Genomic DNA, 57,671 nt, shown 5'->3' on the forward strand with positions numbered 1-57,671 from the left:
CTGTGAGGCATTATCTAAGTCCTCAAATTGATTGGATTTTACGGCGTAACGAACAGCCCAAATAGCTACCACGAACAGCATCAAGCTTAGTGGAATCAATAAAAATATACTGAGCATGGCAAACCTCTTGAATAGCCGCTTATTCTATTATTATACACTTATCGCAAGTGTAATAAATTTAACTTTATGATTGAAATTTATGCAATGAAATCTGCATAGCTTTGAGATACCTAAATCATTAATCAAAGGTTTTAACCGCATTACCTCGAGGGGTTAATAATTGTTGAATACTAACGTCTTCTGCAAGCCGGCAGTCTAATTGCGGGCGCAAGATATCACGTAGGTAGGCAGCTATTTCATAAACAGCACGTCTTGAATGGCTCAAGTTTTGTGCAGGCTCCATCCAATCAAGTGACACAGGTAATGGCGCGTTTATAGGCGTACTATTGACCCCATTTAAAGCAAATTGTCTGCGAGCTCGCGCCATATGGTAATTATCGGTGATAAGGTACACATGGTATAAAGGCACACGCTTGGCAGTAAACCGAGCGTTTTCACAGGTGTTCATACTGGCATTTTCGCTAATGGGTTCATCGATACCATGCTCTATAAGCCATTGACTCATCCAAGGTGCCTCAGCGCCACTGATGATAATAGGTAGGGGCAAGTCATGATAGGCAATGGCAGCAGTACGGATACGGTTGAGACTATAACCATTGAGAATGATTTGGTTACTATTGTCGTTAGTGAGACCGCCGCCAAGGACAACGTAGGCAGAGGGTGGTGAGCTCATAGCATCAGCTGGTATGGCAGGTAGCGTTAGATGATCGAACACATAAACGACTGCGCGAGAAAATAGCGGCGTGAACAGACTAACGAGTATTAATATGATGGCCGTCGAACCCAATAAGAAAGTTATATTGATAATACGGAACAACTTAATCATGCGTTCAGCGGAACGTAAGTAGTGGCGAGATAGCCTATGAGACCATGAACGCTTAGACCTCATGCTCACCATATCCAACTGTACCATCAGCATTAACCCAAACCGGCTCACGAGCTAAAGTGATAGCAAACTTTTCATAGATATAGTTTATGATATGGTTTTGGGCAGCTAACACATCAGCTTGAGTGGCTTGATAGGGACTATGATTGGTAAGGACTAACGCTTGTTTTTTATGAGTAATGATGGGTTCAATACCACCACCTTTTAAGCCCGCTTGCTCTATTAACCAGCCTGCTGCAACTTTAACTGTCGCATCTGGCATCGGGTAGCCAACGATATTAGGGTAGATGCTCTGTAATGATGTAAACAGGCTTAGATTGATTATAGGGTTTTGAAAAAAACTACCACAATTGGGAAGCTGCGCCGGGTTAGGAAGTTTTTGTTGACGAATATCGATGATAGCATGCATTACATCGACAGGCGTCAATTGTCCGCGTCCTTGCAGCTTGGCATAGTGTTGAGCCACTGTCTGTACATCACCATAGCTTGCCAAAACCTTTGTCGCATCAGTATGCAAACGAAAGCCCACCCGGCTAATCAGCCAAGTATTTGGTGTGCGCTTAAAAACACTATCGCGATAACCAAACTTACAATCAGTAGCAGTAAGATGATGCCAAGTTTTGGTCGGTAAATGATAAGCGCGAACATACTGCAGGGAGTCCTCTAACTGCACGCCATAAGCACCGATATTTTGCACAGGAGCTGCCCCAGTGAGGCCTGGTATCAACGCTAAATTTTCTAGCCCGTACCAGCCTTGATTGACGGTATGAATAACCAGATCATGCCAGTTTTCACCTGCCATCACTTCAATATCGACATGATCTTGGGTCTGATCGATAAGGATAATACCACGCATGTGTGGTCGTAATACGGTCGCTTGCAGTTGCGTGGGCAATAAGACGTTGCTACCACCAGATAGCACAAACAATGAGGAATTAAGTTCACTATCGTCTGTATAACTTGCCATAAAATGGTCTAGCTGTGCCTCGCTTGTCAAAGTCACTACAGTGTCAGCGATGCAAGCGAGCGCCATTGTGTTGGCGTAAGACAGATCATGCAAGCAATCGTACTGAGCATTAGGAGCATGGTGCAAATCTGTAGTCATAACACGACCTATTAGACAAATAAATAAAAAACATCAAAGCAGTAGCCAGGTATAAGCTAGACTTTAATACGCTGGCTATTATAAGGGATATACGGTATAAAAGCAGATAAAATGCTTAAGTTTTAGTGCTTGGTATCGTGATGCTGAGCAATCTAAATCTCCCTTACATGGCTTTCCAGCTTTCAATCCATGCTTTGGCGCTCGATTCAACACGTTCAATGACGTCTTCAAAATCATCTCCATCACCCTTATAAGGATCTGGAACGTCGTCGCCGCCATAAGTAGGATCTTCTTCGCTAAATAATGCCAATTTAGCTAGAGGCGCTTGCGATGTATTATTAATACTATCTTTTAATGCTTGCAGGTCAGCCAAGTTCTGAGCATCCATTGCTAGAATCAAATCAAATTCGCGAAAATCATCAGCATTTATCTGCCGTGCAACTAGCTTACTAATATTATAACCGTGACCTTTAGCGTGACGCTGAGATCGGACATCAGGAGCATTACCAATGTTCCAATCACCTGTACCTGCTGAGTCTACCTTGATAGAGAGTCCTGCAATGGCAATCTGTTGACGAAAAATTTCCTCAGCAGTTGGTGAACGACAAATATTACCTAGGCAAACCAATAGAACAGAAGATGGAGCGGAAGCTTTTACCAGCATAACATGACCTTTTATGACAAAAATGCTCTATAAGACCCATATGAAATGTATGGCTTATTAGCATGTCAATAAATAAATAAGTGAGGGCTAATTTATAACAATAACCGGCGGTTACTCTTGCAAATTTTAACGATTTTACTTGAAGACTATTATTATTTAGCGTGGCTTGATAAGCGTAACGATTAACGTCACAAACAACAAGCACACAGAGTCATCAACAAGCTTTGTTAATCTTGTTGATGTTTAAAGCGTTGTAAATCACGGCGCTGCTTTTTGTTGGGTTTATTATCAGGACGTGCAAGGTTGGCAAGTTTGCGCTGTTCAGCGTAGTAGGCACGGCGCTCTTCGCTCTCTTCAGTCTCTGAATACAACACTTGGGCAGCAGTTGCGTTGCCACGTTGCGCAGTTAATGCCTCGACGATGACGGTCTTTTCAGTCATAGCAGTGGCCGAGCCTTGCCTGATACTCAGCTCATCTCCAACCGTAATCTCCTTGCTCGTTTTGACACGGCTACCTGCATAATGCACACGCCCACTTTCGATCGCTTCTTTGGCAAGCGTACGAGTGCGATAAAACCGCGCTGCCCACAACCATTTATCGAGCCGCATACGCACAGTATCAGGTTTGCTGTGACTGGGCTGATTATGGTTTTTATTATGTTTACTCATCAAAACCTCATAGATATCAACTAAGTAAGATAATAATGGTGTTTTTTTTACAAATTAAAAGAGTAATGGTCTAAGTTAACATTAGTTACACCATTGTTTTTCACATGGTATACCATCGTGGTTACCGTCCATTTTTGTATTTGGGCAGTTATTTGTAAAGTATGTAGCTTCTGCGCATGAGGTCATCTGAGAGCAATGCTTTCTGCCATCGCATGAGAAGCTTGGTGCTGCTGGCTGTGACGTTAATACTGGACTTGCTGCCAAGATTGATGATGAAGTTGAATCCAAATCAACGTACGTTGGTGGTATATTATCAAGGTCATCAGATGTGAAAGCCACGCCAGTTGATGTATTAGTCGCAGTATTAGATATAGGATTATTCGTGAAATTTTTAGGTTGAAGGACTCTGTAGCCTACCATTGCTAATGTCAGCAATACAGCGATCATCAATATTTTCTTTATCACTGCTCAATACCTATTAATAATATTTACCATAAATGAACGCTATAAGTTCATCAATGGTAGTTTTTCAATCGATTAAAAACCACCATTGATACTAATAACTTGTGTCTATTTTACTACTTTAAAAACAACTGATAGCCGATATTGTCGTTTAGCATCGTACAGTCATAACCGATATCGAGTAGGGCGTCTTGTAATTGACGAGAGTTGCTCTCAGAAGCTTGTAAGCCGACCAACACGCGACCTTCGGCGGCGCCATGATTACGGTAATGGAAAAGCGTAATATTAAAGTCGTCGCCCAGCTTTTCTAAAAATGTCAATAAAGCCCCCGGGCGTTCAGGAAAGGTGATTTTTAGCAACTGCTCGTTTTCAACATGAGCATGACCGCCAATCAGATGACGAATATGCGATTTGGCGATATCGTCATCAGTTAAATCATGTGCTGTATAGCCGTCAGCCGTCAGTTGATTGTTAATCGTTTGACGTTCTCTCTCACCTTCTTTTAAGGCAATACCAACAAAGATTGAGGCAGGCTCCATTGAGTCTGGTGATTTTTTGCTATCAGCGCGGTAATTAAACTCAGTAATATTTCGTCCATGCAGACTACGGCAGAAGTTTAAGAAAGCACCAGTCTGCTCAGGGATAGTGACACCAAAGATGGCTTCTTTTTTCTCCCCGATCTCAGTACGTTCAGCGATATAACGTAGGCGATCAAAATTCATATTGGCACCGCAAATGATACCAACGCAGTTTTTACCTTGTAAATCATTGGCTTCAATATACTTTTTCATACCAGCGACTGATAATGCGCCAGCAGGCTCAACAATACTACGGTTTTCTTCAAAAATATCCTTAATGGCAGCGCAGACTTCATCGTTGGTACAGGTCACAACTTCAGGCTCGACAATCGGTCCTGAACGATCGATTTTTTGCGTACGTACGACGTCAAAAGGCAACTCACCAATTTGAGCAACTGCCACCCCATCGACGAACAAGCCAACTTGCTCAAGTCTGACTCGCTCGTCTGCTTCAAGCGCCGCTTTGAGAGATGCTGATTGTTCCGCTTCTACGGCGATGACTTTGACATGGGGAGCCACTTCACCCAAAAATGCTGCAACGCCAGAAATCAAACCGCCACCGCCTACCGCAACGAAAACATAATCCATATTGCGCCACTGCTGCGTCAGCTCAAGTCCGATAGTACCTTGGCCGGCAATGACCAATTCATCATCGTAAGGTGGGATAAAAGTTAAGCCTTCACGCTCAGCACGATCAATTGCATAACGGTTGGCTTGATCGAAGCTGTCGCCGTGCAAGTCGACATTACCGCCAAGCGCTTTCACCGCATCGACTTTGATATCCGGTGTGGTCGTTGGCATAACGATGATGTTGTTCAACGCTAATTTGCGTGCAGAGTAAGCAACGCCTTGCGCATGGTTGCCTGCTGAAGCGCAAATGACGCCGCGCGCTTTTTGCTCATCGCTTAATTGACTAATGCGGTTATAAGCCCCGCGCAATTTAAAGGATTTAACCGGTTGTAAGTCTTCACGTTTAAGTCGAATATCATTGGTAAAACGCTGGGTCAGCTTGGGTGCAGCCTCAAGTGGCGTTTGAATAGCAACGTCATAAACCGTGGCTTGCAAGATGGCTCGTACCCAATGAGATAGCATAATATTCCCTAAACAAGTAATGAATGAAGATAAAAACGAAATAGATTAGCCTATGCTGATTTTGGCTATCTTGCAAGACTCAATTGCAAGTTTTACTCAGAAATTGACGCTATATTCATGTCAAATAATGAATCATTCCGAATAGTGCAATAAAGCAAGGACTCAATGAGAATTGGTATTACGCTAACATCGAATAAAATCATCGGTTATAATAGCCGCGCATTTTACCTTTTTATAGTGTTAAGTTTATTTTGCCAAGGATTTATGATGAGTGATCAGCAAGCACAAAAGCAAGCCGCAGCCAAAGCTGCTCTAGGTTATATTGAAGATGACATGATACTTGGAGTAGGAACGGGCAGTACGGTCAACTGTTTGATTGAATTATTGTCTGCCTTAAAACTTGCTGGTGCTGTTGCCAGCTCACAAGTGACCGAAGATAAACTTCGCGCTTTGGGTATCGAGATTGTCGATCTAAACTTTGTCGGAACGCTTGATGTCTATATCGATGGTGCTGATGAAGTTAATGAACATCTACAGTTGATCAAGGGTGGTGGTGGAGCACTCACACGTGAAAAAATCGTCGCCGCAGCGTCTAATAAGTTTATCTGTATGGTCGATGAAAGCAAACGTGTAGATATATTGGGCCGAGATTTTCCAGTGCCGATCGAAGTGCTGCCGCAAGCACGTTCGTATGTTGCGCGTCAACTAGCAGCTTTGGGCGGTGAGCCTGTTTATCGTGAGGACTTTGTCACAGATTATGGCAATGTGATTTTAGATACTTATGATTTGGATGTTAGCAATCCAATCGCTCTTGAGAAAGAGTTGAATAATATCGTAGGCGTGGTGTGTAATGGTATTTTTGCGGCCAACCAAGCAGATGTATTGCTAAAAGCGGGTAGTGATGGCGTGACGACATTGACTCGTTAAAAAAGGCTCGTTGAATACTCAACGAGTTACTAATGGTAGACCAAACACTAAAAAGGCAGAACACTATAAATGTGCTCTGCCTTTTTTATGGATAATATCTGATTAATAGTTTGCTTAGTTATCTATGTTAGTCGTCTATGAAGGCAACTTGATTTTATCTTTTAATAAAAATTCCATCAAAGCTTTTTGTGCATGTAGGCGATTTTCTGCTTCATCCCATACTACTGAGCGTGGATCATCGAGCATATCGTGAGAAATCTCTTCGCCGCGATGGGCAGGTAAGCAGTGCATAAACACCACTTCAGGATCGGCCTTATCCAATAGCGACGGTGTCACTTGATAAGGAGCAAAACGACGCGCGCGAGTATTTTGCTCGGACTCTTGCCCCATACTTGCCCAAACATCAGTGACGATTAGGTTAGAATCTTTTGCGGCATCTTGAACATTTTCAACCAAGCTGACACAGTGAGAAAAGCGCTCCATTAATTTAGGATCTGGCTCAAAACCGTACGGCGCTGCGACACGTAGCTCAAAACCAAATTGATTAGCGGCTTGCATAAATGATGAGCACATGTTGTTACCGTCACCGACCCAGGTGACGATTTTATTTTCAATACTGCCGCGATGCTCATAGTAAGTTTGCATATCAGCGAGCAGTTGACAGGGATGAAACTCATCGGTTAGAGCGTTGATAATTGGGACGCCTGAGTACTTGGCAAAGGTTTCAACCTTTTCATGACCAAAGGTGCGAATCATTATAATATCGACCATACTTGAGATTACGCGAGCTGAGTCTTCTAACGGTTCGCCGCGACCAAGCTGCGTATCGTTTGGCGACAAAAAAATAGCGCTACCGCCAAACTGCCCCATACCCGTCTCAAAGGAGATACGCGTGCGAGTTGATGACTTCTCAAATATCATACCAAGCGTACGTCCGACAAAGGGCTGATATATCTCGCCTGCATGCTGCATCTTACGCAGCTCGCTTGCACGTTTGATCAGGTTTTCTAGCTCTTGTTTGGTTAAATCAGATAAGGTCAAAAAATGGCGCAAACTCATAGCAGTCCTAGCAGTCGATCACAGTCAATGAAACGTTATCAGCCGTCAATGGCGACAGTCAGCTTTAAGCTGTAGTGACAACAAACTTTTAGTATAGCGTAATTACTTTCAATGTAAACGCCAAATTTCGATAACCGTTGGCAGTCAGGTAGTGGGCCTGTAGCAGTAGGTTAAGCAAGAATACAGCTGCCCTATGCCCGCTTAGGACGAGCACTCAATCTACATAGTAGCTCGTAGCCAATCGTGCCTGCATGACTGGCCACTTCATCAACATGTGGCATGGTACCCCATAACACAACTTTGCTATCAAGCGCGATATCTACAGGAGCTGCACTCAAATCAACCACAATCATATCCATAGCAACTCGTCCACGGATAGGACAGTGGTAGCTTATATTACTATTGGCATCGACAATACAAACATAAGCATCGTCGCTAATGACACGTGGATAGCCGTCTCCATAGCCGATACTGACGAGAGCTGTCCTAGTGTCTTGCTTTGCAGTCCAGCGGCTGCCATAGCCAATGGCTTCACCAGTATTGACTATATGCATCGCCATAATACGAGCACTAAATTCCATCGCAGGTCGTAGGTTTAAGTCATCAGCTGATTGATCGATGACAGGGGAGCTACCGTACAGCATGATACCTGGACGTACCCAATCATGATGGTGTTCAGAAAAGTTTACTATGCCTGCAGAGTTACACAACGAGCCTTCGACATTTGGGGTTATATGCTGTTGCAAATACTCCAACATGTCAGAAAAGCGCTGTATTTGAGTGGCGTTTAGCGGATGGTCACGATCATCAGCATTGGCAAAATGTGTTGTAAGAATAAGTTGATAACCTGCATCGTGTAAACGCTGTGCCGCTTCTATAATTGTCTTTTCATCAAAACCTAAGCGATTCATACCCGTATTGTATTTTAGCCAGACCTGACGCGCTGGGCTATCCTCGGCTGGGATGTTCTCTAGTGCCCAGTTTAACTGAGGTGTGTGGTGAATCACGCAGCTGCAAGCATTATCGATGGCTTGCTGCCATTCATCAGCGCTAAATACCCCTTCGACTAGGCCAATCGCCTTATCCCAGCCCAATTGCCGTGCCTCTAATGCTTCAGTAAAGGTTGCCACACCAATACCATCTGCTTGATTTAATGCTGGCAATACAGCGGCCACGCCATGACCATAAGCGTTGGCTTTTACCATCGCCAGTACTTTAGCACCAGGCGCACGTTGTTTGACTTGAGTTAAATTGTGAGTAAGAGCAGCAGGGTCAATAGTAATGTTAGCGGTGCGCATAGTTCATTTCTTTATTAGTGTTTGGACGTTAGATAGTAGTTATAAATAGCAGTTGTAGTCAATCCACTATAAAAATGATACAGCAAGACTGGTATATGTTTTTCGCAGCCTCTGTCAGCGTAGACACAGCAAGCAAGAAAAATTTATACCAGTTGCGCATCACGTTACAGCGTAACGATTTTATAATAAATTGATAGTTGTTAATTTGATATTATTCATCGTCAAAAGTCACCCCTTGATAGTACTCAGGGGTCAGGTTGATAAAGCGGGTAAATTGACCCTCAAAACCTAGTCGTATGGTACCAATAGGGCCGTTACGCTGCTTACCAATGATGACTTCAGCCACACCTTTATGGTCTGAGTTTTCATTGTAAACTTCATCACGATAAATGAACATAATCAAATCGGCATCCTGCTCAATTGCACCAGACTCACGCAGATCAGACATGATCGGACGCTTATTGGGCCGATTCTCTAGGCTTCGGTTCAGCTGCGATAGAGCAATGACTGGGCATTCAAGCTCACGTGCTAGAGCTTTTAGGCTACGAGAGATTTCCGATATTTCTCCGACACGGTTACCATCAAGACTGGGGACTTTCATCAATTGTAGATAATCGACAATGATAGCGCCAATCTTACCATCATGGTTTTTTGCAATACGGCGGCAACGTGAGCGCAGCTCTGATGGTGGCAGTGCAGTACTGTCATCGATATATAAATGTTTGGATTGTAGATGCTGAATGGCATTCATCATCTTTGCCCATTCATCTTCGTTCATTTGTCCTGAGCGTAGATTGGTTTGATTAATCGCGCCCCACGAAGACAACAGACGCATGACGATAGATTCAGCGGGCATCTCCATAGAAAATACCACAACAGGCAGGTTTTCGTTAAACAACACGCCTTCTGCCAGGTTCATTGCAAAAGTGGTCTTACCCATAGACGGGCGTGCGGCGACAATGACCAAATCGCCCGCTTGCAGGCCTTGAGTTTTGTTATTTAGCTCAGCGAATGGGGTTTGCAGTCCAATCATACCGTCGGGATTGGATTTGAGCTCTTGGATTTTATCAATTACGTTAGTCAATACTGAGGTGATACCGACAGGTCCGCGCTGCTCAGCACGTTTGTTATGCTGCTCGTTGATACTAAAAATTTTACCTTCAACACTATCTAAAATATCACTAACGCTTTGATCTTTTGGGTTATATGCTAGAGTCAACATGTCGTTGCCAGTGGTAATAAGTTGGCGTAGAGTTGACAACTCTCGTACACGCTGAGCGTAGGCGGTAAGATTAAATAAGGTCGCTGGACTTTGGCTTAAAATGTCAGCCAAATAGCTGTCACCACCAGCAGTTTTGAGCAGCTTTTGAGCCTCCAGCCAGTCATGCACCATGACAGTATCATAAGGCTCATTTACCGCTGCTAAGTGAGCAATGGCATCGAATATGTGCTGATGACGTCCTGCATAGAAGTCATCTTTGGTGACGATATCAGCAATCTTGTCATAGGCCTCTTCAATACTCATCAAAGAAGCCAGCAATGCTTTTTCAATATCTATATTGTGCGGAGGCTGCTGATTGAGTAAATCGTCGGTTTTACTGGTGTCTGCCATGTGTACCTAAGTATATATATGAGTTGATGTATTGATAAGTTCATGCCTCTAAAAAAGACACAAGTATTGTGCTTGCTATGGACGTCGCATTAGACGCTATATTATAAAATGGCGCATCCAGCATTAAGAGTAAGTACCATAAAATAAGCTTCAAATAATGCTACAATCAAAAGCGAAATTCTAGCACATTATGATTACCATAAGACTGTTTATAGATACTTTTCTCTATCTTTGTCAGGCATATAACGGGTATATTTGGTAGGTATTACCATTATCCAAATGATTAACAGATATATATAAAATACGGTAAAATCAAATAGTTAAATAAAAATAAGAGGTGGATGTATGAGTCAAAAACAACCCTTATTAATCACCACAGGTGAGCCTGCTGGTATCGGGATGGACGTGGTTTTGTTACTTGCACAAGAAGGTAAGCTACAAAATTTTAATCGACCAATCTGGATCACAGCTGATGCCAATGCTATGCAGGCACGTGCAGAGCAACTACTAACTACTGGCGCACTAAAAAGCTGTCCAACTTGGCAAAGTATTACAGTGACTCCATCATCAATGACTGATGTAAATAATGCGGATTTTAATGTAGCAAATAATGCATTCTTATTGTTGGATGTACCTTGCCCTGCACCTGTGCGGGCAGGTCATATTAACACCAAGAATGCAGCAATGGTCGCCAAGCAATTAGAAATCGCTCATCAACTTGCAACAAATGAAACGGTAGCCGCTATCGTTACTGGACCGTTACAAAAATCTGCGTTAATTGACGTCGACATTAAACTTTTAGATGGCATGATGTTTAGTGGGCATACCGAGTTTTTTATGCAGCAAAGTGGTTGCAAAAAAGTAGTCATGATGCTGGCCAATCAGGCAATGAAAGTTGCGCTGGTGACCACTCACTTAGCGCTAAGAGATGTCCCTGCCGCTATCACCGCAGACAATGTCCGCCAGACAGTGCAAATTGTACTTGATGATATGCAATCGAAATTTGGTATGGCGAGTCCACGTATATTAGTTTGCGGGCTCAATCCACATGCGGGTGAAGGTGGACATCTAGGCATGGAAGAGATTGAAATTATCAATCCAGTATTACAAGAATTTATTGCCGCTGGCGTAGATATCTCTGAGGCCATGCCCGCCGACACGTTGTTTACCACTAGACATCTGAATAATTGTGATGCGGTGATTGCTATGTATCATGACCAAGGACTGCCTGTGTTAAAGTCGCATGGTTTTGGCGATACGGTTAACTTAACACTAGGATTGCCTTATATTCGCACCTCAGTCGATCATGGTACAGCGCTGGACTTGGCAGGTCGCGGCGAGGCAAGTGCCACAAGCTTGTATCAAGCATTAATCATGGCGAATGAAATGGCTGATAAATCATTGACTACATCATAAATGCGTAATTTAGCTCAGGGCTAAAATGCAGCCAGATTATAAGCTATGGTATAATTTTGCACCAATAACAAAGCTATAAAAGTCACCTTGTTCATCGTATTATATTGTCGATGTTCAAGACCAAGCAATTGTATTGCTCTACATTCTCATTTTTATTTTACTAATTAAGAATCTTTTATGTCCACAAACTCGTTTGATGCCAAGACACTAGCAGCTAGCTTGCGAACTGCCAAACACCAACCGCGAAAACGCTTTGGTCAGAATTTCTTGCATGACAGCAGTATTATTCGCCAGATTGTTGATAGTATCCGTTTGGATCGTAATGACAACTTAATAGAAATTGGTCCTGGTATGGGCGCGTTAACTGAGCCGTTATTGGCAGAAGTGGATGCCATGACTGTGGTCGAGCTCGACCGTGATTTGGCCGATAGTTTACGTATCCGTATTGGCGCAAACAGTCATCCCAATTTTACTATTGTAAAAGAAAACGCGATGAACGTGGATTATCGTGAATTTTATAGCACCGAGCGTGGCAAGTTACGTGTGGTGGGGAACCTGCCTTATAATATCTCAACGCCAATACTGTTTCATCTGCTCAGTTACTCTGATGTCATTCAGGACATGCATTTTATGCTACAAAAAGAAGTGGTCGAGCGCATTACCGCTGATGTGGGTAGCAAAACTTATGGTCGTCTGTCCGTTATCATGCAGTATCATTGTGAGACGGACTATTTACTGACCGTTCCTAAAGGCGCATTTAACCCACCACCAAAGGTAACCAGTGCTGTCTTTCGTTTGACGCCTCATATCGAAAAGCCCATTGTTGCAGAGGATGAGCAATACTTCGCTATCGTAGTACGTGAGACCTTTAACCATCGCCGCAAAACGCTGCGTGCTATTTTCAAAAAATCAACGCTACTGCCGACATTGAGTGAAGACGACTTTGCTGCTTGTGGTATCGATCCACAAGCGCGTCCAGAAACACTGAGCGTTAGCGACTTTGTAGCTTTGAGTAATCAGGCAAAAGTACAGAAGAATAAGACAACCATCGAGGAATTATGAGTTTTCGCCATCAATATGTTATCGGTGACTTGCAAGGCTGCTATGCAGCGTATCAAAAACTACTGCAGACACTTGATTTTGACCCTGCACAAGACAAGTTATGGTTTGCAGGAGACTTAGTAGCACGCGGAGAGGATTCGCTAAGCACTTTGCGTCACGTAAAGGTGCTGTGCGAGCAAGGTGCGGCTGCAACCGTCCTAGGAAATCATGATTTAAACTTGTTGGCCGTATGGCGCGGGGCAGCTAAAATTAAGAAAAAAGACAAAACGGCGCCGATTTTTGCGGCAGAGGATAGAGATGAGCTATTGCAGTGGCTACGACGTCAGCCGATCTTGGCATACCCTGATGAACATACCGTATTGGTACATGCTGGGATACCACCGCATTGGAGCATTGAGTCTGCTGCACAATATGCGCAGCAACTAGAAGCACAATTAAAAGGCAGTTTGAACCAACTTGATCGACTGCTACCGCATTTATATAGTAAAAACGCTGATGATTGGCATGACAATATCAATGGCTTTACCAAGATGCGCGCGATAGCCAATTATTTCACGCGGATGCGGCTGTGCAAACAAGACGGAACACTAGAGTTTAGCTTTACGTCCAGCTTAGATCAGCACATGCCCGATGATTTTATGCCTTGGTTTGAATGGCAAGTACCGCGGACGCGTAAGATATTATTTGGTCATTGGGCAGCTCTAAAGGGTGAAGTGGACTTACCGCATGCTCGCGCGCTCGATGGTGGCTGCGTTTGGGGTAACTCTCTACTGGCTTACCGACTTAGCGATGGTAAAGTCATTAGCTCAAGCGCCCACTGTCCAAGCCCGTAACGAGGACTATAGCTAACCGCTGACCTTGATATATAAGGCTAAATAAGCAGTCTGTTTTAGATGGTCTATTAATAGGTTTAAATAACTGGCTTTGCTAGGGTATAGTCAGGCCAGATTGGCGAGTCACCAATCCTCTCTATTAAGAAGTCGATAAAAACCCTAACTTTTACCGTCAGAACATTCGATTTTGGATAGATGAGCCACAGGCCCGTCTGGTCATCAATCGTGTAGTCGGGTAGGACATGGATCAGCGAGCCGTCAGCCAGTTCGCGGTGAACACTCCATAGTGAGTTCATTGAAATGCCTGCTCCAGCAATGGTTGCGACTTTCTGACTCAAGCCATCGTCAACGATAAGCCGGCTCTCGGTCAGTCGTGGATCGAACTCCTCAGTACTGCCATCATACCCAACAAACTTAATCGGTGACGGCTCTTTGAATACAATGAATTGATGCGTCGCAAGGTCATCTGGTTGCGTGGGCGTGCCCTGCTGTTTCAAATATTCGGGTGAAGCGCAAAGGATTCGCATATCGTTAGCCAATTTTCGCCCTTTTAAGCTGCTATCTGATAGTGTTGAATTGCGCAATGCAAGATCAAAACTGCCTTGGATAAGATCAAACTCCATATCCGTAAGCCGCAGGTCAAGAGTGATACCTGAGTACAACTGTAGGAACTCAGGCAGGATAGGCGCGATGTAGAGCTGGGCAAAGGTGCTTGGAGCCGTGAACCTTAGGGTACCTGTCACAGTTGCATTGCCATGACCTAAAGCTGCGCGTGCAGCATCTTCTTGAGCTAAAATTTCCTTAGCATAAGGCAAAAATTCCGCCCCTTCCAAAGACAAAGCCACCTTGCGCGTGGAACGATGCAAAAGATCCGCACCTAACAACTTCTCTAGTTTTGCTAATTTGGCACTGGCCATAGATGGCGCCATACCCAGTTCCCGACCAGCGGCACTGATATTGAGTTTGTCGGCCGCCAAAACAAATAGACGAACGCTTTCTGTATCCATTAGATTATATCCAAATTACGAATTCTGTAATTCATAATAGCCAGTTTATTTCATTTTTACAAAATATTATACTGATTCTAACAATTAATCTTTAGGAGAAGCCCAATGAAAGCAATGATACTTAATGAATATGGTGACAATGCTAAATTTCAATTAGATGAGCTACCTCAACCTGATGCAAAAGCTGGACATGTAGTAGTGCGAGTGGCTGCAACTAGTGTAAATACAGTTGATACCATGATCCACCACATGGGTAATGATCTACCGTTTTCACCCGATCTGCCGGCAGTACTCGGTATGGACTTTGCAGGCACTATTGAAACTGTTGGTGAGGACGTGACCGACTTTGCTCCAGGCGACGAAGTATATGGCTGCGCTGGAGGACTCGCAGACTTGCAAGGTACGCTGGCAGAATTCATGCTAGCTGATGCCAAATTGATTGCTCAAAAACCAAAAAGCCTGTCAATGCGTGAGGCTGCGGCATTACCATTGGTTGGTATTACTGCCTTTGAAGGTTTGCAGAGAGCGGGTACTGGTGCAGGACATAAGGTACTAGTTCACGGCGGCGCAGGTGGCGTAGGACACGTTGCTGTACAATTGGCCAAACATTTCGGTGCTGACGTCTATTCAACTGTCTCCAATGAAAAGCAGATGGCAGTCATTGAAGGTTATGGTGCCACGGCCATTAATTATAAGACTGAAGACGTGGTAGATTATGTCGAAAAATATACCGACGGTGCGGGTTTTGATATTGTGTTTGATTCTGTTGGCGGGGAAAATCTAACCAAGTCTTTTGAAGCGGCTGTACTGAACGGACAGGTTGTAACGACGGTTTCTATGCTGGAACTGGATTTAACGCCGGTGCATTTTAAAGGCTTATCGTTGCACGTTGTCTTTATGCTTATTCCAATGCTGCAAAACTATAAGCGAGAAGATCATGGCGCTGCTTTAGCGAAATTAGCCAAGATTGTGGATATGGGTGCACTTAAACCATTACTTGATGAAACGCAGTTTGATCTCAAAGAAGTTGGCAAAGCATACGACCGGCTAACCAGTGGACAAGCAATCGGTAAAGTGGTTGTAGAAGTCTGAAGCATTGCTAAAACTGACTTGTCGCTTTAGCACATATTAAGCTGAATAAGTCTTTGACGACTAAACCGCCAAAACAGCCGTATTAACTTGGCAGCTTGGGCGGTTTTTTAGGCTATAGCTATTACAAACTAATCAACCAACAACTAAGTTTTCAACAAACCATTCCCATACCGCGTCTACAGCAGGTCGTGATACTGATGTGCGTTTACGAATAAGGTAGTAATCAGGCTCAACGGTTAGATCTAACTCACTGACTTGTAGCAAACGCCCCGCAGATAAATCCGCTTTTACAAACGCCTGACAAGCAATCGCAATCCCTTGTCCTGCTAAAGCCGCATCTAAAGCCAGCGCGGTTTGGTTAAATACGGCACCTGGCAGCTTATCTGTCGTATTAAGAAAACGTGGCCAATGGTTGTGTGAGTCATGCAGCAGTGGCATTCCTTTTAATTGCTTGAGTGACATAGGAAGCGTGATGTCAGCGACAAAATAAGGGTTAGCAACAGCTACCAGTTTTTGTTTGAACAATAACTGCGTATCAAAAGAGGAAGAAAATGGTGGACGTGTGAGCCGTACCGCTATATCTACCTGATCACGATCAAAATCTGCAATAGATTCAGTAGCGACAGTACGTAAGTCAATATCAGGAACCGCAGTTGTTAGCGCTGAAAGGTTGGGCAGTAACAGCTTAGTGGCAAATGTCGGTGTCACACTCATGGTCACTGTCTTAGGTTCTTTGAGTACTTGAGTGGTGGCCTTTTTTAAAATCTCAAAAGCCCGTGTGACTTCTGCAAAGTAGATTGCGCCTTGAGCAGTAAGAGCCACCCCCTTTGGCAGCCTTTGAAACAGAGCAAACCCCATATGCTCTTCTAATATACGCACCTGCTGAGCGACCGCTCCTTGGGTTACAAAAAGCTCATCAGCAGCCGCACGAAAATTCAAATGACGCCCCGCTGCTTCAAATGCACGTAAGGCATTTAAAGAGGGTAAAATGCGATAAGCGCGTGTCATAGTCATTCCTTAGACAATAGATTTTCTACAGTCTAGCATCTTTTAATATCATGCGAGATACCTGCAGCCATTAGTTATAATAGGTAAATCAATCACTAATGGAGAAAATCATGACTATAGAAAAAGTGGCGCTTATTATGGCAGGTGGCTCAGGAATGGGTGCAGCGGCAGCGCGTAAGCTTGCTCAAGATGGTTATCAAGTGGCTATATTATCGTCCTCAGGTAAAGGAGAAGCACTAGCAAAAGAGCTCGGCGGAGTCGGTGTCACCGGTTCTAACTTGGTAGATGCCGATGTACAGCGCTTAGTTGACTTAGCAATGGAGACATGGGGCCGTATTGATGCGCTGGTAAACTCTGCCGGCCACGGTCCACGTGCGCCTATTTTAGAGATTACCGATGACGATTGGCATCAAGGGATGGAGGTTTATTTTCTCAGTGCGGTGCGTCCGATTCGCCTAGTGACACCAATCATGGTGGCACAAGGTGGCGGCGCTATTGTCAATATTTCCACGACTTGGGCCACAGAGCCGACAGCAACCTTCCCAACCTCGACAGCGTTTCGAGCCAGTCTGGGTGCGTTTACTAAGATTTTCTCTGATGACTACGCGTCACAAGGTGTTCGCATTAATAATGTCTTACCTGGTTGGATTGACAGCTTGCCTGAGGTCGATGAGCGCCGTGAAAATGTTCCGATGGAACGTTACGGTAAAGCCGAGGAAGTTGCTGCAACGATCGCCTTTTTATTATCAGAGGCAGCTGGATATATTACGGGTCAGAGTATACGCGTTGATGGCGGTGTGACGCACTCTGTCTGATAAAGGGTAATGCTATGTTTAGAGCTTATACAGCGCTAGTATTACTCGGTGTGATTTGGGGGTCTAACTTTATTTTTATGAAGTGGGCCACCGCTTTAATCACGCCTTCTCAAACTGTCTTTCTACGAGTGTTGTTTGGATTTATACCTTTAGCGTTAATAGCATGGCGTCATAAAGTCATTACTCGAAAGCAACTTGCGTATTTGCCGCATTTTATCATTATGTCTGTGCTTGCAACCTCCTTCTACTATTATGGGTTTATTGCTGGTACTGCATTGTTACCCAGTAGTATTGCAGGGTTATTTAGTGGCTCGATACCAATATTTACTTTTTTAGGGGCAGCGCTTTTTTTACCAGAGGAGAGACCCACTAAGCAGATGGCGCTGGGAGTTGCCTTAGGGTTTGCAGGTATTGCCTTGAGTGCGCGTCCATGGCAAGGCGGCATGAGTATATCTCTTGCAGGTGTGTTATGGATGCTCGCGGGTTCTTTAAGCGTTGGGGCATCATTTGTTTATGCGCGGCGTTTTCTATCGCATCTAAAACTATCACCATTGGCATTAGCCACATGGCAGATTGGACTCGCGGTGATGACGCTTGCCGTGCTCATTGATTTTGATGGTATAACTCATATAGCGACAGATGCCCAAGCACTGTGGGGCACTGTACTAGGACTTGGTATATTAGGAACGGGCGCCGCTTTTTTAATTTACTACTTTATCATCGAGACTTTAGGCTCTGTGCGTGCCGCTGGTGCGACGTATATTGCACCTATCGTTGCTGTAATAATTGGTGCGATTATAGGAGAGGCTATCACTTATGTAGAAATTATCGCCTTGCTACTTATTCTGGGTGGTGTACTGCTCATTCAGACAGGCAGAAAGTAGGATGAGCCAGCGTGACTTTGAAGGTTTAGGTGGCAAATATCAATGAAGTATCAAGAAAACATTGTTAGACCTCTTATCAGCAGTAATATCAGCAGTTGACCAGGTATAAAGCTCCCAAAACTGCCCTATTAATTAGGCAGTTTGGGCGGTTTTTTAGGTTTCGGCAAGGGCGTTTTTGCATCCCCTGTAGCCTTGTTATCAGCGTTTTTATCATGATTGCTGGTTTTGTTACTATTAACGTCCCCTAGTGTTTTGGTGGTCTTATCATATTGAATATCACTATAGTAAGGCACGCTATTTAGCTCTTCGTCTACTAATCCATCATCAAGGTCGACAACCTTTCTAGTCACGTTCTTATCTACAGCACCCTCCTGTCCATGATCTTGAGACTGATTTTCATAATATATGTCTGTGGTTGTTCGTTCACCTTTTGCGTCAACAGAGACTGAGTTAGGTATGATTTTGACATCAGATAAGCGCCGTATCACATAATTACTGGGTAATGGTTTACCGCCTTTTTGTCCGGCAGTATCATCAAATATCATATGACCTTGACTATCAATACGGGCATACTTCATCGGTTTGTCACGCGGCCAAAAAAAGTCAGATGGATGACTGACAATATGTCCAAAAACAAGCTTGGATAGTCTACGCCACTCAAAAAAGCGGACTTCTTTTGATCGTAAGGCGACTAGAAGTGCCAAGGAAAAACTGACCATTAAGTTGACGATACCGATAAGTGCGACGCCAAGAATAGAGATCAAAACCACATCCCAACTTATCTGAGCCGCTGACATATTGAACAGTCCATGAGCCAAATTGGCAGACGCAAATGCAATATGACGAATATCAATCGGTAAACCAAATAAATAACCAATGGTCGCCGTGCTACCTAAAAATACGCCGAATAAAAAATTGCCCATGATAGCGCCAAGATTGGCCTCTATAAAGCCGCTCAAGCGTCGAAGCCATCTTTTGGGTAATAAACGCTGAAGTAGCCAATGCCTATTAATGCGAGCGCCAATTTTATTGTAAACCGCCAAATTGTCATAGTAGCCTGCAATAAGACCGGATAAAAACAGATATACCCCAGCGATGGCCGCATGAGGCAGTGCTAGCGATCGAAAAGGGTCTAGATCATGAAGTAGGTGCCCCGCTTTTTCGGTATCAATCATCGGCGCACCTGTATATTGTAACCATGCAAAAGAGATGATCAATGCAACAGGAATCGCTAGCATGATATTACCCATGATAGCGATAAACTGGGTGCGCAAGATATCGACTACTAGCTCCGATAACTTCGTCAGCTGGTGTGATTTTTTACCTGAGCCCTCTGATATGGTTGAGGCAATAGCGGCAGCAGTCATCGCTGGCTGCTTAGTTGCCACAGTACCATGAACAATATGAATAAAAACAAAACCTAAGCCATAGATCATGCTGTTTATAAAGGCTCGGCCCATTGGTGCAAGGGCCAAATGATAGGCTAAGATTTTAATAGTAGCCATAAAGGCAATAAAAAACCCACCAATGGACGCTTTTTTGAACATTTTTTGATAACCAGCTTTGTCTGTGCTGATATAGTGCTCACCCACGCGGCTGGCGTTTTCAGTGACTTTACGTGATAACAGCTTAGTATTGTTATCGATTAGGTAGCCGATACTATAACGACGATTGGCAGTGGTAATGAGAGTTTGAATCAGGTTGATTACCGCTTTGTCGCGATTCTGACCGCTATCAGCCACCAGCTCCGTTAAGATACGCATGCGTTGTAAGCTTTGATCAAGTCGTAACATCATATTGGTCAAGCGAATGGAGATACCAGTTTTATAGATGCGTTTGCGTACCGTTGCAACGATATCTTCACATTGCTCAAGCATGACCAGTAGCGGAGCAGGATTGACCGCATGTTCAGGCGTAATGTCCGTTAAAGTGTCAAGCTCATGCGCTTGTCGATACTGATTGACAAACAATACGGCTTCTTGGTTTTGAGCAACAAAAGATGCAGAATAGTTCAAAATCTGCGGATAAGCTTCCATTAAGTCAGGATGCAGACCAATACCGCTAATACGGTAGGATAAAATGACTATCGCATTTAAAATACTGTTTTTGGCGGTCGCTACTAAGTATAAATGCTCTTCTTTAACATTAAGTAGATCAACCAACGCTTCCCATTTGTCTTTTTCGATGTGAGCAAGCCAGCGCTCATCTTGACGTTTATAGAACAGATAACCGACCAATTCAACGACAGAATCATCTTGGGGCAGGAGCGGTAAGAACCGATGACCAAGCAAGCGGCGTAAGCTACTAAAAAACCCCTCATCTGACATGATACCAGTATCAGTATATAGGGAGATTTGACGATATTGGATAATGAGTTTTAGTACAAAGCTTGCAAGACCATCACTATATTCTGGATGCTGACGCAAAATGTCGATAAGGGTTTGGATGTTTTGATTGGCAAGTGCAGGCTCGTTTTCAGTGACCCGTAGCTCATCAATTAAACGCCGAAGTACAGATGGCTCTGGCACGTCACTTAAGGCGGTAATTTGTTGTAAAATGCGTTTTATCTCTGACACAGCGTACTCTTTATCGTTATTGTTCTGTTGGTTGATGTGCTACTGTTTTGACAGTTGTGATAGGGATTATGAGGTACTATTTTTAGCGGTTATACAGAGAGTTTGTATTGATATATTTGTTGAGTGTTAGATACAAATATCGGTGTTAAGTTGATAGCCAATGCAGGTTATTTTAATCGGAAGTGCAAGGTCATGTTTAGTTATTTTGTTAGCAGTTGTTTTAAATATAGTTTTGGCAAAAAAAAGGACAGTAATTATACTGTCCTTTCTCATTAATGAATATATCGATAATTAAATAACTATCAATTCTATAAACTTTGTTTAGCTGGCAGGTACGTTAAAATAGTCTAAATCAAAGTTCATCATCGGATCACTACCAGCTTTGACCATCTGTGCATGGGCATCGATGCGCGGTAAAACGCGACCAACAAAGTAATCAGCAAGCTTGGCTTTATTGGTATAAAACTCGCCATCTTTACCGTTAGACGCTTCAACCATCAAGGCAAACATGTATGAGTAGCATAGGTAGCCGACCGCATGCATGTAATCAACCGCGCAGCCATTAATCTCATTTTTACGAGAGCCAATATTGGTTAATACTGTTTTAGTCAGCTCTTCAACGGTATCAGCAGCATCTAATGTCGCTTGCTTGATGCCATGATCAACTTGCATCGTACTAACATAATCACGGATTTCGCCTAAAAAATGAGCAATATATTTACCATCATTACGAGCGACTTTACGGCCTAACAGATCAAGTGCTTGAATACCGTTTGCACCCTCATAAATCTGGGCGATACGCGTATCACGTACGATTTGCTCCATGCCCCATTCGCGGACATAACCATGACCACCAAAGACTTGCTGGCAATCGATAGTAGCTTCTAATGCTTTATCAGTTAAGAAGGCTTTTGCGATCGGCGTTAGTAAGGCCACACGTGCAGCAGCGGCTTGAGCTGCTTCAGGATCTGTGCTGAATTTTTCAGTATCGAGTTGTTTTGCAACATACATCGCAAAACAGCGTGATGCCTCACTATTGGCTTTAGCATTCAATAGCATACGGCGCACATCGGCATGATGAACGATAGCATCGGCTGGTTTTTCTGGACTTTGTAGTTGAGTATCACTACGACCTTGAGCGCGTTCAAACGCATAAAGCGCTGCATTTTGATAAGCAAGCTCAGTACCGCCAAGTCCTTGCAGACCCATCGTTACGCGCTCATAGTTCATCATAATGAACATTGACGATAAACCAGTATTCTCAGCACCAACCATCCAGCCCTTGGCATCGTCAAAGTTCATGACACAAGTGGCTGAAGCTTTGATACCCATTTTATGCTCGATTGAGCCAGCTGATAAGGTATTACGTTCGCCTAAGCTGCCATCATCATTGACTAAAAATTTTGGTACAACGAATAAAGAGATACCTTTTGAGCCTTCTGGCGCATTTGGGGTTTTAGCCAATACTAGATGAACGATATTCTCAGTTAAGTCGTGTTCACCGCCAGTGATAAAGATTTTGGTACCAGAGATATTATAGCTACCGTCGTCATTTGGTATGGCTTTGGTTTTGATAATACCTAAATCAGTACCTGCATGCGGTTCGGTTAAACACATAGTACCTGACCATTCACCTGAATACATTTTTTCTAAATATGTCTGCTTTTGCTCTTCTGAGCCCGCCGCGTTAAGACACAAGGTTGCACCAACTGTTAGGTTGGGGTAGAGCGTAAATGACTGGTTGGTGGTAAAAAGCATCTCTTCGGTAAGCATAGTAACCATTTTTGGAAAACCTTGGCCACCGTACTCAGGATTACCGCCAAGTCCGACCCAACCTGACTCAGCATATTGCTGATAAGCTTCTTTAAAGCCTTTAGGGGTAGTGACGACGCCATCACCATGATAAGTCGCGCCTTCTTCGTCGCCAGTACGATTGATAGGCAACAGAACGTTTTTACTTAATTTGGCCATTTCTTCTAAAATCATATCGACTGTTTCCATGTCGACATGAGATAAGTTGTCATTGTTTTGCCAAAACTCAGGCGCCTTAAAGACATCGGTTAATATAAAACGCATGTCAGTTAGAGGGGCATTATAAACAGCCATAAACATTCCTTTGGTTTAAGATTAATAAAGTTATATACATATTTGCTTATATTTATCATGATGTTCTTTAACCGTCATGGCAAATAATGCAATGGTTTTTATTAAGTTAGAGTCTGAGATAGTCAGTAAAGTTTAGCAAATTAGTGGCTAAGCTTGTGTATCTCTTAGTGAATAGTGCGTACACCAAAAGTTGACTACTGCTATTGTAGTGCTCAACTAAGAAGTTGCTACGTTATGTGAAGCTTCTCGACTGGTATTAATTTTCTTTCCTGCTGTGTCTACACTGACAAAGGCTACAAAAAGTTCATACCAGTCTGGTGCAATGTTTGTATATTAAACCAATTATAATTATTGATTAAAGAAAAACCGCAGCATCTCTTTTGATGCATCTGGTCCTTTAGGGTCAGTGTAAGACCCGGCGCTATTGCCGCCCGCCCAGCTATGCCCAGCACCGTGGATTTTCCAATATTCTAACTGGCTAACTCCTTTACTGTCACGAATCTCTAACTGAGTACTACGACAGTTTTGCTCAGAACATTGCTTATGTTGGTGAGTGGTTAAACCAGTTTCTTGCGCTTGTAAGCGCTGCTTTGCTTGCTCAAAGACCTGCTCGCCATTACGAATACTTACCGTATGATCCTGATCACCATGAAACACAATCATTGGAACGAATTTATTATTACTTGCAGGTTTTAAAGGAGCAGAACCGCCTTGTCGCATCGTCATCATTGCAGACGGCAAATCGGTGGCACTGCGATAAGCCAACCCTGAATGAACGCCAACTGCAGCATACATCTTAGGATAGTTCTCTGCCATAATCACAGCCATTGCAGCGCCTGCAGATAGCCCTGCAATATACACCCGTGATGAGTCCACTGCGTAATCCTCAATAATGGATGTAGTCAAGGCTGCAAGCCATGCAGGCTCGCCTTTACCTTGTTGTTGATCAGAAGGTTTAAACCAGTTCCAACAGCGATTGGGGTTAGCAGAAGCTGGCTGAGAAGGGTAGACGATCAGGCAACGATGCTTTTCTGCCAATTCATTCATACGTGTACCTACTGCAAAATCTTCTGGTGATTGCGTACAGCCGTGGAGCATGACTATTAAAGGTAAGCGTAGGCCGTCTTCCACCGCTTGCGCATAGTTTGAGGGAATATATAGCCGGTAGTCGTGACTGCCTTGAGACGACTTCAGGTTGCCTTTGAGAAACTGTGCATTGTCAGGAATGAACGGCTCACTATGTGTACTGACCCCAGTACGTAAGGCACTTATATCCATAACTGATGGCAAGTCCAGCTTAAAATGCTTCATTTTATCTGTAAAATCTTGCAATTTATCAGGCAGCTTACTAAATAGCTCATCAGTGCCTGTTGGCTTGTCTGTCGGGGACGTGCGATCTTGTGACATTGGCACATCAGATGTTACATCAGGCGCCACATCCTTGATAGGCGTCACATCTTTAATAGGGTTTTTGTCGGTATGGCTGGCTGGTGCTGCCCCACTTAAGTTCTTTTGAATGGCAATGGTGGCTTCTTTTAGCTGACCAGATTTCATAAGTTCCATTGCTTCTTTGAGATGCGGCGGTGTCATATTAAATTTTGAAAAATTCATTGGCTATTTTCCTTGATATATCTATAAAATTTGGGGGAGATAGTAAAAGCAGATGCTTAAACCATTTTGTTAGCCAAAACTGCTTTTATCTCTGGGCTTGCCTGCAGGACGCCTAATACGGTAATGCTTTCAATAGTGGCTTCCACCAGTTCTGGAGTTACATCGGCGGCGATGGTCGCCAGACCCAATACTTGAATATGTAATTTTTCATTACGCTCTTGAACGGCTTCAAGATCGGCGCGTGTGTAATGACGTAGTCCTAACTCTAAGGTTTTACGAGCCACGGTTTGCCGTACCACATCAGCATGTATGGTTAGCTGATTACGTATCGCAGTGCGAATAAAATCCGTGCGATTAGAATAGAAGCCTTCCTGCACCATCAAATCTACTTGCCCAAGATCTACGTAGCCAAGATTAATTGTGACCTTTTCTGTCTCGCCTGCGCGAGCACGAATAGGCGTTGTATTTTTGCTTGCCATCATATGATCCTTACAATGAACTCTCTTAATTTCAGTATTATACTCCAAATGGAATCCATAGGGAGTATAAATTAGATATTTTAATAAAAATTAACAAGCCAATACCAAAAAAATCGGCAACACACCTAAGTATGTTGCCGATAGTGGTACCGCGTCTAAATCCTCAGTCGATCAAAAGTAGTAGTATTTAATCGTAATATAATCTATTACAGCTCGATTCTAAAAAGCAAATTGATCAACGTTCATAGTCATGTATGGCTCAACACCTGTACTGATGCGCTGTACGTGCGTCGTAGTACGCGGTAACAACTTAGCAAAATAGAATTGTGCTGTCTTCACCTTGGCATCATAGAAGGCATGTTCACTGTTGCCATTTTTAATTTCAGTTTGAGCAATAAGTGCCATACGTGCCCATAAGTAGGCAAGGGTAACATAGCCACTAAAATACATGTAATCAACGGCAGCACCGCCAACGGCGTCTGGGTTTTCAGTGGCTTGCATACCAATACGTGAAGTCAAGTCACCCCATTCTTTTAGATGCCTGGCAAGTGGACGGATGAACTGTCCCATCTCATCATTGTCTTTATTTTCTTCACAGAACTTCTGAATAATATCGACAAAGTTTGCCAGCAACTTACCTTGTGAGCCTAAGACTTTACGACCAAGTAAATCAAGCGCTTGAATCTCAGTGGTACCTTCGTACAGGCAAGCGATACGGGTGTCACGGACGTTTTGCTCCATACCCCATTCACTGATAAAGCCATGACCACCATAGACTTGTACGCCATGATTGGCGGCCTCTAGACCCGTTTCGGTTAAGAACGCTTTAGCAATCGGCGTCAACAGTGACAGCATTTGGTCAGCAAATTTTAGGTCATCGCCTTCACCTTTTGCGACCGTATCGGCAAAATGAGAGAGATAATATACTAGCGCACGGCCACCTTCAGCAAAGGCTTTTTCAGTCAATAGCATGTTGCGAACAGCTGGATGTACAATGATAGGATCAGCGACTTTGTCTGGTGCTTTTACACCTGATAATGAACGCATTGCTAAACGATCTTTGGCATAAGTCAATGAACCTTGGAACGCATATTCTGCAGCAGTTAAGCCTTGAACAGCAGTACCAATACGTGCCACGTTCATAAAGGTAAACATGCACTGTAGGCCACGGTTTTCAGGACCAATCAAGTAGCCTTTGGCACTATCAAAGTTCATTACACAAGTGGCAGAGGCTTTGATACCCATTTTATGTTCGATAGAGCCGCAAACAACGTTGTTGTTTTCGCCTAAGCTATTGTCTTCATTAACTATCATCTTTGGCACGATAAACAGTGAGATGCCTTTAGTGCCAGCAGGTGCACCTGGTAGACGCGCTAAGACGATATGAATGATGTTTTCAGCCAAATCATGCTCGCCGGCTGAGATGAAAATCTTTTGACCAGTGATGCTATAACTGCCGTCGTCATTCGGCTGCGCTTTGGTACGAATAATACCCAAGTCAGAACCTGCATGTGCTTCAGTCAAACACATGGTGCCTGACCATTCGCCAGTGACCATCTTTTCTAAATACGTGTCTTTTTGGCTATCAGTACCATGATGCTCGATGGTTTGGATAGCGCCATGAGATAAGCCAGGATACATAGAGAATGACCAGTTAGCCGTACCTACCATCTCATTGATGACCGTAGATAATGAAAATGGCATATTTTGACCACCAAACTCTTCTTCAGCAGAAAGCGCAGGAAAGCCAAGCTCGCAGTACTGTTGATAAGCTTCTTTAAAGCCTTTAGGGGTGGTGACCTTGCCATTATCAAAATGACAGCCTTCAGCATCGCCGCTTTGATTCAGTGGTGACAACTCATTTTCAGCAAAGCTTGCAGCCATCTCAAATAGACTGTCCATTAACTCGCGATCAGCTTCTTGAAATTTTGGTAAGCGTTTATAGTGGCTTTCGCTATCAAGTAGCTCATGCATGACGAATTGAATATCACGTAATGGGGCTTTGTACTGCATAACTTCCTGTCCTTTTTTTTGGTATGACCGACAGCAAACAAACGACTTGGTTTGTGGTTATTTTGACTGTTAGTATGTTACTGATATCAGATTTGCCTACACAAAAGACTTAGGGCTACGATATCGGTCATATAATATAACGTTGAAAAATGCTAAAAGAATTATGACTGTATTAGTAAATTCACCTCAAAAGATAGGCGTTCACTAGAAATTATACAAGTTTGGTTATAATACTGATAAGTCATCAACCCAACTTGCATCCTTTATATAATCAGCGTTGAAGGACAAAAAATAGTGCTAAATACGGTACACAGAAAAGCTATATAAGCCAATCACTATAGTAGTAGTGATAGATTAAATTAATTGAAACGTGCGTCTGGAAGAGACGCATGACTCAACATTTTAGTTGCTATGTCAGCTGAGACAGGGCGGCCAAACCAGTAACCTTGTCCATACTCGCAGCCCATTTGTAATAACAAATCACGTTGCTGCTCAGTCTCGATTCCTTCGGCGACGGCGCTCATATCCAAAGCAGTAGCCAAGTCTAAAATAGCTTTAACAATGGCAGACTGAGTACGATTATTCACTATTTTATCGATAAAGCTCTTGTCAATTTTAATAAAGTCGAAGGGGTACTCTTGTAAGTAACTAAGAGAGGCGTAACCCGTACCAAAATCATCTAATGACAAACAGACTCCCAGCTCTTTTAGCGCAATAAGCTGTTGCTTAACACTTGCATGCCGCAGCATTAAAGATGACTCAGTAACTTCAATATGTAACTGATGAGGTTGAATAGAATGGTGCGTGAATAGATTGGTTACAAAGTCAAAAAATTCAATATGGCTAAATTCTGCAGCATCGGCATTGATGCAGACATGTTGCGTAAAATTCATCGACTCCCAAATACGAAGCTGCTCAGCGATTTGAACAGCCATCTGACAAAATAAATCAAATGACAGTTTGTGCTTAATAATAGCTTCAATAAAATCTTTTGGTTGTAGCAATCCACGCGTAGGATGCTGCCAACGTACGAGTGCTTCAAAACCAGCGATAGCGCCCGATTCTAAAGTGACTTTAGGCTGATAATAGGGCACGAACTGCTTGGCCGATATGGCTTCACGTAGCTCAGTCTCTAACTGCAAACTGTCGATTGATTCGTGGTTTATCTCGTCGTTATACCAGCAGACATCATCTCCGCCATGCTCTTTGGCATAATGTAACGCTTTTTCAGCTTTATTTAGCAAACTGCTTAACTGGTTACCGTCTTTAGGATAATAACTGACCCCAACCGATATCTGTAAATAAATACTGGTATTTTTTAATACAAATGGTCGCTCGCACATATGCATCAAGCTATCAAGCTCGTGGCGTACTAGATGAGCATCACTAAACTCGAACAATAGCCCAAAATCATCACCGCCTAAGTGTGAAAAACATAGTAGCTGGTTGAGCTCAAGGGCGTTTACTCTAGCAACAAACTCTTTTATAAGCTCATCAACATTGTCTTGTCCAAGGTTATTGACCAAAATACGATAACGATCAATATTTGCTCGAATAATCACTACTTCTTGGAAGCTATCCATTAAGACATCATTGGTCTGACTCAAAAATACTTTACGATTGGGTAGTCCTGTTAACTGATTATGATTGAGTAGATGCGCAACTTGTTGTTGGTCTTCGACGACAGAGGAGATATCGCGTACCATTCCAATATAATAGACAGTTTTGTCTACATAAATCCTGCGATAAGATATATGACAATTGAGTGTGCGTCCATAACGGTTTAGTAGAGCAAAGTTATTTTCATAAAAACCCTCACCATCTAGTCGATTGGAGATATCTTTTAAGATAGACTGCTCTTTTTTTGATAAGAACTCAGCAGCGTAGATACCAAGAGGTCGTCCAATCATGTATGGCTCTTCAAAACCAATCATTATCTCATAAGCAGGATTGATGGACAGGTAGCGTAAATTGGCGTCTAAAATAAATACAGCGTCTTCGAGACGCTCGCACAGCTCCGACATTAGTTGCTGCTTAACTGATGGTGAAAGGGGCGCAAAGGTAGTCATAATTGAGACTCAATAGTCAAGCAAGGATATTAATATTATATTAAAGTCATAAGATAGCGATGGTATATAGAATATAGACAATTGTCTACTAAAGATTATTTTTGATGAGGACTCATGTTTTTCGTTGGTGCAAATAATGAAGCGCATGTAATGTGGCTAGAGCGACAACAGGGGCGGTTTCGGTACGTAAGACTCTGGTCCCAATTTGCCAAGGTGCAAATCCAAAATTGGCGGCTTGCTGGCGTTCATTCTCGCTAAGACCACCCTCAGGGCCAATCAACAGTTCAATATAAGGTGAAGCTTGTGTCAGTACTGTTGGCAACGACTCAGGCATGACAGGTTGATCTGGCGCCGGTACGCTAAGCTGCATACGTAGATCAGCTGGTTGTCGCAATATCTGATAGTAAGGGTCTTGGCTAAGCGTGGAGACAATAGAGCTAACAATCACTTGTAAGTCTGTATCGTTGGTGTCCAAGCCTTGCAGCCAGTCGTCAATAGAAATCGGAGCAAAAATAAGGGGTGGCCGATTTAGTCCGCACTGTTCGCTTGCGGCAATAGCTACTTGCTGCCAGTGTAGTAGCTTTTTATCTACTTGCGCTGGTTTGAGATTCACCTCACCATGATGACTGCTTAACAATTGAATACCAGTCACACCCAGCTCAGTAGCCTTTTGAATCGCATAATCCATCCGATCTCCACGACTCATGACCAAGCCTATTTTGGTATGGATAGGAGCATTGCGATCTTTGTCTGTATGAGCCAACAACGTCACCGTAGCGTTTTTTTTGCCGATGTTTTGCAGCTTTACATGATACTCGCCGCCAAAGCCATCAAATAAAATACCTTTATCTCCGACATTTGCACGCAGTACGCGGCCCCAATGATGTACGATGCTTTCTGTTAAGGCAATATCTGTACCAATGGAGAAAGTACTTAATTTAGGGTAGTTGGCATCAATATCACTGCTAGTAGCATAAAAAAAACGTCTCAAAATGACTGAATCCTATATTTAAACGACAATATTTCATTTCTTATATATTTTAGCAAAATATTGTTTAGATAAAAGTATCTCTATAGTAAATAGAGCTTAATATAAAAGTAATTTTTTTATAAAGTTATAACGGTTTGAATGTTTTATATTTAGCATAAAAAAACTGGCACTCCGAAGAACGCCAGTTATGATAAATAATCTGTTATAAGAACTAAGAGACAAGGCCCAAGGCTTCTACTAAGCGCTTGTTTGGCTCAACTTTATTCATGCTATAAAAATGCATGGCTGGCACGCCCTCATTGATAAGACGCCCGCACAAACGATAAACCACCTCAAAACCAAACTCGCGAATAGCGGTGCGGTCATCGCCAAAGTCAGCCAACCGTTTACGCACATAACGTGGAATATCAGCGCCACAACTATCGGCAAAGCGAACGAGGTTACTTGAGTTGGTAATCGGCATGATACCTGCAACCAGCGGCTGAACAGCAGTATCGATACCACGTTTTTCTAAGGTATCTCGCAGATATAAATAGCTATCAGCATTGTAAAAAAACTGCGTAATAGAAGCATTTGCACCAGCTTGGTACTTATTGACCAAATTATCAACATCGAACTCGAAGCTTCGCGCTTGCGGATGCATCTCAGGATACGCAGCCACTTCGATGTGAAAATGCTCGCCTGAGTGCTCACGAATAAACTTAACCAAATCTAGCGCAAACGGTAGCTCACCCATACCGACCTGACCTGACGGTAAATCACCGCGTAGGGCGACCAGCCGCGTGATACCTAGACTCTTATAATGCGTTAGAAGCTCAGCAATCTCGGCCTTGTCGTCACCGATACAAGACATATGCGGTGCAATATCAGTCTCACCGCGCGCGCACAATGCTTGGACAATATTTAAGGTACGGCTACGAGTCGAGCCACCTGCACCATAAGTCACCGAAAAGTAGCTCGGCGACAGTTTATTGAGCTCATCATAAGTACTAAGTAGCTTTTCGTGTCCCAGCTCAGTTTTGGCTGGGAAAAACTCAAAAGAAAAAGCAGGCTTACTCACAATCGCGCTCCTTAGTATTTATAAGCATCAGGCTTAAACGGACCTTCAGCTGGAACACCTAAGTACTCAGCCTGTTTCTCAGTCAGCTTAGTCAATGTACCGTTAAAGCCTGCAACCATCGCAGCAGCGACTTCTTCGTCAAGCTTTTTCGGCAATACTTTGACATATAAATTATCGAAGCGCTCATCAACAGGAAGCTCAGCAAATCTTTCTTCGAACAGATACATTTGGGCTAATACTTGGTTGGCAAATGAGCCGTCCATCACGCGTGATGGGTGACCTGTGGCATTACCTAAGTTGACTAGGCGACCTTCGGCAAGCAAAATCAGATAATCGTTTTCATCATCTGAGCGGAAAATTTGATGCACTTGTGGTTTGATCTCAACCCAGCGCCAGTTGTCACGCATAAACTGAGTATCGATTTCGGTGTCAAAGTGACCGATGTTACAGACGACGGCACCAGGCTTTAGCGCCGCTAGCATATGTTTATCGCAAACATGATAGTTACCAGTCGTGGTAACAATCAGATCAGTATCTTCTAACAGGCGAGTGTTGATGTTATCCGCGCCGCCAGTGTTGTCACCATTGATATACGGAGACAATACTTCGTAGCCATCCATACAGGCTTGCATAGCACAGATAGGATCGACTTCTGATACTCGTACGATCATGCCTTCTTGGCGTAAGCTTTGGGTTGAGCCTTTACCCACATCGCCATAACCGATAACTAATGCGCGGCGACCAGCAAGGAACATGTCAGTAGCACGTTTGATAGCGTCATTTAAGCTATGACGGCAGCCATATTTGTTGTCGTTTTTAGACTTGGTAACCGCATCGTTGACGTTGATTGCAGGTACTTTTAGCGTGCCTTTACCCAGCATCTCAACCAAGCGATGCACGCCAGTGGTGGTCTCTTCTGAGATACCGTGGATGTTATCAAGCATCTGGGCATAATCGTTATGAATTAACGCGGTTAAATCGCCGCCATCATCCAAGATTAAGTTAGCATCCCAAAGCTGACCTGATTCTTCGCCGCCAACGTGGATTTGTTGACGCAAGCACCATTCGTACTCTTCTTCTGTTTCGCCTTTCCAAGCAAATACAGGCACACCCGCAGCAGCAATAGCTGCAGCAGCATGGTCTTGAGTTGAGAAGATGTTACATGAAGTCCAGCGTACTTCAGCACCTAGCGCGACTAATGTCTCGATAAGAACGGCAGTCTGAATCGTCATGTGGATACAGCCAGCGATTTTGGCGCCTTTAAGCGGTTGCTCATCTTGGTAGCGACGACGCAGACCCATAAGGGCAGGCATTTCGGCTTCGGCTAGCGTGATTTCACGGCGACCATAATCAGCAAGGCTGATGTCAGCAACTTTATAGTCGGTGAAAGAGGGGTTGATCGTATGGGCAGATGGTATGTTAGACACTGCGTCCATAATATGCTCCTATCAGTTAATAGATAAAAAGAATAAAAACGCAGGTGCCGTTATTTGCGCTGTTCATAACCAAAAATGGTAATGAACAGTTAACCGAGCCTAACATAACAAATGATTTGCAAAGCAATTTAGCTCAAATGCAGTAATCGATAATTATGGCGCAACACCTCTCGGAGGTCGTTATTGTAATTGATGAATCCGTGATTGTCACCTATTGGATAACATAAATATTAGACAGTAAAGGTATGAGTAATCTTGTTTTTTTGATCAGCACAAAAAAAGACCATCATTGGATGGCCTCTCTTATTCTTAATAAATGCTTTTTAATTTGCCAGCAGTTTAGTACCAATCATAAGTTAAAGAGCCGAAATAGCTGGTGCCTTCTGTGGCATATTCATTACCGAATTGGCTGGCAAGGGTATAGTCCTCGTCAGTAATATTATCCACACGCAAGTTAGCGCGAAGATTAGGATTGATATAAACAGCGCCGCTCAAATTAAGCAACGTGTAACTATCAAGCTTATTGTTTTCGGCCGTGACTCTATTATCAGTATGTTTGGCTTCAAGGCGAACATCGAACGTAGGTTGCTGATAACCCACATAAACCATACCGCTGTTTTTAGGACGATAGGCAAGCTGTTGATTATAGCTGGCGCTATTTGCCGTTTTGTCCTTTGCGTCTAAGTAGTCATAACCGAGACCAAATATGAAGGCATTCATATTCCAGTCTGAGGTCAAGCTCAATCCTTTGATTTTCGCTTCACTGATATTTGTCGCATTAGAAATCAGGTCTTCTGCATCGGTATAATAGCCTGTCAGTCGTGACGTTTGAGCTTCATTAGCGTATTCAACGAATACCTCTGTGTTCTCCGTTTTTTCGGGCTTTAGATTGGGGTTGCTAAAACCAGGCCAGTATAAGTCATTAAACGTTGGTGCACGAAATCCAGTGGCATAGTTGGCACCAATTCGCATGCCAGCCAACGGGCGTATAGCTGCGCCTAAATTGTAGGTGCTCTCATTACCATACTGTGAGTTGTCATCTAAGCGATAGTTGGCTTGCAGGTCATAATAATACTCTGACAATTGATAACCAACAAAAGCACTTTTGACCGTTCTATCGTCAGGGTTGTAAGTGGTTTGCACGGCAGGATCAGGGAAGCCTGAAAAATCCAAAACATCTGATGCGTCTAGTTTCTGTGACAACCATTCTGCGCCAACAATCACAGTACCAGGTCGCGCGTTAATACTGGTCTCTAAGCGTGCTTGCTCTTGCGTGGTATCGTACTGACTGCCTTCTTGATAATTAATAGAGTTGGCATCATGAGAAGTGGACTTGTCAATACTTTGACCATAGCTAAGCTTACTGACCGTCAAAGGCGTTTTGTATTGAAGATAAGCATTTGCACTGCCGTTTTTTTGATCTGAAGAGGCATTTGGAAACGCGTTTCCTGCTGAGTCAATATCAGTGGTAGAGTCGGTATACAAGGCACTTATTCCCGCGCTTAGCGAGTCTGATAGCTTATGCTGCAATGCCAAACTGGCATTGGTAGATTTAAAGCCATCATCGTCTGCGTTGAAATCATAGGAGTCAGAGTTGGCAATAGCGTTAAACCCATCTGTTTCATTGCGACTGACACCCAAGCTTAATGAGGAAGTGTCATTTTTAAGCTGACCTGTTATACCGACTTGGTAATGATTGTTACTACCATAACCAACAGTCGTAGAAACATTGGATTGTTCTACATTATTGCCCTTGGTGAAAATTTGAATAACACCGCCCATGGCGTCAGAACCGTAAATACTAGAACCAGAGGCACCGTATAAAATTTCGATGCGATCAATTTGGTCTGCGGATAACAAGTTCAGAGAAGGGCTGCCTAAGGAGATAGAGCCATATCGTATACCATCGATAATCACCAATACTTGCTTACTATCAAAGCCACGCATATAAAAATTACTGGCTGTACCCATGCCGCCACTTTGGGTAATATTGATACCAGGCTGATTTTTTAGTACATCAGTGACAGTTTGACCTCGATAACGCTGCAACTCTTCGCTATTAATCACCCGAGTCTGAGCAATAACGTTACTGGTTTTAGTAGGCGTACGCGTGGCGGTGACGACGATTTTATCAAGCTCAACTTGTGGCAGCTCATTATTATCAGTGACAGTATCTAGTTCAGGGCTGACAGGTGTGACAGCCATTGCTGTATTTATAGAAAGTAAGCCCAATACGCTTAAAATACTACAACGTAGATAAGTAGATGAAGAAGAGCGTGATAATAACATAATGATTTCCAAGGTTACGAAAGCAAAGATTGAGAAAGAAGTGTTACAAAAAGTAGTGGACAGCTTATACAACGCTTATTATCTATAAAAACGATTACTTTATAAACCATTTAAACCTAATGTTTCCTCATGGTAAGTTGAATGTTTTTCACCATACACTGCGAGAAGTTCATGCAAATACTTCGGCAATATTTTTATAACTCTTTAATAGATGAGGATGACATAGTATAAATAAGAATTAAAAATATAAATTACTATGAAAACGTGCAATCAAAGCCACTAATTTTATGAATAATTGTTATGATAGCGGCAGATATTATCCATTATCACCAGTTGTGCTACTACTAAAGTTAAGAGGTTGGTTTTGTTCATTAAGCGTGATCTGAGTTTTAACACTATATTACCCCTATTGATGTCATCAATTAAAATGCCATTGGCAATGATTGTACTTTTGGCCTTGATGATATTGAGCGCGATAATGCCTCATAGCGTCATGGCTGCTGAACCTGGTGCGCTTGGTGTAAGTACTGGTAGTGAAGAGACCGTACGTCAAACATTGCCAGACTCATTTGGACGCGACACACCACGCCATACAGTACAAGGGTTCATCAGTGCACTGGGCGAAAACGATTATCTATTGGCCAGTAATTATCTTAATCTAACCAAATCTGATAATCCAACGACGGCAGTACGCGAGTTCAAGCAAGCGCTCGATGCTGGTGGACGCTTTCAGCCTGACTTACAAATCAGTAATACCCCTGAAGGTAACCTAACCGATCAGTTGCCACCAAGCCAAGAAAATGTGGGCAGTATCAGTATTGGCGAAAAAAGTGTGCCGTTGTTACTTGAAAGAGTGGTGTCCAAGCAAGGTGAGCAGTACTGGCAGTTTTCTACTGAGACGCTGAGCTCTGTACCAGAAGTATTAGAAAACACAGAGCCTACTTTGGTGTCTCGCTATACAATCGAGTCATTAGAAGGTAAAAAGCTATTTGGCTATCAATTGGCTGATTTGGTTGCAGCCCTTACTATGGTTGTTAGTAGCTTTGTGCTGACTTATATCATGGTTTGGCTATTGTATCATTTACTAAAAATTGTTTACCCGCGTGTACGCAATACCCCGTTACCTGTACCAGACAAAGTTATCTTGCCACTGGCTGTCGTTATCATGGCATTGATTTTATCAGAAGTGATGGTCTATGCTGGCGTGTCGGTAACGCTACGGGAACCCGTTAACCGTTTTACCGAAATTGCTTCTTGGCTTGCGATAACATGGTTGCTGCTACGAGTCATCGATGCAATCTTTACCCGCGCGGTCAACCTAAGCTATAAGAAAAACTATACTGAACGTGTCTCTATCTTAGGACTATTGCGAAAAGTCGTCAAAGCCTTGCTGCTTATCTTTGCTGTTATTGTCATTTTTGGCAATTTGGGTTTTGATTTGACGACTGGTATTGCCGCATTGGGGGTTGGTGGTTTAGCATTAGCACTTGGTGCACAAAAGACCATTGAAAACTTAGTGGGTAGTGTGGTCGTCGTAGCGGACTCGCCAGTGCGGATAGGTGACTATTGTAAGTTTGGCACTTATGAAGGTACGGTAATTGATATCGGTATTCGCTCATCGCGCGTACGTACGCTATCACGTACGATTGTGACCGTTCCTAATGGCGATTTTTCATCTATGCAAATTGAGAACTTTACTTCTCGTGATATGTTCCAGTTTTATCATAAATTATATCTCAAACGTACAGCTGATATTGATGTGGTCTTTAAGATGACCAAAGACTTAGATGAGTTTTTAAATGAGCATTACTTAACCAACCAAGAATGGAATCAGGTAAATATTGCCGAGCTGCGTCAAGACTGTTACGTCATTCAGCTACAAGCATATATCAATGCGAATAACGTAATGGAATTCTATGATAAACAAAACGTTGTGTTCGTTGATGTGCTCAATCAGGTAGCAAAGTATAAAGTCGAGCATGCGCTACCAACGCAGCAGCTGATTGTCAATCAAGCTGAGCTTGAACATCATATGGAAAATGATATTGAAAATAACGATGGTGGAAAAAATAATAGTGAAAATAGCGACAGTCAAAATAAATCTGCTGAACCATTAGAAAATGGAAACAATACTAATAATGATGTCGATACTATGACGGATACCGATAGCAAGCAAGATGATGCTATTAGTTTAGACAAAGATGTCGATAGTAATAAAAAGGACAAGGCAGCTAATAAGAAAAAAGAAAAAGCTAGAAAGGCTGAGGCAAGAAAAGCTCACAAAAGCAAGAATTATGCTTTAGCAAAGCGTAAATTTAAACATGCTAAAAAGAACTTTAGTCTTTCTATATGGAATCAGCCTTAAGTAAAGTTTACGCTACTGCTTATGATGCTATCAACATTTGATACCATTAATGCTATGAAGATAAGTCATCAGTTTTATAATGGGATAGCAGTTTTATTACGTAGCAACCCGTAATACGACCAAAGCAATAGACTGGCCGCACTACGGTGCGGTGACCAGTCTTGCGTGAGTATGTTTAGTTGTTTTGGTGTGGGCCTCTCAGGCAAATCCAATAGTGTCATCGCGGCAACTTTAATCGCCAAATCATCGACAGCGAGGACATCGGCGCGTTTTAGAGAAAACAATAAATACATCTCAGCCGTCCAGCGTCCGATACCTGTAACGGCTGTCAACGCTTTTATTACTGCCTCATTTGGCATGGTTTCTAGTGCCGCAAAATCTATATCGTGCGCCACCAAGGATCGGACATAGCGGGTTTTTTGTTTAGATAAACCTTGCTCTCGTAACGCCTCGTCTGTTGCTTTAGTAATCTTTTGCGGAGTTGTCAAATTGGCATCAACCAATCGTTGCCAAATACTGGCTGCGGCAGTGACTGACAACTGTTGCCCAACCATCGCTCTCATTAATTGCTTAAACCCACCTGCATTGTGCCTAAGGTTTGGCACGCCAACTTGCTCATAGGCGGCCGCGAACCTTGGTTCGATAACTATCAAAGCGCTAATGTGGTTTTTTAGCTCCTCAGAATTTTCAATGGTTTGTATATTCATAATTGATTTACTTTATTTATTACTGTACTGAAATTACTGTACTAAAATTCAGCAGATATGCAACACAAGAAATACTCATTTGTATAAAAAAAGACTGCTTATTGGCAGTCTTTTTTTACTTTACCCTAAGGTTTATTCACCATCGACTTTAGGCTTTTTGAGCAATACTAGCACTGCGCCATTGCCGCCATCTTTGGGCGGGGCAGAGCAAAAGGCCAATACTTCTGGTAGCTGTCGTAGCCAGCCATTTACGCAAGTTTTTAGAATGGCCTCAGAACCTTTGCCATGGACGATTTTTACCATGGTTTCATTTTTTTGCTTGGCTTGGCTAAGTAGCTGAGTCATCGCTTCGCGTGCTTCTTCGATGGTGCAACCATGAATGTCTACGGCGTCATACCAGCGCAGCTTACCTTTTTTAAGCTGATCAAAAATCTTGTTCTGTAGAGTCGGCTGTTTATAAGATAAATAGGCTTCGCTAGCGACCGGATTGAGCAGCGCTTGCATATCTGACAAGCCTGCGCCTAGATCGCTTGCTTCACCACCTTGAGCAGCAGCGCGCTTTGATAGAGTAGTGGCATCAGGTTTGCGTGCTTTTGCTGTACTAGCAGGAGAGCGTACGTTTTTGTCTTCAAGCTGATTTACACCGTGCATCGCTTGCATAAACAGTACTTTATCATCGTCGATATGTTCACTGTCTAATTGTTTGACCGTCTTTTTGACCTGCTTTTGCGTTGGCAGTGACACAGGTTCTGTCGGTTTTTGGTTTTCACCTTCAGGCGAGTTGGTATCGCGTCCTTTACTCAATTGGCCTTTTAGCTCTTTGAGTTGATCCTGCATTTCTTTTGAAAATAGAGAGTTTGACATAAAAGTTAGTGTACGTTGGTTGATGGAGAAATGATTAGATAATTTATATGAGGGTCATTTTTAGTTACTTTACTCGTCTGTAGCGACGCCTGCAAGTAAGGATTGTAACGCTTGTCCAGGATGATAGGTTTTCATAAACTGCTCACCGATTAAAAAGTGCTGGATATTGTTATCTAACATCAAGCGAATATCAGTGCTGCTATGAATGCCGCTTTCAGTGACGATAAGCGGTTTATACGTGCTATCAATATCAGCTGCTAATGCGTCGATTAAGATGTTTTTTAGATCGAGTGTGGTTTGCAGGTCAACATCGAAAGTGTTGAGATCTCGATTGTTAATCCCGTAGATGTTGTGCGATGAGCATGGTAACTTAAGCGCGCGCTCAAGCTCGACTTTGGTGTGTACCTCAATCAATACATCCATACCAAGCTCAATACTGAGCGCATGCAGCTCATATGCTTGCTCATCATCAAGGCAGGCCATAATGAGTAGTATGCAGTCAGCACCCAACAAGTAGGATTGATAAATTTGGTACACATCGATCATAAAGTCTTTACGTAGTATCGGCAGGCTTGCAGCATTAGCAGCGGCGATAAGGTAGCTATCATGGCCTTGAAAGTAATCACGATCGGTGAGAACAGACAGACAACTGGCACCTGCATGCTCATATTGCTGGGCAAATAAAGCCGGGGCAAAGTTGTGATTGATGATGCCTTTAGAAGGAGAGGCTTTTTTGATTTCAGCGATGATGCCGATACCACTCTCGCTAGTGCTGGCCGCGCGCAATGCCTGAGCAAAGCCGCGACGCGGACGCGTATCAGCCGCTACTTGTGCTTGCAGCTCTGTAAGCGATAGTTCCTCACGAGCCGTTTTTACTTCTTCTACTTTGGTTGCGACAATTCGCTGTAATACTGAAGGTATGTCTGAGTGGGTCATGCTCGTATCCAGTTATCGTTAAAGGTAAATAAGCAGCAGTGGCTGATTGACTATTTTAGATAAAGAGTCTTGCATTGGTTACGCGTTGGCTGCCAGCTGCTGAGTATATTGTGCTAAAGACTCAAGCTTGGTTAAGGCGTCACCATTTTGTATCACCTTTTGCGCGCGGCTGACACCATTTGGGTAGTTGCTGGCAAGTCCCGCCGTATATATCGCTGCCCCTGCGTTTAGTGCAATCATATCACGCGCTTTGAGTACTGCACGGTCGTGGGTATCGGTGCCTGATAGGGCCGCGCGTATCAGCTCAAGACTTTGCTTTGGTGAGTCTACATCAAGGCCAATGAGCGTTTGTGACTCGACACCGGCATCTTCTGGCATCATCTCATAAACTGATATTTCACCGTCTTTTAACTCAGCAACCGTGGTCGAGGTCGCAAGGCTGATTTCATCTAGGCCGTCCTTTGCACCGACCACCATGACATGACGCGCGCCTAAGTTTCTCATCACCTTAGCGATAGGCTCACACAGCTCAGCGGTAAAGACGCCAATCACCAGATTGGGTACGCTGGCAGGATTGGTTAATGGGCCTAAAATATTAAATATCGTCCGTGCTTTTAGCTCACGACGTACTGGGTTGGCATTACGCATGGCACTATGGTGATTGGGCGCAAACAAAAAGCCTATCCCTTCATTTTCTATACATTGTTTGGCTTGCTCAGGACTAAGTGCCAAGCTGATACCTGCTTGTTCTAATAAGTCTGAGCTACCAGATTTGGTAGACACACCGCGGTTACCGTGTTTAGCCACTTGCGCGCCAGCTGCCGCAGCCACGAGGGCTGAGGCGGTAGAGACGTTGAATAAGTTGGCACCATCACCGCCAGTACCGACGATATCGACCAAATAGTCGCAGTTTTTTGGGTCTATATTGGCAGCCAAAGCACGCATAGCGCTGGCCGAGGCGGTAATCTCATCAATAGATTCACCCTTCATGCGCAGACCAGTCAATATAGCCCCCATCATGGCATCGCTACATCTGCCTTGCATGATAATCAGCATGACTTTGTACATCTCATTAAACGTTAGATCAATGTGCTGAAAGATTCTACCTAATGCTGTTGTTAATAGTTTATGCGTCTCTTCGTCAGATAATTGAATAATATCATCTGGCATATCGGCGGCTAGTTTATAGTCTTCCTGTAACTGATCAATGGTCATTAAAGTCTCACTTTTTTATATTTATATTCGTTTTAATTGGCTTTTTGGGCGTGTCAATTTATGTTTTTCAAAAGTGCTCCGTACATGAGCTTAGACAACATTTATCCCACTTGTGGCAACTCATCTACAGACAATACGGCCAAATTATGAGCCTGTAAAAAGTTATTAAGCAGCTGATATCCTGCTTCACTTAAGATAGATTCAGGATGAAATTGAACGCCTTCAATGGCAAAGATATTGTGACGTATACCCATGATCTCCTCAATGCTACCATCCGGATTTTGTGTCCATGCAGTTACTTCTAAACAATTCGGTAAGCTTGCTTTATCAATGACAAGAGAGTGATAGCGCGTAACTTGCGAGGGGTTAGGCAAATCAGTAAAAATACCTTTATGGGTATGATGAACAGCGGATAAACGTCCGTGCATCACTTCGCCAGCTTTGACTACTTGGCCGCCGAATGCTTGGCCAATGGCCTGATGTCCTAGGCATATACCCAAAATAGGAATAACACCTTTAAAAGTATCAATAACGTCTAAAGAGATACCAGCACGATCTGGATCACACGGACCAGGGCCGATGACGATAACATCAGGAGCTAGGGTTTTGATTTGTTCAATAGTGGCCTGATCGTTACGCCAGACGGTGATGTCCTGCTGTAGTTCACCGAAGTACTGTACAATGTTATATGTAAAGCTGTCGTAATTATCGATCATTAGAATCATTCTGATTTTAACCTATTGATAAGATGTTTTATAAGAGCTCTATTATTAGACCTTTCATTATTATATATACAGACACAAAGTAAGTTTTATAGAGGCTGAATATCTTACCACTATTTTGCTGGGTATCAAATGACACATGTAACAGTCGGCTGTTTTTACAAGTCTTATGTTCTATGATAAAAGTGTCTTTTACATCATCCATACTTCATATGAAAATAAATTTATTGCGCACTACTTTGCGTCAACAAGAGAGCTTAAGCACTAACTTGGTGCGTAATTTACGCTGTCTCTTCTCATTGTTGTGCAGATGGTAAGGGTGTTCTATCAAAAATGGCTTTTACTGTTTATATGGTATTTGTAGATCTATCCTACATATATCACGGTTTGAGAGCCAAAAATAATTTTAGACTATCATTACAAAATAAGTTTGGCATAGGCTTTGCACCCTTATATTTGTAACTTGGTACTGGTATAAATTTATATCCTATCATTCATTATTGTAAATTTAAGGTTAAAATCTAGCGGATAAGCTACTTAAGATGTTATAACTGTTCAGCATTATTGAATAGATACTGCTAAAATAGCGCTAGCATTGTATGAGCTTATGAGTGATAGAGCAAATGGTTGAATATTACTGCCATTATAAATCTAAGCCAACACTTAAATATAATAGTAAATGTCGTATCTTAGAATTGAACAATAAACGTAACAACATGACCATCATAAGGGAGACTATTCATGTCCAATAAATTACTGGATCTTATCAAATCGTCTAGTGCAAAGTGGGTTGATTTTCGTTTTACCGATACCCGCGGTAAAGAGCAACACATCAGCTTTCCGGCGCATAGCGTTGATGAAGAGGTGATGGAAGATGGTAAAATGTTTGATGGCTCGTCTATCGCTGGCTGGAAAGGCATTGAAGCTTCAGATATGATACTGCGCCCTGATCCAGAGACTGCGTTTGTTGACCCGTTCTTCGACGCCGTTACTGTGGTAGTTACCTGTGACATCATTGAGCCATCAACGCTACAAGGCTACGACCGCGACCCACGCTCTATCGCTCGCCGTGCAGAAGAGTATTTGAAATCTACCGGTATCGGTGACACTGCTTACTTTGGTCCTGAGCCTGAGTTTTTTGTCTTTGACGATGTAAAATGGTCGATTGAGATGTCAGGTGTGAGCCATAAGATTACTGCTGAAGAAGCAGCATGGTCGACGAATAACGACTATGAGTGGGGTAACATGGGGCACCGTCCACGAGTAAAGGGCGCCTATTTTCCTGTACCGCCGATTGATAGCTCTCAAGACATGCGTTCTGTCATGTGTGAGCGCCTAGAAGAAATTATTGGGGAGGGCTGCATTGAAGTCCATCACCATGAAGTAGCGCCTTGTCAGTCTGAGATTGGAGTGGCGTTTAATACGCTAGTGCGTAAAGCTGATGAAGTACAGCAACTAAAATATGTCGTACATAACGTTGCGCATCAGTTTGGTAAAACCGCAACCTTTATGCCAAAGCCTGTAGTCGGTGATAATGGGTCTGGTATGCACGTCCATATGTCTATCTCAAAGGACGGTGTCAACACTTTTTCAGGAGATGAGTACGCTGGTCTGTCTGAAACGGCGCTCTATTTTATCGGTGGTATCATCCATCATGCCCGCGCGTTAAACGCGATTACCAACCCATCGACCAACAGCTACAGACGCTTAGTACCACATTACGAAGCGCCTATCAAACTGGCATATTCTGCTTCTAATCGCTCAGCATCTATCCGTATTCCGCATGTGAGCAGTCCAAAGGCGGTACGTGTCGAAGCACGCTTCCCTGATCCAGCGGCCAACCCGTATCTAACTTTTGCCGCGCTACTAATGGCTGGTCTTGACGGTATTCAAAACAAGATGCACCCAGGCGATGCTGCTGACAAAAACTTGTATGATTTGCCGCCAGAAGAAGAAGCACAAATCCCAACAGTTGCAGAAAACTTAGAAATCGCCCTACAAGCATTGCGTGATGATCACGAGTTCCTATTAAAAGGCGATGTGTTCACTGAAGATATGCTTGAAGCGTTCATCGCGCTCAAAGAAGAAGAAGTGCAACGCGTCAATGTCACTGTGCATCCGGTAGAGTTTGACCTATATTATAGCTGCTAATTTATCCTCAATACTTTATGCTAGTTTTTATAAAAGAGTCGGTAAAGTCAATCTTGACCGGCTTTTTTGGTTTGTTTAAACGGCGTTTCCCATTAAAGAGCAGTAAGAGCAGCAATGCGAACTGTGACGCTACTATTAAATCATTGCTGATTTAATAGTAAAAATCCCGCATAATGATTTTATTGATATACTAATAATAGACACATAGTAGGTTGCCTCATTATGACGTTATTAACAAAACAAGTTTTCTCAAACGTTAGTTTTTCTAAAAGCAGTTTTGGCTTAAGAATGCTGTATGGTGTGGCTGTGCTTGCGGTCAGTTTGCCTGTAGCTATTGCAAATGCTGCACCTATCTATAAAGTAGTCGACGAGCAAACAGGTCATGTGACTTTTACAGACCGCCCTCAAAGCTATGAGCAAAAAAGCAACAAACAAGTTAGTCAAACTGATGTCGTGACCACGGTTACGACTAATAACAATACTAATAACCGCTCAGATACAAACTTCAAAGGCACGTCTGCAACATCTTCTCAGACAGCTGCTTCCTTAGTCTTGCAGCAAGCGGCTTCTAATAATGCAACATCTGCACAAGTTAATTATCAATTAACGATGTTAGAGCCTAATGAGGCGCGTGCCTATAGGCGTCCTGCACAAAGTATCAATGTTAAACTAGAGCTTAGACCTGCACTACAAGATGGCGATAGCGTCAGTATTTATTTGGATGGTAATGAAGTGGCGCAAGGGCTTAGCGCTTCTATTGCAACAGTAGATATTTTACCAGGGACGCATAGTATCCAAGCTATTATCAAAAATAAAACAGGACAGACGCTCAGCCAAGTCGAACGCACAGTATATGTCATTCAGAATACGGTGATTTTGCAAAACAAAAAGAAGATTGCTGCGCAAATGCTGGCCTATAACCGTTTGCCATGGCATCAAAAGGTGTTATTAAGGTTGCGCCAAAAGGACAGTTTTCTGCAAAAAATAGAAAGCAGTCGACCTGTCACTGATGATGCTTTTATTAAGTAAACATAAAGAGCAGCTACCACAGCAGGTAACGGCTCTTCATGTTTTGACTTAGTCATAATATAATGCGGACAGATTGTACCAATTTAGGTAGCCTAGCTACTTAGTCAGCTCAATAGTACCATTGGCTGTCACAGATATAGTGCTATTACCTGACTCAAAGTTTTGGTTAGGTACTGAGGCATCTGCTGCTTCTGCTCTCATACTCATGCTACTATACATTGGGCGCGGATAATTGCTACCAGTATTTAGATTGACGTTCACCACGCGATAACCACTAGCATCCCAAGCACGTGTTAGGTTTTTAGCCTGCTGTTGAAAAGCGCGAGAAGCATCGGTCATCAGCTTTTGCTCTAGCGCGTCTTTTTTATTATCTGACACTCCAAAATTTAAATTTTCCATCACCAGCGTTTCTTGCAAATCTGCAATAAGCTGGCTAGTCGCTGTAAAGTCAGTACTTTTTAGATCTATAGTCGCTTGTCCCGTCCATCCCGTAATTTTGTTGTCTTTGTCGTAGCGAGGGTAGGTGCGCTGCTGACCAGTACTGACTGTCACGCTAGGGTAGCGTTTAGCGATTTTCATAGCGTTATTGATAGTGGTATTGAGCATTGTAGCCAGAGCTTTAGCGTTGGTTGCTTGCGCTTTTTTGTACATACTAGCGCGTACTTCATCATTTTGTATCTCTTCTTTAACTTCTGTTTGAAAAGTAAGCTGATCATAGCCTGTCGGTTCTGCATGTGCGCTGCTCATCATTGCAGTCAACAGGCATGTGGTACCAGTGGCTAATATCGCTTTGTTAAGTAAAGTGCTTTTCATAATAATCTCCTAAATGCAATTAATATTGATATAAATCAGCCTTAAAAAGACAGTCCTTTCTAGGTTTGAAGCGATAGGCTCTCATTTTATTTTATTAGGAAATACCTAGTAAACTGAGCTTCATTCATTAAAATAGCAAAATCTAGACGAGTCCTTGTAAAGGTTTTGTCACCAAATCTCGCTGCTATCGGTGTTATGTCATTGGTAGTTTTGAAAAAGGGGTTGTAATAATGAAAAATTCTTGTATAATTTGCAACTGGTGGCTCCATTGGTAGCCTCGCAACATTGTTCTATGAATCCCGCCAGGACCGGAAGGTAGCAACGGTAATAGTTATAATGTGTGCCGAGGATGTGCTTTTGGAGTCGCTTTTTTTTGCTTAAAATTTGATAACTGCTTCGATAAACCCTTTCAAAAAGTTTATATGATGTATTAAGCCCTTCATTGCAAAGGGCTTTTTTTGTGCCTGCATTTCGTCTGATTGTGTCTTTTCATTGATTAAGATAGGTTAAAATAATATGTATTAAGTTTTATTTACGCTGATGTTAATACTGAAAGATTTGAGGCTTATTTATGAAAACGTGCGTTTGGCTATTTATCATTGTTGTTGTGCTAGTTGTTGTTTTTGGGGTGTCGATATTTAACAAACTAGTAAGGGCACGCAACCAAGCGAAAAATGGCTTTGCACAGATAGATGTGCAGCTAAAGCGCCGTCATGATTTGATTCCAAACTTGGTAGAGACTGCCAAACGTTATTTGACCCATGAAGAAGAAACGCTGACCCGCGTGATTAGTGTGCGTAATCATGCCCAAAGCTTGCAGGACTCTAATAAACATCAGCCAGACTCGCTTGAGCATATGGCGCTATTTGCCAAAGCAGAAAGCATGTTGTCTAAAGCATTGGGGCAATTCTCAGCTGTGGTGGAAGCGTATCCTGAGCTAAAAGCAGACAGTATGATTAAAGAGTTGATGGACGAGCTGACCAATACGGAAAATCGTATAGGCTTTGCGCGTCAGCATTATAACGATAGCGTGATGTTTTATAACAATGACCGCGAAGTGTTCCCAAATAACCTTGTCAGCAGCACTTTTAGTTTTCGTCCGCTCAGTCCGTTAGTGTTTGAAGACAGAAAGGCCATTGCTCAAGCACCTGTCGTCAATATGGGTTAAAACTTGAACAGATTGGGTTAACTTGAGATAAGCTGATGGATTTTTTTGCTGAACAGCGGATACGGACGCGGCGCAGCCTGTTACTTTACGGGTTGTTTTTTTTGATTGTACTTGCACATGTGATGCTGGCGCTTGGGGTTATGGCACTGCTGCTAACGTTATTTACCGATGGTATTTATTATTGGGCATTGATACTGACGGTTATGTGGACGATAGGCAGCTTTGTTGTTGGTAGCTTTTTAGAATACAGACGTTTAAAATCTGGTGGCCGTGCTGTTGCCCAGCGTGTGGGTGCTGTGCGTTTGTTTATTGATAACAGTCAGGACGCTTGGGAACATAGCCGCGGAGTCGCTCATCAATATGAGCCTGACTCGAAAGTTCGTTTTAGCGCTCGTCATATAGCGGTACGTGATGAGCGTGATTTTCCGCCAGTTTATCGCCGTTACTATGAGATCGCTCAGCAGTTAGCTATTGCTTCAGGCTTACGTATGCCAATTCTCTATGTGCTGCCTGATGAGCAAGGCATCAATGGTTTCGTGGCTGGTCGCGATAGCCAAGATATGGTGCTTGTCGTTACCCAAGGCGCGCTAGATAAATTGTCTGATGAAGCACTATACGGACTTATTGGTCATGAATATGGTCATATCCTGCATGGCGATGCGACATTCAATTTGCAGCTAATGGTGGTATTGGCAGGCTTGCAGATAGTCTATGACTGGAGTGATCCAATATCCAGTCATCGTTATTTTAATAGCGATAGTATTTCCCATAAGTCTTTATCACAGAGGCAAGTTGATACGCTGGGACGTAACATAGAAGCACAAACCGCCAATTTCACCACGCATAGTGAGTGGGTCGCTTACTGGCAGCAGCAATCGCAACAACAGCAGTCCTCAGCCAAGCGTCAGTCTAAGTGGGTACAAACGCCACCTATAATCAATCGGCAAGCTCCGCGCAGTGTTTGGACTTTGCTGCTACATGGATTGAGCTTTTCGAGTATGGCCAGTGCGCAGTTGATTAAGCATAGCTTTAACCGTCAGCGTGAATTGCTCGCCGATGCGACCAGCGTGCAGCTGACTCGCTCGCCTGCGATTATCGAAACTTTAAAAGCCATTCATCAAGATTCACTTGGTTCACGCTTATCAAATATCGCTGACATTAACGGGCTGAGTCATTTCTTTTTTGCCAGCAGTGGGGCGGATCTGGGGGATGTCTCGTGGTTTGCGACCCATCCTAGCTTAAGCGAGCGCATGAGGGCCATCAATGCAAATGCCTATCATGACTTTGCCGTTCAGGTCGCAAGAGAGAAGCGCATAAATCAGCAAAAAATAAAAGAGATATATGAGCAGCGTCGCCTTGGTGATTGGGGAGCAATAAAAGAAAATAGCCTAAGCAATAATAAAAACGCGCACCAATCTTATACATCTAAAGCTCAATCAATATCTGTCAATCATGCTGTTGATAATATTTTCATCGAAAATCCTAGTGATATTACTCACAATAAAGCTTCAGCTTTTTCTACTGATGAACCTAGCAGCAAATGTGAAACAGAAGCGGGACTTGAGTTGGTCGTAGAGGAAGATGTGGTCGTTGATGGGCGTTTGCAGGCAGCAGAAGATATTGGTACTTATCAGCTGTTAAAACCATGGATGGCAAAACCTAACAGCGATTTGCCATCAGCAGATTTGATTAGTATTGACGATATAAAGAAAGTCACGCTACCACAGCATGTGCTCAATCACAGTCATCATCCATTAGGGGCGCAAGGATTAATAGAAGCCGTCATGCTGTGCCATCAAGGACAGACACTATCTACGACTGGCATGTGTGATTTAAAAGATATTTGGATTGGGCTTCCAAACGATAGAGCATGTGCTGCTGACACCGATGCTCATACTAATAATAAGATTAAGACTGATACTTTCAATAACCCTCAACTTTTAGCACATACGCTAGACCATACATTATTAAAAATAATTGCAAATCTTGACCGACGTTTAGACAGTGCTTTGATTGCATTCGCTATGAAGCAACTTAGCCAGCATGATTTATCAGAAAGCAGCATTAATCAACTACGTCTAAAAAGCGAAACCAGTCGTAGTAACCAAGCCCATCAGCATTATGTGCAGCAAAAAAAGTGTCGTACGATGCTGTCGCGCTATCAACAAGGCTTAATTAAGTTGTTTGGGAAGCAGCTATCAGCCGATCTGACCAACAGCTTTTCTGATAACCTATCAGATGGAAAAGATTTAATGATTGATGAACAATCAATACCGACTCATTTAAAAAGCGCATCAATTTCAACTCCAGCGCAGCAAGTCTCACCAATTCTATCGTTATGGCAAGCGCTGCATTTACAGCAATTACTGCCAATATTTTCCGAAGTTTTAAACGATAATGATGGAGACATTCAGGCTGAATGGCAACCGCTATTACAGAGGGGTATGAATGAGATATGTGTTCAGCTCGATCCTTCAGGACAAGTGTTTAACAGTCTTGATGTGGCTAAGAGAGCCATATTGATATTGCTTACATATCGGCTATCGAAAGATGTCAAAGGTCAAGTGATATTGACGTTAGATAGCTCAGTACATGTGTCAGGGCTTGGCTATAATAGTGACAGCGTTGCGCACTATATCGTCGATCTACGCCGCCATGCGCGCTTGATTGATATTGATTTAACCATGATCAGTGATGCCAATTTGCAGTGGTTATTATTAACTGCTCAAAGTCTAAATAGCGTTCAGCTATTGGCTGTCATTAGTACTGTGCCTGTCTACCCCGCGTCTATTGCTACGGACTCTATAATAGAGACTCAGGGGAAAGAGAATTATCCAGAGACACAACAAGAAAGCCGTCAAATAGACTATAATGAGTATCGACAATGGCTAAGTACATTGCATACCGTCATGTTACACGATACGATAATCAGTCAGGATGAGTACGACTGCTTGATGGCACTCGCAGAGCACTGGCTAGGCGTTCGTAAGCTTTTTTGATTGCAGCTTAGTTGACACCTCAGAAGTCATTCAACAGCTATGATGGATACTTTGGTTAAGCTGTCAAACTAATCGGCCCATCTACAAATGATTTAAACAAGATAAGTAGGACAATAAAGAGACATGAGTGATATCCAAGATCCGCTAATAGTATTGCAGCGCCGCGTGCAGCAACGCCAAATTCTAGCGATGATGGGTATCGATCAATGGGTACAGTCGAATTCAGCAACGTTAAATATTGCAGATATTTCTGCGGCTCCTGAAAATCAGCAAAGCCTACCTAGTCAAAGCGCTTCGAACCAAAATGCTGCACAACCAAGCGTTGAAGCAGAAGTCGTTGAGCGTTTAAATCATAACTTTTTAGACAATGAATCAGCAGACGCTATATTGGATACAGAAAATACATCTGCTAGCGATTATGAGGTTATTCATGATAGTGAAGAAACTCAAGATATCAGCTCACAAGCCAATGAGCAAAGCCCAGTAAGCTACAGTTTTGACAGTACGACAAGCCATGCAGCGCACTCTCCAAGCGCTAGCGACTCTGAAGATAGTTTACAACAAATATCACAAAACGTTGAGCAAGCGGTTGCCCCTTTAATAGAAACAGTTACGACAACTTCCATTACGTCTATCAATCAAAATAATATTGCCGAAACCAATAATGATAATAGCCTTAAAAAGGTAGCACCATTTGACTTGCAAGGTGGTCGCTATGGCGATTGGGTAATTTTGGTTGATATTCAAGCACTCAACAATGACAGCGAAAAGCTATGGCAAAATATCACGCAAGCATTGTCAATCACTTGTGAAACAACGTCGTTTCCGATATGTGAAGGTATGGAGACTGCCGAGCTTGCCAATGCTAGTTTTGCGGGATATGTGTTTAAGATTGGCCGTAGTGAAGAGATAAAAATTATCTCATTAACCACACTGCCTGAAGGCCTTGAGCATCCTAATCTTACCGCTTTAGCTACCTTGGATGAGATGCTCGCTGATAGTAACCTTAAGCGTCAGCTTTGGGAACAGTTATCAAGTCAGAGTTAAGTGTTTACCGCAATGGCTATTAAAAATAGAGATAAGACTAAAGGGGTTTTAAAGCTGACGTTTAAAAAACTAGCTGTTAAAACTATATAATAACGATGATATAACAACGATGATTTCATCATATCAAGGATATGGATTATGACCAGTAAAGCCGCTTCTAACCGTGTACCTAACTTTTCAGCTGGACCCGCCACTATACCGACCGCAGTGCTAGAGCGTGCGCAAAGTGAGCTGCTTGATTGGCAAGGCCGCGGTATGTCAGTCATGGAAGTAAGTCACCGTAGCAAAGAATATGTCGCGATTACCGAAAAAGCAGAGGCGAAATTGCGCGCATTGATGGATATTCCAGATAACTATAAGGTGCTATTTTTGCAAGGTGGTGCCAGCTTACAGTTTTCAGCGATTCCATTGAACCTATTGAATGGAGGACGCGGTGACTATCTGACTACCGGTGCATGGTCAGGCAAAGCCATCAAAGAGGCGCAGCGTTATGCGAATCTAGGCCTCGGTAAGGTTAATTTGGTCGCAACTGGCAAAGACAGTAACTTTACCGATGTGCCAACCCAAAGCGATTGGAATCTGAGCAAAGATGCGGCTTATTTTCATTACTGTGCTAATGAAACCATTCACGGTCTACAGATATTTGAGCCGCCACAAATTGATGCGCCACTCATTGCTGATATGTCTTCTTGCATTTTGTCACAGCCAATCGATGTAGCTAAGTTTGGGATGATTTATGCGGGTGCACAAAAAAACATCGGTCCAGCAGGACTGATCATTGTGATTATTCGTGACGATTTATTGGGGCAGGCAAGTGAGTGGTGCCCACTGCTCATGAACTATGAGCATCAAGCTGAAAAAGAATCCATGTCAAACACACCAGCGACGTACTCTTGGTACTTGGCAGGATTGGTGTTTGATTGGTTAGAAGAGCAGGGCGGCGTTGCTGCTATCGGTAAAATCAATCAGCAAAAAGCAGATTTACTCTATAAAACCATTGATGACAGCAGTTTTTATAACAATCCAGTTGCGCCTGAATATCGCTCTATCATGAATGTGCCGTTTACGTTAGCAGACGATAGCCTTGATAAAGTGTTCTTAGAAGAATCAGAAGCCGCAGGCTTAATGAACTTAAAAGGTCACCGTGATGTGGGCGGTATGCGTGCCAGCATCTATAATGCAGTGTCGCTAGATTGGGTGCAGCAATTGGTTGACTTTATGATTGCATTTGAAAAAAAGCACGCTTAACCAAGCTAACAAACTATAGGTCTTAAGTTTTTGATACTAGGTTAATACTAAAAGAAGAGCGCAACTGATAACGGTTGCGTTTTTTTGTTATATACCCCACTCTAAACACTTTAAATATGTTGGCATAGGCTGGGTTGAAAACCCAGCCTATGAAAGTTCATGCTAAGTTGAGAGTCAGATGTTATCTATAGGCTTTATGGATTTAATAATAAGCCAGTTGTCATACTTAACACTGCAAACCATTAGGTTAAAAAACTGAAGTTTGTTATGATAAAATTTTGTGGCATGCTTGTTTTGTAGTCAGGGCTTAAATTTTTGTTAGTCAAATTGATTGAGTTTAGAGGGTAGTTACAAAGTCATGATGATAAAAAATGCCATGCTAAAAGCCGTCTTACTTACTATCACTATCAGCTGGATACCAGCCAGTATCGCGGTACCCATCACCACTACCGCGCTTGGTCATAATAGCCCTACAGAGTATATTGACGCACCATACATGCCTTATGCCAATCCAGATGCGCCGACAGGGGGGATATTGTCGCTTGATGCGCGTGGCACCTTTAATGCCGCCAATAAATGGATGACCACGGGTGTAGCAATGATTGGCACCGACTACTTATATGATACTTTGATGACGGGCTCATTAAATGAAGCCTTTACCATGTATCCGCAGCTGGCAAGCAAGGTGACTTATGACCCTGATGACACCAGTTGGATTATCTATCATATAAATCCTGCCGCGCGCTTTTGGGATGGCTCGCCTGTGACCAGTCAAGATGTCAAAGCCACTTATGATGCGATATTGAATAAAGGGCCGATGTATATCCGCAGCTATTTGGGAGATATCAAAGACATTGAAATTATTGATAAGCGGCGAGTAAAGTTTATATTTGCTTCCGATGATAACAAAGAGATTTTATTAACAGTCGGGCAGTTTCCAATTTTTGCTAAATCCTCTATCGATGCTGACTTTGAAAAAATTAGCCTAACGCCATTGATGGGTAGTGGACCTTACAAGCTTGGCCGCGTCGATGCAGGGCGTTCGGTCAGCTATATACGTGATCCCAATTATTGGGGTCGTGATTTGATGGTCAATCGCGGTCGTTATAACTTTGATATGATTAAGTTTGTCTATTATCAAAGTGATGAGATTGCTTTTGAGGGTTTTAAGTCAGGGCAATATCGTTTCCGTCCGGAAAATAAAGCGTCGAACTGGGCAACCGGTTACAATTTCCCAGCGGTAAAAGCCGGCCTTATTCATAAAGAAAGCATCAGCAGTCAGAATCCCGTACCGATGCAAGCACTGGTTATGAATATGCGCCGGCCACTTTTTCAAGACATTCGCGTGCGTCAAGCATTAACTGCAGCTTATGACTTTGAGTGGATGAATAAGACCTTATTTCATGGACAGTATGAACGATTGCAAAGCTTTTTTCATGGCTCAGAGCTTGCCGCCACTGGTACGCCATCTGCGGCTGAGATGCAGGTACTAACACCTCTATTATCTAAGCTTGAGCCAATTCAACGTCAAGCAGTATTAGCAGAATGGCAACTGCCCACCAGTGATGGTAGTGGCTTTAATCGTAAAGGACTATTAAAAGCGCGTAAGCTGTTGCTAGATGCAGGGTTTTATTATGACGATATGCAGCTATATCAGCCCGGTGGCAAGCAGGCTCAGATTGAGATTTTGATGACAGGCGAAACCATGGGCCGTGTATTACTGCCTTATATTCGTAATTTAAAACGCTTAGGATTTGATGCGACTCTTCGCCAAGTGGATGGGCCGCAGTATTACGAGCGAATGCGCCGCTTTGATTATGATATGGTGGTCGATGTATTTGCTCAAAGCTTATCACCTGGCGCTGAGCAAGCAGCGTTTTGGGGGAGCGCAGCGGCTGATCAACCTGGCAATAGAAATACAGTCGGTATTAAAAACACAGTCATAGATGAGATGACTGTCGCCCTTGCAAACGCTGAAAATCGTGACGAGATTATTTTATATACTCAGGTGCTCGATCGTCTGCTGCGTGCAGGTCATTATTTAGTACCGTTATATGGCAAGTCTGGCACCAATGTGGCCTATTGGGATCAGTATCGCCACACTAAACAACTCCCAACCAATGCTGTCGGTATCGATTATTGGTGGGTTGATAAAGAAGCAGAGACACGTGTGAATCAATATTTAAAACAATAAATGATAGTGATTTTTAAGTTTTATTTCATATCAAAATTTTGATAAAAAACATTAGTAATAAAGATACCTACAGGTAAGGATTCAATATGAGTATTCGTATTCACCCAATTAAAGCGTTTAACGATAATTATATCTGGACATTAATTAATGAAAATAACAAACAAGCAATTGTCATTGATCCAGGTCAAGCTGAGCCTGTCATTGCCTATCTGGATGATAATCAGCTAGAGCTAACGTCAATTTGGACGACGCATCATCACCATGATCATATTGGCGGTGTCGCAGAGCTACAAGAGTCCTATCCGATGACGCACCTGGTCGCACATAGTGAGCATACGGTAGATGAAGATCAGACTATCAAAGATGGCAGTACGGTAAGTGCCTGGGGCTGCTCTGCACAAGTTTGGGATATCTCAGGTCATACCGCCAGCCACATGGCTTATATACTAGATGTCGATGGCAACAAGCATTGCTTTTGCGGTGACACCTTATTTAGTGCAGGCTGCGGACGCGTGTTTACTGGGACGGTTGAGCAGTTGCATGACAGCTTTAAGCGTTTAAATGGCTTGTCAGCTGAGACGTTATTATATCCAGCACACGAATATACCGCCAACAACTTGCGCTTTGGTCTCTCTATCGAGCCTGACAATGAAGCGATGCAGCAAGCGTTAGTACAAGCAGAAGAGAAAACCGCACAAGGCATCCCGACGTTGCCAGTCACTTTGGAGCACGAGCGCGCAATTAATGTGTTTTTACGCACGCAAGAGCCGAGTGTGATTACGGGTGTGAAGTCTAAAGTAACTATCGAAGATGACAAGTCTTTGACTGTATTTGCCGCGTTACGTGAGCTTAAAAATAACTTCTAAACGCTAAATTGTCATACCTGTTTATTCTAGGAAGCTGCCATTATGGGTCGTTATATCTTAAAAAGGTTGCTATTGATATTACCGACGCTATTTTTGATATTGCTGGCGAATTTTGTGATTGTACAAGCAGCGCCTGGCGGTCCTGTTGAGCAGCAACTGGCACTGATAGAGCAAGGTGCAAAAGACAGTGCGCTTGGTGGTAATATCGGCGCGGGCAGTGCAGGCGGCAACGGTAGTAGTACCTATCAAGGCACGCGCGGCCTATCTGAGGAAATGGTAGCGGCGATAAATGCGCAGTACGGTTTTGATAAATCGGCACCCGAGCGCTTTTGGCTAATGCTAAAGAATTACGCCCAGTTAGATTTTGGTGAGTCGTTTTTTAAAGGCCAGACAGTGACCGACCTCATTATAGAAAAACTGCCAGTATCGATCTCGCTTGGGCTTTGGAGTACATTGCTCATTTATATGATAGCCATTCCACTTGGCGTCTACAAAGCCATGCATCATGGTTCGGGTATCGATAAATTCACTGCTATGCTGCTTGCCATTGGGCATGCGATTCCTGTGTTTGTGTTTGCCGTCATATTGTTGGTGTTCTTCGCCGGTGGTAGCTACTGGAATATCTTTCCACTGCAAGGATTAACTTCCGAGAACTTTGATCAATTAAGCGCACTTGGTAAAGTAAAAGATTACTTTTGGCATCTGGCGCTGCCGCTGCTGGCAAGTACCGTTGGTGGTTTTGCAGGTTTAACCTATTTGACCAAGTTTAGCTTTTTAGAGGAGCTGGGTAAGCAATATGTGCTAACCGCGCGAGCAAAAGGCTTGGGCGCACGTCAAGTGCTATATGGTCATGTCTTTCGTAATGCGATGCTGATTATCATTGCCGGTATTCCAGCGGCTATCGTTGGAATTTTCTTTGCTGGTAATTTCCTTATTGAGATTATCTTTAAGCTTGATGGTCTAGGGTTGCTTGGTTTTGAAGCCATTCAGCAGCGCGATTATCCAGTGATATTTGGTACTTTATTTATTTTTACTTTGGTGGGGCTGTTATTACAGTTAATAAGTGATTTAAGCTATCACTTAATCGATCCCCGTATTGATTTTGAGGGGCGTTAATGTCAAGTCATCCATTGCCTTCAACATCCTCAACCGCATCTTCTATTCCTATAGAAAAAAAACGCCGCCTAAATCCTATTTGGCAGGCACGCCTAAACCGCTTTCGCCATAATCGTCTTGGGGTCATATCGCTGTTTATTTTTGCGCTGATATTTGTCATTTGTATGGCAGCCAATGTGATTGCCAATGACAAGCCCCTGTTGGTGCAATATCAAGGCGATTACTACTTCCCCGTACTAAAAGCCTATCCTGAGACGACTTTTGGCGGTGTATTTGAGACCGAAACCAATTACAAAGACCCGGCGGTGCAAACGCTGATTAACAGTCAGGGTTATTACGTGATGCCGCCCATTCCCTTTGCCGACCAGACGCCAAACGTTGAACTGGGCATTCCATATCCGGCCGCACCCAATAGCCAGAACTGGCTTGGTACTGATGATATGGGTCGTGATGTGCTAGCGCGGATACTTTATGGCATGCGAGTGTCGCTGTTGTTTGGTCTGGCTCTGACGCTGGCGGGTGCGTTAATTGGCATTATCGTCGGTGCGATACAAGGCTATTATGGTGGCTGGGTAGATCTGGCAGGGCAGCGCTTTATGGAGGTGTGGGGCGGTATGCCTCAGCTGTTTATGATTATTATTTTGGTCAGCTTATTTAGCCCCAGTATCTTGATGCTGTTTGCAATGATGCTGCTGTTTGGTTGGATGGGGCTGGTCGGTTTGGTGCGTGCAGAGTTTTTACGCGCGCGTAATTTTGATTATGTCCGTGCTGCTCGTAATCTTGGCGTGTCAGACCGTCACATTATGATGAGACACATCTTACCCAATGCGTTAGCCTCAAGCTTATCGCAGCTGCCATTTATATTAACGGCTAATATTATTGCTTTAACAGCGCTAGATTTTTTAGGGTACGGTTTACCGCCTGGTTCACCGTCACTTGGTGAGCTGATGGTACAAGGCAAAAACAACCTCAATGCGCCTTGGCTGGCCTTATCTGGGTTTTTTAGTCTGACT

The 57,671-nt window shown here is 43.1% G+C and carries 45 protein-coding genes, 1 other RNA gene and 1 pseudogene (2 of these 47 cut by a window edge); 19 read left to right on the forward strand and 28 right to left on the reverse strand.

What is annotated here, in order from left to right; genetic code table 11:
- The 7 genes and pseudogenes from ccoS to ilvA all read right to left on the reverse strand — a co-directional run.
- Positions 1–117: the start of a cbb3-type cytochrome oxidase assembly protein CcoS gene (gene ccoS, locus ACTXGH_RS08345; protein WP_439296270.1), read on the reverse strand. It extends 165 nt beyond the left edge of the window; 117 of the gene's 282 nt are visible here — the first part of the coding sequence; it begins with the start codon at positions 115–117; its stop codon lies off the left edge, out of view.
- A 121-nt stretch (positions 118–238) separates the two neighbouring features.
- Positions 239–1,009, reverse strand: coding sequence for a YdcF family protein (locus tag ACTXGH_RS08350; protein ID WP_439296269.1), 771 nt, complete (start codon positions 1,007–1,009; stop codon positions 239–241).
- Positions 999–2,111 carry a UDP-N-acetylmuramate dehydrogenase gene (gene murB / locus ACTXGH_RS08355; protein WP_439296268.1) on the reverse strand — a complete coding sequence of 371 codons (1,113 nt, stop codon included), beginning with the start codon at positions 2,109–2,111 and terminating at the stop codon, positions 999–1,001. The genes ACTXGH_RS08350 and murB overlap by 11 nt, the downstream gene beginning before the upstream one ends.
- A gap of 163 nt (positions 2,112–2,274) precedes the next feature.
- Positions 2,275–2,775, reverse strand: a complete 501-nt coding sequence (locus tag ACTXGH_RS08360; protein ID WP_299220204.1) for a low molecular weight protein-tyrosine-phosphatase — start codon at positions 2,773–2,775, stop codon at positions 2,275–2,277.
- Positions 2,776–3,002: 227 nt separating this feature from the next.
- Positions 3,003–3,443: an RNA-binding S4 domain-containing protein gene (locus ACTXGH_RS08365; RefSeq protein ID WP_439261531.1), complete on the reverse strand. Its 441-nt coding sequence runs from the start codon at positions 3,441–3,443 to the stop codon at positions 3,003–3,005.
- 81 nt (positions 3,444–3,524) lie between these two features.
- A pseudogene (locus ACTXGH_RS08370) lies at positions 3,525–3,662 on the reverse strand (excalibur calcium-binding domain-containing protein); the annotation flags it as partial.
- Positions 3,663–4,021: 359 nt separating this feature from the next.
- Positions 4,022–5,575, reverse strand: a complete 1,554-nt coding sequence (gene ilvA, locus ACTXGH_RS08375; RefSeq protein ID WP_439261530.1) for a threonine ammonia-lyase, biosynthetic — start codon at positions 5,573–5,575, stop codon at positions 4,022–4,024.
- Positions 5,576–5,842: 267 nt separating this feature from the next.
- Between ilvA and rpiA the strand changes: the two genes are divergently transcribed.
- Positions 5,843–6,502, forward strand: a complete 660-nt coding sequence (rpiA, locus tag ACTXGH_RS08380) for a ribose-5-phosphate isomerase RpiA (protein WP_439296267.1) — start codon at positions 5,843–5,845, stop codon at positions 6,500–6,502.
- 135 nt (positions 6,503–6,637) lie between these two features.
- Here rpiA and argF read toward each other — a convergent pair whose 3' ends face one another.
- The 3 genes from argF to dnaB form a co-directional block, all read right to left on the reverse strand.
- Positions 6,638–7,561, reverse strand: coding sequence for an ornithine carbamoyltransferase (gene argF / locus ACTXGH_RS08385; RefSeq protein WP_439261528.1), 924 nt, complete (start codon positions 7,559–7,561; stop codon positions 6,638–6,640).
- Positions 7,562–7,752: 191 nt separating this feature from the next.
- Positions 7,753–8,859, reverse strand: coding sequence for an alanine racemase (gene alr / locus ACTXGH_RS08390; protein ID WP_439296266.1), 1,107 nt, complete (start codon positions 8,857–8,859; stop codon positions 7,753–7,755).
- A gap of 211 nt (positions 8,860–9,070) precedes the next feature.
- The gene (gene dnaB, locus ACTXGH_RS08395) at positions 9,071–10,471 is read right to left on the reverse strand and encodes a replicative DNA helicase (protein ID WP_299220218.1); all 1,401 of its coding nucleotides are present in this window, start codon (positions 10,469–10,471) and stop codon (positions 9,071–9,073) included.
- Between the two features lie 345 nt (positions 10,472–10,816).
- On the opposite strand from dnaB, the gene pdxA reads away from it, so the two are divergent.
- The 3 genes from pdxA to ACTXGH_RS08410 all read left to right on the forward strand — a co-directional run bounded on the left by pdxA (position 10,817) and on the right by ACTXGH_RS08410 (position 13,782).
- Positions 10,817–11,887, forward strand: a complete 1,071-nt coding sequence (pdxA, locus tag ACTXGH_RS08400; RefSeq protein ID WP_439296265.1) for a 4-hydroxythreonine-4-phosphate dehydrogenase PdxA — start codon at positions 10,817–10,819, stop codon at positions 11,885–11,887.
- A 177-nt stretch (positions 11,888–12,064) separates the two neighbouring features.
- Positions 12,065–12,949, forward strand: coding sequence for a 16S rRNA (adenine(1518)-N(6)/adenine(1519)-N(6))-dimethyltransferase RsmA (gene rsmA, locus ACTXGH_RS08405; protein ID WP_439296264.1), 885 nt, complete (start codon positions 12,065–12,067; stop codon positions 12,947–12,949).
- The gene (locus ACTXGH_RS08410) at positions 12,946–13,782 is read left to right on the forward strand and encodes a symmetrical bis(5'-nucleosyl)-tetraphosphatase (RefSeq protein WP_439296263.1); all 837 of its coding nucleotides are present in this window, start codon (positions 12,946–12,948) and stop codon (positions 13,780–13,782) included. The genes rsmA and ACTXGH_RS08410 overlap by 4 nt, the downstream gene beginning before the upstream one ends.
- A gap of 77 nt (positions 13,783–13,859) precedes the next feature.
- On the opposite strand, the gene ACTXGH_RS08415 is transcribed toward ACTXGH_RS08410, so the two are convergent.
- On the reverse strand, positions 13,860–14,789 hold the full coding sequence (locus tag ACTXGH_RS08415; protein WP_439296262.1) for a LysR family transcriptional regulator: 930 nt from the start codon (positions 14,787–14,789) through the stop codon (positions 13,860–13,862).
- A gap of 105 nt (positions 14,790–14,894) precedes the next feature.
- Here ACTXGH_RS08415 and ACTXGH_RS08420 point away from each other — a divergent pair, with 105 nt between their 5' ends.
- Positions 14,895–15,881: a zinc-dependent alcohol dehydrogenase family protein gene (locus ACTXGH_RS08420; protein WP_439261522.1), complete on the forward strand. Its 987-nt coding sequence runs from the start codon at positions 14,895–14,897 to the stop codon at positions 15,879–15,881.
- A 132-nt stretch (positions 15,882–16,013) separates the two neighbouring features.
- On the opposite strand, the gene ACTXGH_RS08425 is transcribed toward ACTXGH_RS08420, so the two are convergent.
- Positions 16,014–16,889, reverse strand: a complete 876-nt coding sequence (locus tag ACTXGH_RS08425; protein WP_439296261.1) for a LysR substrate-binding domain-containing protein — start codon at positions 16,887–16,889, stop codon at positions 16,014–16,016.
- 110 nt (positions 16,890–16,999) lie between these two features.
- On the opposite strand from ACTXGH_RS08425, the gene ACTXGH_RS08430 reads away from it, so the two are divergent.
- Together ACTXGH_RS08430 and ACTXGH_RS08435 are read left to right on the forward strand one after the other, a co-directional pair.
- Complete coding sequence (locus ACTXGH_RS08430; RefSeq protein ID WP_439296260.1) at positions 17,000–17,704, forward strand: SDR family oxidoreductase; 705 nt, start codon at positions 17,000–17,002, stop codon at positions 17,702–17,704.
- 14 nt (positions 17,705–17,718) lie between these two features.
- Positions 17,719–18,588, forward strand: a complete 870-nt coding sequence (locus tag ACTXGH_RS08435; RefSeq protein WP_439296259.1) for a DMT family transporter — start codon at positions 17,719–17,721, stop codon at positions 18,586–18,588.
- Between the two features lie 128 nt (positions 18,589–18,716).
- Here ACTXGH_RS08435 and ACTXGH_RS08440 read toward each other — a convergent pair whose 3' ends face one another.
- The 10 genes from ACTXGH_RS08440 to ACTXGH_RS08485 form a co-directional block, all read right to left on the reverse strand.
- Positions 18,717–21,164: a site-specific recombinase gene (locus ACTXGH_RS08440; protein WP_439296258.1), complete on the reverse strand. Its 2,448-nt coding sequence runs from the start codon at positions 21,162–21,164 to the stop codon at positions 18,717–18,719.
- Between the two features lie 321 nt (positions 21,165–21,485).
- Entirely contained in the window at positions 21,486–23,270 is a 1,785-nt protein-coding gene (locus tag ACTXGH_RS08445; RefSeq protein ID WP_439261517.1) for an acyl-CoA dehydrogenase C-terminal domain-containing protein, read from the reverse strand.
- Between the two features lie 348 nt (positions 23,271–23,618).
- A complete protein-coding gene (locus ACTXGH_RS08450) occupies positions 23,619–24,881 on the reverse strand; it encodes an extracellular catalytic domain type 1 short-chain-length polyhydroxyalkanoate depolymerase (RefSeq protein WP_439261516.1) in 1,263 nt (420 codons plus the stop codon).
- A gap of 56 nt (positions 24,882–24,937) precedes the next feature.
- Positions 24,938–25,363 carry a hypothetical protein gene (locus ACTXGH_RS08455; RefSeq protein ID WP_439296257.1) on the reverse strand — a complete coding sequence of 142 codons (426 nt, stop codon included), beginning with the start codon at positions 25,361–25,363 and terminating at the stop codon, positions 24,938–24,940.
- A gap of 216 nt (positions 25,364–25,579) precedes the next feature.
- A complete protein-coding gene (locus ACTXGH_RS08460) occupies positions 25,580–27,373 on the reverse strand; it encodes an acyl-CoA dehydrogenase C-terminal domain-containing protein (RefSeq protein WP_439296256.1) in 1,794 nt (597 codons plus the stop codon).
- 359 nt (positions 27,374–27,732) lie between these two features.
- Positions 27,733–29,442, reverse strand: a complete 1,710-nt coding sequence (locus ACTXGH_RS08465; RefSeq protein ID WP_439296255.1) for a putative bifunctional diguanylate cyclase/phosphodiesterase — start codon at positions 29,440–29,442, stop codon at positions 27,733–27,735.
- A 112-nt stretch (positions 29,443–29,554) separates the two neighbouring features.
- Positions 29,555–30,433, reverse strand: coding sequence for a 16S rRNA (uracil(1498)-N(3))-methyltransferase (locus ACTXGH_RS08470; RefSeq protein ID WP_439296254.1), 879 nt, complete (start codon positions 30,431–30,433; stop codon positions 29,555–29,557).
- A gap of 211 nt (positions 30,434–30,644) precedes the next feature.
- Positions 30,645–31,493 carry a methylenetetrahydrofolate reductase gene (locus ACTXGH_RS08475; protein WP_439296253.1) on the reverse strand — a complete coding sequence of 283 codons (849 nt, stop codon included), beginning with the start codon at positions 31,491–31,493 and terminating at the stop codon, positions 30,645–30,647.
- A gap of 11 nt (positions 31,494–31,504) precedes the next feature.
- Entirely contained in the window at positions 31,505–32,929 is a 1,425-nt protein-coding gene (ahcY, locus tag ACTXGH_RS08480; protein ID WP_439261510.1) for an adenosylhomocysteinase, read from the reverse strand.
- Positions 32,930–33,268: 339 nt separating this feature from the next.
- The gene (locus tag ACTXGH_RS08485) at positions 33,269–35,218 is read right to left on the reverse strand and encodes a TonB-dependent receptor (RefSeq protein ID WP_439296252.1); all 1,950 of its coding nucleotides are present in this window, start codon (positions 35,216–35,218) and stop codon (positions 33,269–33,271) included.
- A gap of 412 nt (positions 35,219–35,630) precedes the next feature.
- On the opposite strand from ACTXGH_RS08485, the gene ACTXGH_RS08490 reads away from it, so the two are divergent.
- A complete protein-coding gene (locus tag ACTXGH_RS08490; protein ID WP_439296251.1) occupies positions 35,631–37,583 on the forward strand; it encodes a mechanosensitive ion channel family protein in 1,953 nt (650 codons plus the stop codon).
- Positions 37,584–37,657: 74 nt separating this feature from the next.
- On the opposite strand, the gene ACTXGH_RS08495 is transcribed toward ACTXGH_RS08490, so the two are convergent.
- The 5 genes from ACTXGH_RS08495 to ACTXGH_RS08515 all read right to left on the reverse strand — a co-directional run bounded on the left by ACTXGH_RS08495 (position 37,658) and on the right by ACTXGH_RS08515 (position 42,030).
- Positions 37,658–38,290, reverse strand: coding sequence for a DNA-3-methyladenine glycosylase family protein (locus ACTXGH_RS08495; RefSeq protein ID WP_439296250.1), 633 nt, complete (start codon positions 38,288–38,290; stop codon positions 37,658–37,660).
- A gap of 132 nt (positions 38,291–38,422) precedes the next feature.
- Positions 38,423–39,154: a Smr/MutS family protein gene (locus ACTXGH_RS08500; protein ID WP_299220268.1), complete on the reverse strand. Its 732-nt coding sequence runs from the start codon at positions 39,152–39,154 to the stop codon at positions 38,423–38,425.
- Between the two features lie 69 nt (positions 39,155–39,223).
- On the reverse strand, positions 39,224–40,090 hold the full coding sequence (trpC, locus tag ACTXGH_RS08505) for an indole-3-glycerol phosphate synthase TrpC (protein WP_439296249.1): 867 nt from the start codon (positions 40,088–40,090) through the stop codon (positions 39,224–39,226).
- A gap of 78 nt (positions 40,091–40,168) precedes the next feature.
- A complete protein-coding gene (gene trpD / locus ACTXGH_RS08510) occupies positions 40,169–41,260 on the reverse strand; it encodes an anthranilate phosphoribosyltransferase (RefSeq protein WP_439296336.1) in 1,092 nt (363 codons plus the stop codon).
- A 146-nt stretch (positions 41,261–41,406) separates the two neighbouring features.
- A complete protein-coding gene (locus ACTXGH_RS08515; RefSeq protein WP_439261504.1) occupies positions 41,407–42,030 on the reverse strand; it encodes an anthranilate synthase component II in 624 nt (207 codons plus the stop codon).
- A gap of 738 nt (positions 42,031–42,768) precedes the next feature.
- On the opposite strand from ACTXGH_RS08515, the gene glnA reads away from it, so the two are divergent.
- Positions 42,769–44,178: a type I glutamate--ammonia ligase gene (gene glnA / locus ACTXGH_RS08520; RefSeq protein ID WP_439261503.1), complete on the forward strand. Its 1,410-nt coding sequence runs from the start codon at positions 42,769–42,771 to the stop codon at positions 44,176–44,178.
- A 222-nt stretch (positions 44,179–44,400) separates the two neighbouring features.
- The gene (locus ACTXGH_RS08525) at positions 44,401–45,207 is read left to right on the forward strand and encodes a DUF4124 domain-containing protein (protein ID WP_439261502.1); all 807 of its coding nucleotides are present in this window, start codon (positions 44,401–44,403) and stop codon (positions 45,205–45,207) included.
- 96 nt (positions 45,208–45,303) lie between these two features.
- Here the strand turns inward: ACTXGH_RS08525 and ACTXGH_RS08530 are convergent, their stop codons facing one another.
- Positions 45,304–46,020, reverse strand: coding sequence for an SIMPL domain-containing protein (locus tag ACTXGH_RS08530; protein WP_439261501.1), 717 nt, complete (start codon positions 46,018–46,020; stop codon positions 45,304–45,306).
- 266 nt (positions 46,021–46,286) lie between these two features.
- On the opposite strand from ACTXGH_RS08530, the gene ffs reads away from it, so the two are divergent.
- From ffs to ACTXGH_RS08575, 9 genes are all read left to right on the forward strand, one after another.
- Positions 46,287–46,383, forward strand: an RNA gene (ffs, locus tag ACTXGH_RS08535) — signal recognition particle sRNA small type.
- A gap of 208 nt (positions 46,384–46,591) precedes the next feature.
- Positions 46,592–47,188, forward strand: a complete 597-nt coding sequence (locus ACTXGH_RS08540) for a LemA family protein (RefSeq protein WP_439261500.1) — start codon at positions 46,592–46,594, stop codon at positions 47,186–47,188.
- A 35-nt stretch (positions 47,189–47,223) separates the two neighbouring features.
- Positions 47,224–50,187 carry a M48 family metalloprotease gene (locus ACTXGH_RS08545; protein WP_439296248.1) on the forward strand — a complete coding sequence of 988 codons (2,964 nt, stop codon included), beginning with the start codon at positions 47,224–47,226 and terminating at the stop codon, positions 50,185–50,187.
- Positions 50,188–50,310: 123 nt separating this feature from the next.
- Complete coding sequence (locus ACTXGH_RS08550) at positions 50,311–51,234, forward strand: hypothetical protein (RefSeq protein ID WP_439261498.1); 924 nt, start codon at positions 50,311–50,313, stop codon at positions 51,232–51,234.
- Positions 51,235–51,372: 138 nt separating this feature from the next.
- Positions 51,373–52,482 carry a 3-phosphoserine/phosphohydroxythreonine transaminase gene (gene serC, locus ACTXGH_RS08555; protein WP_439261497.1) on the forward strand — a complete coding sequence of 370 codons (1,110 nt, stop codon included), beginning with the start codon at positions 51,373–51,375 and terminating at the stop codon, positions 52,480–52,482.
- A 361-nt stretch (positions 52,483–52,843) separates the two neighbouring features.
- Entirely contained in the window at positions 52,844–54,676 is a 1,833-nt protein-coding gene (locus ACTXGH_RS08560) for an extracellular solute-binding protein (RefSeq protein ID WP_439296335.1), read from the forward strand.
- An 86-nt stretch (positions 54,677–54,762) separates the two neighbouring features.
- Positions 54,763–55,542 carry a hydroxyacylglutathione hydrolase gene (gene gloB / locus ACTXGH_RS08565; protein ID WP_439296247.1) on the forward strand — a complete coding sequence of 260 codons (780 nt, stop codon included), beginning with the start codon at positions 54,763–54,765 and terminating at the stop codon, positions 55,540–55,542.
- 42 nt (positions 55,543–55,584) lie between these two features.
- A complete protein-coding gene (gene yejB, locus ACTXGH_RS08570) occupies positions 55,585–56,658 on the forward strand; it encodes a microcin C ABC transporter permease YejB (protein ID WP_439296246.1) in 1,074 nt (357 codons plus the stop codon).
- Positions 56,658–57,671: the 5' portion of an ABC transporter permease gene (locus ACTXGH_RS08575; protein ID WP_439261494.1), read on the forward strand. Its footprint extends 69 nt past the window's final position; 1,014 of the gene's 1,083 nt are visible here — the first part of the coding sequence; its start codon is at positions 56,658–56,660; the stop codon falls past the right edge of the window. Before yejB ends, ACTXGH_RS08575 begins: the two co-directional genes overlap by 1 nt.

This window comes from Psychrobacter sp. 1Y10 (genome assembly GCF_052259005.1).
Classification (GTDB): Bacteria; Pseudomonadota; Gammaproteobacteria; order Pseudomonadales; family Moraxellaceae; genus Psychrobacter; species Psychrobacter saeujeotis.

Excerpts from the sequence above, each read along its gene's own strand:
- ACTXGH_RS08495 (WP_439296250.1), bottom strand. The coding sequence starts at position 38,290 with ATGAATATACAAACCATTGAAAATTCTGAGGAGCTAAAAAACCACATT.
- ACTXGH_RS08530 (WP_439261501.1), bottom strand. The coding sequence starts at position 46,020 with ATGAAAAGCACTTTACTTAACAAAGCGATATTAGCCACTGGTACCACA.
- ACTXGH_RS08550 (WP_439261498.1), top strand. The coding sequence starts at position 50,311 with ATGAGTGATATCCAAGATCCGCTAATAGTATTGCAGCGCCGCGTGCAG.
- ACTXGH_RS08425 (WP_439296261.1), bottom strand. The coding sequence starts at position 16,889 with ATGACACGCGCTTATCGCATTTTACCCTCTTTAAATGCCTTACGTGCA.
- ACTXGH_RS08450 (WP_439261516.1), bottom strand. The coding sequence starts at position 24,881 with ATGAATTTTTCAAAATTTAATATGACACCGCCGCATCTCAAAGAAGCA.
- ACTXGH_RS08465 (WP_439296255.1), bottom strand. The coding sequence starts at position 29,442 with ATGACTACCTTTGCGCCCCTTTCACCATCAGTTAAGCAGCAACTAATG.
- ACTXGH_RS08500 (WP_299220268.1), bottom strand. The coding sequence starts at position 39,154 with ATGTCAAACTCTCTATTTTCAAAAGAAATGCAGGATCAACTCAAAGAG.
- ACTXGH_RS08415 (WP_439296262.1), bottom strand. The coding sequence starts at position 14,789 with ATGGATACAGAAAGCGTTCGTCTATTTGTTTTGGCGGCCGACAAACTC.
- ACTXGH_RS08350 (WP_439296269.1), bottom strand. The coding sequence starts at position 1,009 with ATGAGGTCTAAGCGTTCATGGTCTCATAGGCTATCTCGCCACTACTTA.
- serC (WP_439261497.1), top strand. The coding sequence starts at position 51,373 with ATGACCAGTAAAGCCGCTTCTAACCGTGTACCTAACTTTTCAGCTGGA.
- ahcY (WP_439261510.1), bottom strand. The coding sequence starts at position 32,929 with ATGGACGCAGTGTCTAACATACCATCTGCCCATACGATCAACCCCTCT.
- ACTXGH_RS08420 (WP_439261522.1), top strand. The coding sequence starts at position 14,895 with ATGAAAGCAATGATACTTAATGAATATGGTGACAATGCTAAATTTCAA.
- ACTXGH_RS08455 (WP_439296257.1), bottom strand. The coding sequence starts at position 25,363 with ATGATGGCAAGCAAAAATACAACGCCTATTCGTGCTCGCGCAGGCGAG.
- ACTXGH_RS08460 (WP_439296256.1), bottom strand. The coding sequence starts at position 27,373 with ATGCAGTACAAAGCCCCATTACGTGATATTCAATTCGTCATGCATGAG.
- ACTXGH_RS08435 (WP_439296259.1), top strand. The coding sequence starts at position 17,719 with ATGTTTAGAGCTTATACAGCGCTAGTATTACTCGGTGTGATTTGGGGG.
- trpD (WP_439296336.1), bottom strand. The coding sequence starts at position 41,260 with ATGCCAGATGATATTATTCAATTATCTGACGAAGAGACGCATAAACTA.
- dnaB (WP_299220218.1), bottom strand. The coding sequence starts at position 10,471 with ATGGCAGACACCAGTAAAACCGACGATTTACTCAATCAGCAGCCTCCG.
- ACTXGH_RS08545 (WP_439296248.1), top strand. The coding sequence starts at position 47,224 with ATGGATTTTTTTGCTGAACAGCGGATACGGACGCGGCGCAGCCTGTTA.
- murB (WP_439296268.1), bottom strand. The coding sequence starts at position 2,111 with ATGACTACAGATTTGCACCATGCTCCTAATGCTCAGTACGATTGCTTG.
- ACTXGH_RS08410 (WP_439296263.1), top strand. The coding sequence starts at position 12,946 with ATGAGTTTTCGCCATCAATATGTTATCGGTGACTTGCAAGGCTGCTAT.
- ACTXGH_RS08430 (WP_439296260.1), top strand. The coding sequence starts at position 17,000 with ATGACTATAGAAAAAGTGGCGCTTATTATGGCAGGTGGCTCAGGAATG.
- ACTXGH_RS08525 (WP_439261502.1), top strand. The coding sequence starts at position 44,401 with ATGACGTTATTAACAAAACAAGTTTTCTCAAACGTTAGTTTTTCTAAA.
- ACTXGH_RS08560 (WP_439296335.1), top strand. The coding sequence starts at position 52,844 with ATGATAAAAAATGCCATGCTAAAAGCCGTCTTACTTACTATCACTATC.
- ACTXGH_RS08515 (WP_439261504.1), bottom strand. The coding sequence starts at position 42,030 with ATGATTCTAATGATCGATAATTACGACAGCTTTACATATAACATTGTA.
- ACTXGH_RS08540 (WP_439261500.1), top strand. The coding sequence starts at position 46,592 with ATGAAAACGTGCGTTTGGCTATTTATCATTGTTGTTGTGCTAGTTGTT.
- ACTXGH_RS08365 (WP_439261531.1), bottom strand. The coding sequence starts at position 3,443 with ATGAGTAAACATAATAAAAACCATAATCAGCCCAGTCACAGCAAACCT.
- trpC (WP_439296249.1), bottom strand. The coding sequence starts at position 40,090 with ATGACCCACTCAGACATACCTTCAGTATTACAGCGAATTGTCGCAACC.
- yejB (WP_439296246.1), top strand. The coding sequence starts at position 55,585 with ATGGGTCGTTATATCTTAAAAAGGTTGCTATTGATATTACCGACGCTA.
- pdxA (WP_439296265.1), top strand. The coding sequence starts at position 10,817 with ATGAGTCAAAAACAACCCTTATTAATCACCACAGGTGAGCCTGCTGGT.
- glnA (WP_439261503.1), top strand. The coding sequence starts at position 42,769 with ATGTCCAATAAATTACTGGATCTTATCAAATCGTCTAGTGCAAAGTGG.
- ACTXGH_RS08490 (WP_439296251.1), top strand. The coding sequence starts at position 35,631 with ATGTCATCAATTAAAATGCCATTGGCAATGATTGTACTTTTGGCCTTG.
- alr (WP_439296266.1), bottom strand. The coding sequence starts at position 8,859 with ATGCGCACCGCTAACATTACTATTGACCCTGCTGCTCTTACTCACAAT.
- argF (WP_439261528.1), bottom strand. The coding sequence starts at position 7,561 with ATGAGTTTGCGCCATTTTTTGACCTTATCTGATTTAACCAAACAAGAG.
- rsmA (WP_439296264.1), top strand. The coding sequence starts at position 12,065 with ATGTCCACAAACTCGTTTGATGCCAAGACACTAGCAGCTAGCTTGCGA.
- gloB (WP_439296247.1), top strand. The coding sequence starts at position 54,763 with ATGAGTATTCGTATTCACCCAATTAAAGCGTTTAACGATAATTATATC.
- rpiA (WP_439296267.1), top strand. The coding sequence starts at position 5,843 with ATGAGTGATCAGCAAGCACAAAAGCAAGCCGCAGCCAAAGCTGCTCTA.
- ACTXGH_RS08360 (WP_299220204.1), bottom strand. The coding sequence starts at position 2,775 with ATGCTGGTAAAAGCTTCCGCTCCATCTTCTGTTCTATTGGTTTGCCTA.
- ilvA (WP_439261530.1), bottom strand. The coding sequence starts at position 5,575 with ATGCTATCTCATTGGGTACGAGCCATCTTGCAAGCCACGGTTTATGAC.
- ACTXGH_RS08485 (WP_439296252.1), bottom strand. The coding sequence starts at position 35,218 with ATGTTATTATCACGCTCTTCTTCATCTACTTATCTACGTTGTAGTATT.
- ACTXGH_RS08445 (WP_439261517.1), bottom strand. The coding sequence starts at position 23,270 with ATGGCTGTTTATAATGCCCCTCTAACTGACATGCGTTTTATATTAACC.